51 protein-coding genes, 1 other RNA gene and 1 riboswitch (1 of these 53 running past the window's edge) are annotated in these 57671 nt (G+C 57.4%); of the genes, 28 read left to right on the forward strand and 24 right to left on the reverse strand.

The genetic code is table 11. The features are described from left to right. Positions 1-294: 294 nt before the first annotated feature. From larC to B5E43_RS00035, 7 genes are read right to left on the reverse strand one after another with little or no spacing between them, the layout of a single operon-like run. Positions 295-1584 (reverse strand): nickel pincer cofactor biosynthesis protein LarC, encoded by a 1290-nt coding sequence (gene larC, locus B5E43_RS00005; protein WP_087392703.1) that lies wholly within the window; start codon positions 1582-1584, stop codon positions 295-297. 3 nt (positions 1585-1587) lie between these two features. Beyond that, positions 1588-2349, reverse strand: coding sequence for a nickel pincer cofactor biosynthesis protein LarB (gene larB, locus B5E43_RS00010; protein ID WP_087392704.1), 762 nt, complete (start codon positions 2347-2349; stop codon positions 1588-1590). After that, entirely contained in the window at positions 2346-3092 is a 747-nt protein-coding gene (larE, locus tag B5E43_RS00015; RefSeq protein ID WP_087392705.1) for an ATP-dependent sacrificial sulfur transferase LarE, read from the reverse strand. Before larE ends, larB begins: the two co-directional genes overlap by 4 nt. Positions 3093-3116: 24 nt before the next feature. Then, positions 3117-3641 carry an FmdE family protein gene (locus B5E43_RS00020; RefSeq protein ID WP_087392706.1) on the reverse strand — a complete coding sequence of 175 codons (525 nt, stop codon included), beginning with the start codon at positions 3639-3641 and terminating at the stop codon, positions 3117-3119. A gap of 13 nt (positions 3642-3654) precedes the next feature. Next, on the reverse strand, positions 3655-4404 hold the full coding sequence (locus B5E43_RS00025) for an ABC transporter ATP-binding protein (protein ID WP_087392707.1): 750 nt from the start codon (positions 4402-4404) through the stop codon (positions 3655-3657). Further along, positions 4401-5483: an iron ABC transporter permease gene (locus B5E43_RS00030; protein WP_087392708.1), complete on the reverse strand. Its 1083-nt coding sequence runs from the start codon at positions 5481-5483 to the stop codon at positions 4401-4403. The genes B5E43_RS00025 and B5E43_RS00030 overlap by 4 nt, the downstream gene beginning before the upstream one ends. A 6-nt stretch (positions 5484-5489) precedes the next feature. Beyond that, on the reverse strand, positions 5490-6665 hold the full coding sequence (locus tag B5E43_RS00035) for an iron ABC transporter substrate-binding protein (protein WP_087392709.1): 1176 nt from the start codon (positions 6663-6665) through the stop codon (positions 5490-5492). 394 nt (positions 6666-7059) lie between these two features. On the opposite strand from B5E43_RS00035, the gene B5E43_RS00045 reads away from it, so the two are divergent. Next, positions 7060-10077, forward strand: a complete 3018-nt coding sequence (locus B5E43_RS00045; protein WP_087392711.1) for a helicase associated domain-containing protein — start codon at positions 7060-7062, stop codon at positions 10075-10077. Positions 10078-10162: 85 nt separating this feature from the next. Further along, positions 10163-11503 carry a branched-chain amino acid transport system II carrier protein gene (gene brnQ, locus B5E43_RS00050; protein WP_087392712.1) on the forward strand — a complete coding sequence of 447 codons (1341 nt, stop codon included), beginning with the start codon at positions 10163-10165 and terminating at the stop codon, positions 11501-11503. Positions 11504-11590: 87 nt separating this feature from the next. Here the strand turns inward: brnQ and ppdK are convergent, their stop codons facing one another. From ppdK to B5E43_RS00075, 6 genes are all read right to left on the reverse strand, one after another. Further along, entirely contained in the window at positions 11591-14224 is a 2634-nt protein-coding gene (gene ppdK, locus B5E43_RS00055) for a pyruvate, phosphate dikinase (protein ID WP_087392713.1), read from the reverse strand. Between the two features lie 386 nt (positions 14225-14610). Continuing rightward, positions 14611-15120, reverse strand: a complete 510-nt coding sequence (locus B5E43_RS00060; protein ID WP_087392714.1) for a cob(I)yrinic acid a,c-diamide adenosyltransferase — start codon at positions 15118-15120, stop codon at positions 14611-14613. Between the two features lie 140 nt (positions 15121-15260). Next, positions 15261-15410, reverse strand: a complete 150-nt coding sequence (locus tag B5E43_RS14990) for a hypothetical protein (protein WP_158098915.1) — start codon at positions 15408-15410, stop codon at positions 15261-15263. A gap of 1 nt (position 15411) precedes the next feature. Beyond that, positions 15412-16047: an ABC-2 transporter permease gene (locus tag B5E43_RS00065; protein WP_087392715.1), complete on the reverse strand. Its 636-nt coding sequence runs from the start codon at positions 16045-16047 to the stop codon at positions 15412-15414. Further along, positions 16044-16904, reverse strand: coding sequence for an ABC transporter ATP-binding protein (locus tag B5E43_RS00070; protein WP_087392716.1), 861 nt, complete (start codon positions 16902-16904; stop codon positions 16044-16046). Before B5E43_RS00070 ends, B5E43_RS00065 begins: the two co-directional genes overlap by 4 nt. Beyond that, entirely contained in the window at positions 16901-17281 is a 381-nt protein-coding gene (locus B5E43_RS00075; RefSeq protein ID WP_087392717.1) for a GntR family transcriptional regulator, read from the reverse strand. Before B5E43_RS00075 ends, B5E43_RS00070 begins: the two co-directional genes overlap by 4 nt. 319 nt (positions 17282-17600) lie before the next feature. Here B5E43_RS00075 and B5E43_RS00080 point away from each other — a divergent pair, with 319 nt between their 5' ends. After that, a complete protein-coding gene (locus tag B5E43_RS00080; protein WP_087392718.1) occupies positions 17601-18980 on the forward strand; it encodes an MATE family efflux transporter in 1380 nt (459 codons plus the stop codon). Between the two features lie 67 nt (positions 18981-19047). On the opposite strand, the gene B5E43_RS00085 is transcribed toward B5E43_RS00080, so the two are convergent. Further along, positions 19048-20424 (reverse strand): MATE family efflux transporter, encoded by a 1377-nt coding sequence (locus B5E43_RS00085; RefSeq protein WP_087392719.1) that lies wholly within the window; start codon positions 20422-20424, stop codon positions 19048-19050. 222 nt (positions 20425-20646) lie between these two features. Between B5E43_RS00085 and B5E43_RS00090 the strand changes: the two genes are divergently transcribed. The 3 genes from B5E43_RS00090 to B5E43_RS00100 are packed head-to-tail and all read left to right on the forward strand — an operon-like array spanning position 20647 to position 22150. Then, positions 20647-20952, forward strand: a complete 306-nt coding sequence (locus B5E43_RS00090) for an STAS domain-containing protein (RefSeq protein WP_087392720.1) — start codon at positions 20647-20649, stop codon at positions 20950-20952. A gap of 47 nt (positions 20953-20999) precedes the next feature. Continuing rightward, on the forward strand, positions 21000-21437 hold the full coding sequence (spoIIAB, locus tag B5E43_RS00095; protein ID WP_087392721.1) for an anti-sigma F factor: 438 nt from the start codon (positions 21000-21002) through the stop codon (positions 21435-21437). Continuing rightward, positions 21434-22150 carry a sigma-70 family RNA polymerase sigma factor gene (locus B5E43_RS00100; protein ID WP_087392722.1) on the forward strand — a complete coding sequence of 239 codons (717 nt, stop codon included), beginning with the start codon at positions 21434-21436 and terminating at the stop codon, positions 22148-22150. The genes spoIIAB and B5E43_RS00100 overlap by 4 nt, the downstream gene beginning before the upstream one ends. A gap of 180 nt (positions 22151-22330) precedes the next feature. Here the strand turns inward: B5E43_RS00100 and B5E43_RS00105 are convergent, their stop codons facing one another. The 3 genes from B5E43_RS00105 to B5E43_RS00115 form a co-directional block, all read right to left on the reverse strand. Next, a complete protein-coding gene (locus tag B5E43_RS00105) occupies positions 22331-22888 on the reverse strand; it encodes a hypothetical protein (RefSeq protein WP_087392723.1) in 558 nt (185 codons plus the stop codon). Between the two features lie 148 nt (positions 22889-23036). Then, positions 23037-23744 (reverse strand): response regulator transcription factor, encoded by a 708-nt coding sequence (locus B5E43_RS00110; RefSeq protein ID WP_087392724.1) that lies wholly within the window; start codon positions 23742-23744, stop codon positions 23037-23039. Further along, positions 23737-24915 (reverse strand): DUF4118 domain-containing protein, encoded by a 1179-nt coding sequence (locus B5E43_RS00115; RefSeq protein ID WP_158098916.1) that lies wholly within the window; start codon positions 24913-24915, stop codon positions 23737-23739. The genes B5E43_RS00110 and B5E43_RS00115 overlap by 8 nt, the downstream gene beginning before the upstream one ends. A 226-nt stretch (positions 24916-25141) precedes the next feature. Between B5E43_RS00115 and pyrE the strand changes: the two genes are divergently transcribed. The 11 genes from pyrE (at position 25142) to B5E43_RS00170 (ending at position 37695) form a co-directional block, all read left to right on the forward strand. Further along, positions 25142-25816, forward strand: a complete 675-nt coding sequence (pyrE, locus tag B5E43_RS00120; RefSeq protein WP_087392726.1) for an orotate phosphoribosyltransferase — start codon at positions 25142-25144, stop codon at positions 25814-25816. A gap of 49 nt (positions 25817-25865) precedes the next feature. After that, a complete protein-coding gene (locus tag B5E43_RS00125; RefSeq protein ID WP_242964647.1) occupies positions 25866-26552 on the forward strand; it encodes a JAB domain-containing protein in 687 nt (228 codons plus the stop codon). Between the two features lie 123 nt (positions 26553-26675). Then, the gene (uvrB, locus tag B5E43_RS00130) at positions 26676-28643 is read left to right on the forward strand and encodes an excinuclease ABC subunit UvrB (protein ID WP_087392728.1); all 1968 of its coding nucleotides are present in this window, start codon (positions 26676-26678) and stop codon (positions 28641-28643) included. A 4-nt stretch (positions 28644-28647) separates the two neighbouring features. Continuing rightward, positions 28648-29142 carry a Cys-tRNA(Pro) deacylase gene (gene ybaK / locus B5E43_RS00135; protein WP_087392729.1) on the forward strand — a complete coding sequence of 165 codons (495 nt, stop codon included), beginning with the start codon at positions 28648-28650 and terminating at the stop codon, positions 29140-29142. Positions 29143-29191: 49 nt separating this feature from the next. Then, positions 29192-32017: an excinuclease ABC subunit UvrA gene (uvrA, locus tag B5E43_RS00140; protein WP_087392730.1), complete on the forward strand. Its 2826-nt coding sequence runs from the start codon at positions 29192-29194 to the stop codon at positions 32015-32017. A gap of 28 nt (positions 32018-32045) precedes the next feature. Beyond that, a complete protein-coding gene (locus B5E43_RS00145; protein ID WP_242964648.1) occupies positions 32046-32588 on the forward strand; it encodes a GNAT family N-acetyltransferase in 543 nt (180 codons plus the stop codon). 15 nt (positions 32589-32603) lie between these two features. After that, positions 32604-33101 carry a small multi-drug export protein gene (locus B5E43_RS00150; protein ID WP_087392731.1) on the forward strand — a complete coding sequence of 166 codons (498 nt, stop codon included), beginning with the start codon at positions 32604-32606 and terminating at the stop codon, positions 33099-33101. A 72-nt stretch (positions 33102-33173) separates the two neighbouring features. Continuing rightward, complete coding sequence (locus B5E43_RS00155; protein WP_087392732.1) at positions 33174-33506, forward strand: hypothetical protein; 333 nt, start codon at positions 33174-33176, stop codon at positions 33504-33506. 20 nt (positions 33507-33526) lie between these two features. Continuing rightward, positions 33527-35734: an ATP-dependent RecD-like DNA helicase gene (locus tag B5E43_RS00160; RefSeq protein WP_087392733.1), complete on the forward strand. Its 2208-nt coding sequence runs from the start codon at positions 33527-33529 to the stop codon at positions 35732-35734. A 189-nt stretch (positions 35735-35923) separates the two neighbouring features. After that, entirely contained in the window at positions 35924-36415 is a 492-nt protein-coding gene (locus B5E43_RS00165) for a TRAP transporter small permease (RefSeq protein ID WP_087392734.1), read from the forward strand. Next, the gene (locus B5E43_RS00170) at positions 36412-37695 is read left to right on the forward strand and encodes a TRAP transporter large permease (protein WP_087392735.1); all 1284 of its coding nucleotides are present in this window, start codon (positions 36412-36414) and stop codon (positions 37693-37695) included. The genes B5E43_RS00165 and B5E43_RS00170 overlap by 4 nt, the downstream gene beginning before the upstream one ends. 189 nt (positions 37696-37884) lie before the next feature. Here B5E43_RS00170 and B5E43_RS00175 read toward each other — a convergent pair whose 3' ends face one another. Both B5E43_RS00175 and B5E43_RS00180 read right to left on the reverse strand, forming a co-directional pair. Then, complete coding sequence (locus B5E43_RS00175) at positions 37885-38850, reverse strand: threonine/serine dehydratase (RefSeq protein ID WP_158098917.1); 966 nt, start codon at positions 38848-38850, stop codon at positions 37885-37887. Between the two features lie 94 nt (positions 38851-38944). Next, a complete protein-coding gene (locus tag B5E43_RS00180; RefSeq protein ID WP_087392737.1) occupies positions 38945-40303 on the reverse strand; it encodes a GH25 family lysozyme in 1359 nt (452 codons plus the stop codon). 166 nt (positions 40304-40469) lie between these two features. Between B5E43_RS00180 and B5E43_RS00185 the strand changes: the two genes are divergently transcribed. Continuing rightward, the gene (locus B5E43_RS00185; RefSeq protein ID WP_087392738.1) at positions 40470-41090 is read left to right on the forward strand and encodes a DUF1643 domain-containing protein; all 621 of its coding nucleotides are present in this window, start codon (positions 40470-40472) and stop codon (positions 41088-41090) included. A gap of 40 nt (positions 41091-41130) precedes the next feature. Here the strand turns inward: B5E43_RS00185 and B5E43_RS00190 are convergent, their stop codons facing one another. Beyond that, entirely contained in the window at positions 41131-42246 is a 1116-nt protein-coding gene (locus tag B5E43_RS00190) for a site-specific integrase (protein ID WP_087392739.1), read from the reverse strand. A gap of 205 nt (positions 42247-42451) precedes the next feature. On the opposite strand from B5E43_RS00190, the gene B5E43_RS00195 reads away from it, so the two are divergent. Both B5E43_RS00195 and B5E43_RS00200 read left to right on the forward strand, forming a co-directional pair. Then, a complete protein-coding gene (locus B5E43_RS00195) occupies positions 42452-44035 on the forward strand; it encodes an FAD-dependent protein (protein WP_087392938.1) in 1584 nt (527 codons plus the stop codon). Between the two features lie 120 nt (positions 44036-44155). Continuing rightward, on the forward strand, positions 44156-45217 hold the full coding sequence (locus B5E43_RS00200; protein ID WP_087392740.1) for a nitronate monooxygenase family protein: 1062 nt from the start codon (positions 44156-44158) through the stop codon (positions 45215-45217). A 44-nt stretch (positions 45218-45261) separates the two neighbouring features. On the opposite strand, the gene B5E43_RS00205 is transcribed toward B5E43_RS00200, so the two are convergent. Next, positions 45262-46167: a hypothetical protein gene (locus B5E43_RS00205; RefSeq protein WP_242964649.1), complete on the reverse strand. Its 906-nt coding sequence runs from the start codon at positions 46165-46167 to the stop codon at positions 45262-45264. Between the two features lie 172 nt (positions 46168-46339). Here B5E43_RS00205 and B5E43_RS00210 point away from each other — a divergent pair, with 172 nt between their 5' ends. From B5E43_RS00210 to deoC, 5 genes are all read left to right on the forward strand, one after another. Next, complete coding sequence (locus B5E43_RS00210) at positions 46340-47584, forward strand: adenosylhomocysteinase (RefSeq protein WP_087392741.1); 1245 nt, start codon at positions 46340-46342, stop codon at positions 47582-47584. A 5-nt stretch (positions 47585-47589) separates the two neighbouring features. Beyond that, positions 47590-48093 (forward strand): GreA/GreB family elongation factor, encoded by a 504-nt coding sequence (locus tag B5E43_RS00215; RefSeq protein WP_087392742.1) that lies wholly within the window; start codon positions 47590-47592, stop codon positions 48091-48093. A 199-nt stretch (positions 48094-48292) separates the two neighbouring features. Further along, positions 48293-49201: a 3-hydroxyacyl-CoA dehydrogenase NAD-binding domain-containing protein gene (locus B5E43_RS00220; protein ID WP_162614132.1), complete on the forward strand. Its 909-nt coding sequence runs from the start codon at positions 48293-48295 to the stop codon at positions 49199-49201. A 100-nt stretch (positions 49202-49301) separates the two neighbouring features. Then, a riboswitch (SAM riboswitch) is annotated at positions 49302-49403 on the forward strand. Positions 49404-49479: 76 nt separating this feature from the next. Then, on the forward strand, positions 49480-50670 hold the full coding sequence (gene metK / locus B5E43_RS00225) for a methionine adenosyltransferase (RefSeq protein ID WP_087392744.1): 1191 nt from the start codon (positions 49480-49482) through the stop codon (positions 50668-50670). 146 nt (positions 50671-50816) lie between these two features. Beyond that, entirely contained in the window at positions 50817-51476 is a 660-nt protein-coding gene (deoC, locus tag B5E43_RS00230) for a deoxyribose-phosphate aldolase (RefSeq protein ID WP_087392745.1), read from the forward strand. A gap of 65 nt (positions 51477-51541) precedes the next feature. On the opposite strand, the gene B5E43_RS00235 is transcribed toward deoC, so the two are convergent. The 3 genes from B5E43_RS00235 to B5E43_RS00245 form a co-directional block, all read right to left on the reverse strand. Further along, the gene (locus B5E43_RS00235; protein WP_158098918.1) at positions 51542-53125 is read right to left on the reverse strand and encodes a peptidylprolyl isomerase; all 1584 of its coding nucleotides are present in this window, start codon (positions 53123-53125) and stop codon (positions 51542-51544) included. A gap of 262 nt (positions 53126-53387) precedes the next feature. Beyond that, positions 53388-53586, reverse strand: a non-coding RNA gene (ssrS, locus tag B5E43_RS00240) — 6S RNA. A gap of 21 nt (positions 53587-53607) precedes the next feature. Further along, entirely contained in the window at positions 53608-53919 is a 312-nt protein-coding gene (locus B5E43_RS00245; RefSeq protein ID WP_087392747.1) for a DUF1292 domain-containing protein, read from the reverse strand. Between the two features lie 270 nt (positions 53920-54189). Between B5E43_RS00245 and B5E43_RS00255 the strand changes: the two genes are divergently transcribed. The 3 genes from B5E43_RS00255 to B5E43_RS00265 all read left to right on the forward strand — a co-directional run. Then, positions 54190-56838, forward strand: coding sequence for a transglycosylase domain-containing protein (locus tag B5E43_RS00255; RefSeq protein WP_143382907.1), 2649 nt, complete (start codon positions 54190-54192; stop codon positions 56836-56838). Positions 56839-57089: 251 nt separating this feature from the next. Next, the gene (locus B5E43_RS00260; RefSeq protein WP_087392750.1) at positions 57090-57530 is read left to right on the forward strand and encodes an ACT domain-containing protein; all 441 of its coding nucleotides are present in this window, start codon (positions 57090-57092) and stop codon (positions 57528-57530) included. Between the two features lie 49 nt (positions 57531-57579). Then, on the forward strand, positions 57580-57671 hold the beginning of the coding sequence (locus tag B5E43_RS00265; protein WP_087392751.1) for a homoserine dehydrogenase. The gene runs 1120 nt beyond the window's last position; 92 of the gene's 1212 nt are visible here — the first part of the coding sequence; its start codon is at positions 57580-57582; the stop codon falls past the right edge of the window.

The following is a 57671-nucleotide window of genomic DNA, read 5'->3' on the forward strand; positions in this document are numbered from 1 at the left end:
ATGGGCACTTACCTGATCCTGCTGGTGGGCGACGGAGAGTATCAGGTGATGGATTTTGGCCAGGGGGTCAGCCAGGACGGGTTTGAGGAGGGCGACCAGGTCAAAATCACATACACAGGGTCCCTGGACGACGAGGAGAATGCACCGGTCATCGTAACCATGGAGAAGATCAACTAAAAAACCTTGTGGTCAAGCAGGAATTTCATAAGAAAAGGGATGCCGACGATACTTCGCCGGCATCCCTTTTGTTTGTCAGAGGAGTGCATCAGGGACAGAGCTTCTCTTGGTCAGGTATCAATCTTTTCTCAACAGAGCCAGCAGGACCTCCAGACTCAGGTTCTGGTCCCCTGCTATGCGGGCCAGGTCCTCATATTCATACTTGGACCGGGAGACTCCGTAACCGGAGGAGTCCTTGCGGCGGACGGGTCCATAAGGAGTGTCCAGGGTGGTGAAGGTACGGTGGAGCACATAGCGCTGGTAGCGTGCCTCCCGAATCCCAAGGGTCGTGGTATGCTGAAACAGCTGCTCCACCATCTTCTGGCGGTCCTCACTCCGGCACAGTACACAGATCAGGGTACCGGGGCGTGATTTTTTCATGCCAATGGGAACGGTGTACACGTCCAGAGCGCCCTGACCCAGCAGGTGCTCCATGGCAAATCCGATTTGCTCGGGGGTCATATCGTCCACATTGCAGGATAGCTCCAGCACGCCGTCGGTCTCCTCCTGGGCATCACCCAGCATGGCGCGGATGCAGTTGGCGGCAGGGAAGTCTTTCTTGCCCATTCCATATCCCACTGCCCGAGGACGCATTACCGGCATGGAGCCGAAGCGGGTAGCAAAGTGCTTGAGCAGAGCGGCCCCGGTGGGGGTGCAGAGCTCTCCGGCAATCTCACCTCCGTAGATGGGCACGTCGGTCAGCAGAAAAGCGGTAGCGGGGGCGGGCACGGGGAGGATCCCGTGGGCGCACCGTACCTGGCCGCTGCCTACGTGGATGGGGGAGACTACCACCTGGTCAGGGGCGAGACGGTCCATGAGGAGACAGACCGCCACAATATCGGCAATGGCGTCCATAGTGCCTACCTCGTGGAAATGAATCTGGGTGACCGGCATGCCGTGGGCGTGGCCCTCTGCCTGAGCCAGCAGCTCATAGACGGCCATGGCGTTTTCCTTTACTTGGGGCGGTAGGTTGGGTAGGCCCAGCACAATGTGGCGAATGTCCTCCAGGCTGGTATGCGTGTGGGAGCCGTGGGAGTGGGTGTGGGGGGTGTCGTGGTCATGGTGCGGGGCGTGGTCGTGGTGGTGTTCCCCGTGGCTGTGCTCCTGGTCGGGAGCATGGCAGTGGTCGTGGTGGTGCTGGTGGGAGTGGTCTAGACTCTCCTCCTCCTGGCCATGAATGGTCACCGACATATGGGTGCCGGTGATGCCGCACTTGACGCTGGTTTCCCGGGTAAAATGAACGCCGGGCAGGCCCAGGGAGTTAAGCTGCTGGAGCACGTCCTCCGGATTGGGGAGAAGCTCCAGGAGAGCGGCGGTAAGCATATCGCCGGCCGCGCCCATGCTGCAATCCAAATAAAGAATGTTCATGGCTTACTGCTCCTTTGTTGCATCCATATGGTTGATCATGCTGGCTAAGTAGCCAGCGCCAAAGCCGTTGTCAATGTTCACCACACTGACGCCGCTGGCGCAGGAGTTGAGCATGGACAGCAGGGCGGCCAGGCCGTGGAAGGATGCCCCATAGCCCACACTGGTGGGTACTGCGATGACGGGGCAGTCGGCCAGTCCGCCAATGACGCTGGCCAGCGCCCCCTCCATCCCGGCAATGGCGATGATGACACTGGCGCTGAAAATATCATCCAGGTGGGCCAGCGTCCGGTGCAGGCCGGCTACACCCACGTCGTAGAGCCGCACCACCTCGTTGCCCAGGATCTGAGCGGTGAGGGCGGCCTCCTCCGCCACCGGGATGTCGCTGGTTCCGCCGGTGGCCACCACGATTTTCCCAATGCCGTTGGGAGACGGCATGGGTCCAATGATGCCGATTTTAGCGTCAGGGTGGTAATCCAACTGGTGGGTACGGCCTACTTCCTGGGCGGCCTGGGGGGACATGCGGGTGATCAGAATGGTCTTCTGACCGTGGGACAGCAGCACATCCAGGATACCGGCAATCTGTTCCGGGGTTTTCCCTGCCCCGTAAATGACCTCCGCCACCCCCTGGCGGATTTTTCGGTGGAGGTCCACCTTGGCGTAGCCGATGTCGGCAAAGGGCTCGGCCTTGATTTTTACCAGAGCGTCCTCCACCGACAGATCGCCGGAGTGGACCGCTTCCAGGATACGTTTGATTTCGTTGTTCATCTCCGTACCTCCAGATCCAGTAGCACTGCGCTGTAATAGGGTTTGAGCCGGCTGAGTAGCTGCTCCCGCTTGTCTAGCAGCAAGGAAAGCTGGTGACTGGGCAGCTGCAGCCTGGCGCAGTTGCCCAAAAGCCGGATGCGAAAGTCGGTAAATCCCATGGAAAACAAGATGCCCTCCGCCTGCTCGGTGCGCTGAAGATCCTGGAGGGTGATGGCCTGACCGGTGGGAATCCGGGTGGCCAGACAGGCGTAGGCGGGCTTGTCCCAGGTAAACAGCCCGGCCTGGCGGGAGCGGCTGCGAATTTCCTCCTTAGTCAGGCCGCACTCCCTTAGGGGGGACCGGACGGACAGCTCCGCCAAGGCCCGCATCCCCGGCCGGTCACCTGCCTGGTCGGAGGCGTTGGTCCCGTCCAGCACGGTGGAAAAGCCGTCGGCAGCGGCCGCGGAGCAAAGAGCGGTAAAAATCTTCCGCTTGCAGAAGTAGCAGCGGTCGGGAGGATTGGCGGCCACCTGGGGATCGGAGAGCACATCCAGGGGCAGTACGGTCAGGGGAACCTGGAGCTGTTGGGCCAGACGCTGGGCATCCTCCAATTCAAATTGGGGCTGAAAGGGGGAGTTGACGTAATAGGCCTGGACGGATTGGGCCAGCCGGGCGGCCTCATAGAGTAGGTAAGCGGAGTCTACACCACCGGAAAAGGCCAGTGCAACCCGGGGCTGCTGATGAAAAAATTCCTCTAAAGTCATAGCGCTTTTTCTCCTTGGACACCGTTATACATGGAAGCGGTCATAGGAGGGACAGCAGTCCAGACACAGCTTTTTCCCGTTCCGCAGGCGGATCCAGTTGCTGCCCACAGTCTCTCCGCAGCATTCGCAGACGTAGCTTTCAAAGAGCTGGGCCCGCTCCGGCAAGGGCAGGGTGGCGGGCTTGACGTCAAACAGGTCTTCTGGGCGGGCGCTTTGGTAGTAGGCAAAGGATTCCTCCCGGCTCATGGGGTGGGGGAGGGGACGAAGCACCAGTCGCACAGAGGTGTGGGCCGAGCGGAGGTAGAAGGAGAAGGCCTGCTTTCCGGTCATGTGAAACAGCAGATTTCCCTTTCCCTCGCTGCATCCCAGCAGTACCTGGATAGCGTCCACGCCACAGGCGTCATTTTCCGTAATGCAGACCACCTGCTCGTCGTCGGGCTGAGCGGACAAGTCCAGGAGCTTTGCGGCGTATGTGGCAGCCTGATAGCCGATGGTCAGGCCGCCGCAGGCGTGGCCGTGGAAGGCCACACAGCGTTCCAAGTCAGTCATGGTAACATTCTCCTTATCCAATCATCACAAATTTTCGATTCTCCACCCGCATCACCTGGGCGGGAATGCCGTAGACCGATTCAATGGTCTGGGCGTCCACCGTCTCCTCGCCGCCGTAGCGGTATCCGGTGCCGTCCTTCAGGAAATAGAAGCGGTCACAGTAGCGCAGGGCTAAATTCAGGTCATGGAGGACGATCAAAACGGTGATGCCCTGCTCCTTGGCGATCTGGCGGACCAGGGCCAACATCTCATATTGGTTGCGGGGGTCCAGACTGCTGGTGGGCTCATCCAGAAGCAGTACCTTGGGTTGCTGCACCAGGGCGCGGGCCAGCATGACCTTTTGCAGCTCTCCCCCGGAGAGTTCATCCAGGTTGCGCAGCTGGAGCTTTTCCAGTCCCACTTTCCGGATCATGGCGGCGCACAGCTCCAGGTCCTTGGGGCTGACGCCCCATTTTAGATAGGGCTTCCGGCCCAGCAGCACGCAGTCAAATACGGTGGCTTGGCTCATTTCGTTGGCCTGTGCCACGTAGGCGATGGTCTGGGCCAGCTCCCGCCGGCTCATGGACTGCACCGACTTGCCGTCCACCCAGATCTCCCCGGCGGCGGGGATGCGGATGCGGTTGAGGCAGGTGATAAAGGTGCTTTTACCCGCTCCGTTGTTGCCCAGAATGCCCACGCACTCCCCGGCCTGGGCGGTAAAGGACACATCGTGGAGGATGGCATGATCGCCATAGGAAAAGGCGATGTGTTGAATCTCAATCATGCAGTACGTCCACCCCTTATAATGAGATAGAGAAACAGCGGCGCTCCCAGGAAGGAGGTCAGGGCGCCGATGGGAAGCACCGTAGGTGGAACCAGAGTCCGGCAGATGATGTCGGAAACCAGCAGCAGGGCGGCCCCGCACAGGGCGGTGCACGGCAGCAGGAAACGTACATCGTTGCCCACCAGACGGCGCATCATGTGGCAAGCGATGAGACCGATGAAGTTGATGCACCCCACAAAGGCCACCGAAACCGAGGAGATGAGGGCGCACACCACCAAGCTGGAGGGCACCAGAACCTCCACCGGAACACCCAAGCTCTTGGCGGTGTGGATGCCGCTTTCCAAAGCGTTGTAGTTCCATCGGTGGAAGAAAAAGAAGAGAAAGGCCAGCAGGCACAGAAGGCCGATCAGGGCGATTTCACTCCAGCCGGCCCGGCCCAGGCTGCCGAAGGTCCAGTAGACCACGGTGGCCACCATCACATCGTCGGCAAAGTACTGTACCAAAGTGGTGCCTCCGCTGAAGGCGGCACTGATGGCCACACCGGCCAGGACCATGGTGGAGGGAGTCATGCCCCGCAGCCGGGACAGGGCCAGGATGACCACCGTGGTTATCATTCCCCCTAGAAAGGCGCACAGGGTCACCAGATAGGGCTGGGTGATGGTCAGGGCGGCGGCTGAGCCGCTGCCGGAGTTGATTTGGGAGCCGGCTCCCAGACAGATGATGGATACCGCCGCTCCAAAGGATGCCCCCTGGGAGACACCCAGGGTGGAGGCGGAGGCCAAGGGATTGCGCAGTACATTTTGCATGATGCAGCCGCACATGGACAGGGCGATCCCCACCACGATAGCGGTGGCAACCCGAGGCATCCGCACATTCCAGACAATGGTGAGGGATTGGGGATCGCCCAGCCCCAGAAGGGCACCGATTACCTGGGTCAGTGGCAGGCCGGAGGAACCTGCCATCAGGGAGGCGAGAGCGGCAGCTAAAGTGACCAGGAGCATGGCCAAAAGGACATACCATTTCCCGGCGATGTAGTGGCGATAGGCCTGGCTGGTGGGAGGGGAGGAAAGATGTTCCATGGCAGATCACCCGCCCAGGGTGACGGTTCCGTAATAGAGTCCCCCTGCCTCCATCTCGGAAAAGAAGTCTCGTCCCAACAGCTGCTCCATAATCTCTCCCGCCTTTTCCTCCAGCTGAATATCCTGGAACTGCTCAGGGAAGAGAACGGTTCCGGCGTAGTAGGCGTTGATGAGCAGATAGGTGATATTAGGACCGGCCGCGTTGGAGGAGGGCATGGTGTAGACGTTTCCCTCCTGCACAGCCCGAAGGGATTGGAAATACCTAGGGTTATTGGCATACTCCTCGTTGACCAGGTCCAGGTTGCCTGGGTCCAGGAAAATCACATCCGGGTCCCACAGGAGAATCTGCTCCAAATCCACCTCAAATCCGTCGTTTCCTACATAGGCAGTGCCGGCCTGAGCAGCTTCGCTGGCGGCCTGACCGGTCTGCTCCTGGAGAAATTCATCGGCAACATTGTTGGCGTGAATGGCGGTAAAGGGAGGAAAATTCACATAGGTAAACGCAAACCCGTGCCGGCCATTAAAGGTGACCGCTCCTGTATAGGCCTTCTGCTTTTCGCTGTCGGGGATGTCCTTGGTCCGGTCGTCCAGATCGGCCTTGCAGGCGTCCAAATAGGTTAAAATTTCCTCACAGCGATCCTCCGCCCCTACAACCTCTGCAAACAGGCGCAGGGTGCGGTAGAAGCCCTCGTCCAGAAAGCCCTGGGTGCGGTAGCGGACGCTGACCACCGGGATGCCGGTCTGCCGCTGTAATTCGTCGGCGGCGTCCTGGTTAAATCCGGCTAAAATCACATCGGGTTGGAGCTTAATGATCTCCTCGGGGTAGGCGTTGTTTTCCCCGCTGCCTCCGCCCGCACCCACACTGGGGAGCTGCTTAAGCTGGTCATAGTAGACGGGGCTATAGTCATACCGAACGGACATCTGGACCAGATCGGAGTCCTCTGCCCCCACCATCCGGTCCACAACGTCCAGGTAGGCGGCAAATCGGGGGGCCATGGAGCCCAGGCAGAGGATGGTGTCTACCTGTTCTGGGACCTCAACCTCTCGGTTCCATACATCCACCACCGTGCGGGTGGAGGGGGTCTGAGAGGAAGAAGAGAAACTGGTGGAGGGGGCGCAGGCGGTCAAAGAGAACGAGATGGCTGCCGCAAGTAGCAGAGGGAGGGGGATTCTCATGGGCATAATTCCTTTCCTAAAGATGTATCAAGGGGAATGTAATACATAACAAAAAGGCATACGGCTTCTCTTCTGAGAAGTCGTATGCCTTTTGACATACCATTCCAGGGCCCCTGGCCAGCGGGGAGAGGGTAATGCGCGGCAGATCCTTGAGATCCAACGTGTTTGCTTCCTACAAACGTGTTTTTATGATACAGGCAAGCGGCTGGTTTGTCAATAGGGGTGCCTCGTATTTTTTGAGGAAAGTCACAAGCCAAGAGAGGAGTAGAGAAGACTTGTTGGTCAAACAGACCAGCACATTGGAAACTTCAGAGGAGCAAGAAGGGGGTTCCGGCTTGGAAAACAGGCTGGTATACTGGTTTTATTAAGACAGGCCGGTGCGTTTTTAGGAGGGAAAACGGTGAACAAAGGAACTCATGTTGAGAAGACCAGATGGGAAGAGATGTATGAGTTAGCTAAACAGTACGCCCAGACCCATGGGAATTTGGCGGTCCCTGGGGATTACCAGGTGGGGGGAAAACGTCTGGGGGCGTGGATTGGGACCCAGCGGGGAGATTACAAGCTAAAAACAAATCCCTGTTTTACCAAGGAGCGGGTGGAGCGTTTGCAGGCTATAGGGATGATCTGGGATGTCAGGGAGTGGGAGTTTCAGACCATGGTGCAGGCATTGGAGGAGTACCGACAGACCTTTGGGAGCGTCCGGGTGCCCCAGTCCTATGTGACACCAGAGGGAAGGAAGCTGGGCATCTGGGTCAACCGAATCCGGTTGAGCCGTCGGCAGGGGACACTGTCCCCAGAGCGGGAGAAGGTTTTTAACGAGATGGGAATGGTCTGGGAACCGCAACAGCAGAGACAGGATAAGTGGGCCGTTTATTTTAAATTGGTAAAGGAGTATGTTGCCGCCCACCGCTCCCTTCCTCCCGCCAGTTATGTGACCGAAGAGGGGATTAAGCTGGGGATGTGGTTGAGCAATCAGAAGCAGAACATCTGGAAGGGAACTGTGAGCCGGGAACGGAAAGAGAAGCTGGACCAGCTGAATATTCCCGCCGATCACAATCAGCAGTGCTGGGACACCCAATTTGAACTGGCTAAGGCCCATTTTCTCCAATACGGCAGCCTGGGTTGGAGCCGGGGGACACAGGGACGGATTTCCGGGCCGCTGGCCAATTGGCTATCCCGGCAGAGAAAAGCATATCAGGTGGGGAAGTTGGAGAAGGAGCGGATTCAGAGGCTAGAAGAGATTGGAATGGTGTGGGATGTCCGGGAGGAGCTCTGGGAGAGGATGTACCAGCAGGCAAAGGAGTTTTACCAGACCTATGGCCATCTCCAGCTTCCGACGGGGGAGGGGGCTTATGCTCCACTGAGGCAGTGGCTGAAAACACAGCGGCAGGTATACCACAGGGGGAGTAACCGGTGCTTTACTCCAGAGCGGGTAAAGCGCTTGGAGGCAATTGGGATGGTGTGGGATGTAGAGATAGACCCGGCCCAGCGGTGGGAAAACTGGTATCAGAAGGCCCGGGCCTATTACCAGGCCAACGGCCACTTGCAGCCTGGGCAGGGAGAGCTGCGTACCTGGCTGCTGGCCCAGCGGGCGGCACGGAAGGGAAAGCGGGGATCGCTCACCCAGGACCAAATTGCGCGTCTGGACCAGATTGGAATGGCCTGGGACGTGTGTGAGGAAAACTGGAGGAGAATGTACCAGTGCGCCAAGGAGTACGTCCGAGTCCATGAAAGGCTCAATGCTCCTGTGGACTATGTGACGGAGGACGGCATACGTTTGGGAAGCTGGTTGGCACGGCAGAGGAAGTGCTATCGTAAGTGGCAGAAGGGAGAGCCGGGAGGAATCACACCCCAGCGGATGGAACAGCTCAATGCGTTGAATATGGTCTGGGATGGGGAGCGCGCCCAAAGCACGTCCTTTCCGGAAAAAGCGCTGCTGTTTTATCTGAAGAAACAGTTTCCTGACGCTGGAAAGCTGGGACAGTGGCAGAGCCTGGGGGTGGAGCTGGACGTGTATCTCCCCTCCATCCAGACTGCCATTGAGTACGACGGCTGGAGGTGGCACCAGGAAAAGGAGAAGCAGGACCGGGAAAAGGGAGAGGTGTGCAGGCGGGCGGGTATCCGGCTGATTCGGGTGCGGGAACCCCGGCTTCCCCGGCTGGGGGGAGAGGACTTAATGATTCAGCTGGAGGATTGGGGGGATAAGAGCTTAGAGAAGGGCATCCGTCAGCTGGCAGATGTGCTGGGCCTAACGGATTTGGATGTGGACCTGAAGCGGGACCGCCCAAAGATTTTGGAGACCTACCGCAATGATACGGCCCGGGCCTGGGAACGCATGTACCAAAAGGTAAAACGGGCGGTAGAACGAGGGGGACGGGAGAAAGAAGCGCAGGTGGATGAGACAGGCCGGATGGCAGTCTGGATCAACCTGCAGCGGGAAGCCTATCGGAACAACTCGCTCACAGCCTTGCAGATTAAAAAACTGGAAGGGTTGGGAATCCAGTGGTCACCCTTTGAGGAGCGCTGGCGGCAGATGTATGAGGCGGCCCAGGCGTATCGGCAGGGGAAGGGAGATTTGCTGGTCCCCAGTCAATATGTGACAGGAGAAGGGCTGCGGCTGGGAGCTTGGATTTATCATCAGCGGGAGCTTTATCGGACGAAAAAACTCAGCCGGGACCGAGTGACCAAGCTGGAGCGGATTGGGATGGTGTGGGACCCCCTGGGCGTGGAGTGGGAGAAGCATTTTCACCAGGTGGAGGCCTTTGTTCGCAAGCATGGTCATATGCGGATTCCCAGAGACAGTGGGGGGCGGGAGGTGAGGTGCCTGTCGGAATGGCTCAGCGGGCAGCGGGACCGCTACCGGGCGGGGACACTGGAGCCGGAGCGAATTGAGAAGCTAGAGCGGCTTGGAATGGAGTGGACGGTCTTTCAGAGTCAGTGGGACAGGATGTTTGAGCGGGCAAAGGCCTACTTTTTGAAACACGGGACCCTTTGGTTCACGCCCAACTACGTGGAGGAGGATGGCTGCCGGCTGGGACAGTGGGTGGCACGGCAGAGGAGAAAGGAGCACTCCCTGACCCAACAGCAGCGTAGCCAGTTGGACAGCATTGGGATGGTCTGGGACCCCTATGAGGAAAAGTGGATGTCCCGTTACCGGGCCGCCCGGGCCTTCTATGAGCGGTATGGACATTTGCGGATTTCCACTGATTATGTTACAGAGGAGGGGACAAAGCTGGGTATGTGGGTTTCCAGTCAGAGGCAGGCGTATCGGGGAAATCCCAACTTCCATATGACCGCCCGGAGAAAACGGCTGCTGGACGAGATTGGTATGGATTGGACTCTGAAGCGGCAAAAGCCGGGGGCCCGGAGCCGGCCCAATTGGACGGGAGTGGAGGAGCAGTCGGAGGAGAAAGGATAAGACCTCAGTAAGGAGAACTGGGGTTTACCCGGATGAATAAGTGCGATATAATGGAGAAAATAAGAGATAGGTGAGGATTCAAAGCATGAAAAAATTAACATTCCGGGAACTTATGGTGGTAGCCAGTATGCTGTTTGGAATGTTCTTTGGAGCGGGAAACTTAATTTTCCCAGCCTCCATGGGACAGATGGCGGGACGCAGCATCTGGCTGGCCTCTGCCGGCCTTTTACTGACCGGGGTGGGGCTTCCGCTGCTTGGGGTGGCCGCCCTTGGAATCAGCCGGGAGGAGGGCGTGCTGGAGCTGAGCAGCCGGGTAGGAAGGCCATACGGACTGTTCTTTACCTGTGCGCTCTACCTCACTATTGGCCCATTTTTTGCCATTCCCCGCTGCGCCACGGTCTCCTATACGGTGGGGATTGAACGGATTTTGTCGGGGACAGGCGAACGAATTGGTCTGGCGGTTTTCTCCTTTGTCTTTTTCGCAGCGGTGTTGTTCTTTTCCCTGCGCCCCGGGGAGCTGCTGACCTGGATTGGAAAGGTACTCAATCCCCTGTTTTTGGTGGTGCTGGCCATTTTGATTATCCGGGCACTCACTACGCCCATGGGGGTTATCTCAGAGATCGAGCCGGTGGGGAAGTACAGTGCGGACGCCTTTTCTTCCGGCCTTCTGGAGGGCTACAATACCATGGACGCCTTAGCTGGTCTGGCCTTTGGGATTGTGGTGGTAGACGCGATCCGTCGCCTGGGGGTGCAGGAGCCGGCGGAAGTGGCAAAAAGTACGGTGCGCGCCGGTGTGTTCAGCTCTTTGCTGATGGGCCTGATTTACGTGTTGGTAACGGTGGTCAGTGCCCAGAGCCGGGGGGTGTATGAGGTCAGCGGAAACGGCGGAGAGGTATTGGCCCAGATCGCCCAGCACTATTTCGGCGGGGTAGGCGCGGTCATTTTAGCGGTTATTGTGACCGTGGCCTGCCTGAAGACGGCGGTTGGACTCATTACTAGCTGCAGCGAGACTTTCGTGAAAATCATCCCCTCTGGCCCCTCCTATTCCGTCTGGGCGGTGGGCTTTTGCGTGCTCTCCTTTCTCATCGCCAACCTGGGGCTGGAAGCTATTACCAGCTACTCCCTGCCGGTTTTGATGTTCCTGTATCCTCTGGCAATCGTACTGATTTTGCTCACCCTGTTTGGACAGGCCTTTCACCACAGCAAGGTGGTGCTTCGGTGGACGATTGGATTGACCGCTGTGGCAGCGGTGTTCGACTTTTTCAAAGCCCTGCCGGAAGCAACTCGTCAGTTGATGCAGCTGGACGGTCTGGTGCAGTGGGCTGAGGGGACGATCCCTCTGGCTGACCGGGGATTTGGATGGGTCTGCCCGGCAGTGCTGGGCCTGATCATAGGGCTGATGGCCGGCCGGAAAGTGGATCAATAACTCTTATATTCTATAGAAAGAGACACAGTACGACAGCAGCCCCCCCGAATCAAAATTGATTCGGGGGGGCTGCTGTTACTGGAATATTTAAGCTCTAGGGTTCTTAATAGCGGCCTGAGCGGCAGCCAGACGGGCGATGGGCACACGGAAGGGGGAGCAGGAGACGTAATCCAGCCCGGTGTTGTGGCAGAACTCCACGGAGGAGGGGTCGCCGCCGTGCTCGCCGCAGATGCCCAGCTTCAGGTCGGGGCGGGTCTGACGGCCCAGACGGCAGGCCATCTCCACCAGACGGCCAACGCCGTTCTGGTCCAGACGGGCGAAGGGATCGCTCTCGTAGATCTTGTTGGAGTAGTAGGCCTCTAGGAACTTGCCGGCATCGTCGCGGCTGAAGCCGAAGGTCATCTGAGTCAGGTCGTTGGTGCCGAAGGAGAAGAAGTCGGCCTCCTTGGCGATCTCATCAGCGGTGAGGGCGGCACGGGGGATCTCGATCATGGTGCCCACCTTGTAGGTCATGTTGGAGCCGGCGGCCTTGATGATGGCGTCAGCGGTCTCCACCACGGTCTTCTTTACGAAGGCCAGCTCCTTCACCTCGCCAACCAGAGGAATCATGATCTCGGGGACCATCTCCCAGTCGGGGTGACGGGCCTGGACATTGAGGGCGGCCTTAATGACGGCACGGGTCTGCATAGCGGCGATCTCTGGATAGGTGACAGCCAGACGGCAGCCGCGGTGACCCATCATGGGGTTGAACTCATGCAGAGAGGCGATGATGGCCTTGATGTCCTCCACGGACTTGTTCATATCCTTAGCCAGCTGCTGGATGTCGGCGTCCTCGGTGGGAACGAACTCGTGCAGGGGGGGATCCAGGAAGCGGACGGTCATGGGACGGCCTTCCAGAGCCTCGTACATGGCCTCGAAGTCGCCCTGCTGCATGGGCTCCAGCTTCTCCAGAGCCTTCTCACGCTGCTCCACGGTGTCGGAGCAGATCATCTCGCGGATGGCGGGGATACGGTCCTCTTCAAAGAACATGTGCTCGGTACGGCACAGACCGATGCCCTCGGCGCCGAACTTGACCGCCTGCTTGGTGTCCCGGGGGTTATCAGCGTTGGTGCGGACCTTCAGCTGGCGGTACTTGTCAGCCCAAGCCATGATCCGGCCGAACTCGCCGCCGATGGAGGCGTCCACGGTGGGGATAGCCTCGCCGTAGATGTTGCCGGTGGAGCCGTCCAGGCTGAGCCAGTCGCCCTCGTGATAGACCTTGCCGGCCAGCTCAAACTGCTTGTTGGCCTCGTCCATCTTGATGGCGCCGCAGCCGGAGACACAGCAGGTGCCCATGCCGCGGGCCACGACGGCAGCGTGGGAGGTCATGCCGCCGCGAACGGTGAGGATGCCCTGGGAGGCGACCATGCCTTCGATGTCCTCGGGAGAGGTCTCCAGACGGACCAGAACCACCTTCTCACCGCGGGCAGCCCACTCCTTGGCGTCGTCAGCAGTGAAGACGATCTTGCCGCAGGCGGCGCCGGGAGAGGCGGGCAGAGCGGTGGCCACGGGGGTGGCAGCCTTCAGAGCGGCGGGATCGAACTGGGGATGGAGCAGGGTGTCCAGGTTGCGGGGGTCGATCATGGCCACAGCCTTCTGCTCAGTGATCTGGCCCTCGTCCACCAGGTCGCAGGCGATCTTCAAAGCGGCGGCGGCGGTGCGCTTGCCGTTACGGGTCTGCAGCATGTAGAGCTTGCCGTTCTCCACGGTGAACTCCATGTCCTGCATATCATGGTAGTGGTTCTCCAGAATCTGGCAAACCTCTTCAAACTGCTTAAAGGCCTCGGGGAACTTCTCGGCCATCTCCTGAATGGGCATGGGGGTACGTACGCCGGCCACCACGTCCTCGCCCTGGGCGTTGGTCAGGAACTCGCCCATCAGCTTCTTCTCGCCGGTGGCGGGGTTACGAGTAAAGGCCACGCCGGTGCCGCAGTCGTCGCCCATGTTGCCGAAGGCCATGGACTGCACGTTGACGGCAGTGCCCCAGGAGCCGGGGATATCGTTCATGCGGCGGTAAACAATGGCGCGGGGGTTGTTCCAGGAGCGGAACACGGCCTTGATGGCGCCCATGAGCTGCTCCTTGGGGTCGGAGGGGAAGTCAGAACCGATCTTCTCCTTGTACTCGGCCTTGAACTGGCCAGCCAGCTCCTTCAGATCCTCGGCGGTGAGCTCCACGTCCTGGGTCACGCCGCGCTTGGCCTTCATCTGGTCAATGAGCTCCTCGAAGTACTTCTTGCCCACTTCCATGACCACGTCGGAGTACATCTGGATAAAGCGGCGGTAGCAGTCCCAAGCCCAGCGGGGGTTGTTGGACTTCTTGGCGATGACGTCCACCACGTCCTCGTTCAGGCCCAGATTCAGGATGGTGTCCATCATGCCGGGCATGGAGGCGCGGGCGCCGGAACGGACGGAGACCAGCAGGGGGTTCTCCAGATCACCGAACTTCTTGCCAGTGATCTCCTCCATCTTGGAGATGTACTCCATGATCTGGGCCTGGATCTCGTCGTTGATCTTCTCGCCGTCTTCGTAATATTGAGTACAGGCTTCGGTGGTGATGGTGAAGCCCTGGGGTACGGGCATACCCAGGTTGGTCATCTCGGCCAGGTTCGCACCCTTGCCGCCAAGAAGCTCGCGCATGTTGCCGTTGCCCTCAGAAAAGAGGTACACAAATTTAGTTGCCATTTACTTCATTCCTTTCTTCTGTTGCGACGGCAACCTGCTGTCCGCCGGGGGCAGATCCAACGGACCTTCTGCAAAGCCGTCACCAATTCCCAAAGCACCTCCCGGTCCTGTCAGCCGGGGAGTACCGCGCGAACTATTATACCATCTGCAGGAAATATTGCAATGCATTTTGTAAAATTTTTGTCAGAATCTTTAGGAAAGGAGATAAAAAGGGGTAAAAGTTCAATTTTTTATTTAAAAGAATGAAAAATAAGAAAAAAGAGAAAAAGAGAACAAAGCAGGAAGGAAAAGGAAAGTAAAAGCTGACTTAATGCACAATAAGGAGAGACAAATAAGAGACAAAAATAAAATGGCCGGAGAAAAAATAAATTAAGGGAGTAGTAAAGCTAATATTCGATGCCCAGGCGGGCGGGGATGCCGGAATCATAGGGATGGCGGAGCTTTTGAAAGAGAGTGATATAGTCCGCCCTCTGGCATAGCTCAGGGGCGGGATCACGGCCGGTGAGGACCATCTCCACTTGAGCCTGGTCCAGCACGGCTAAAAGGTGGGAGAGGGGGAGCAGACCCAACGCACAGGCGGAGCAGATTTCGTCCAGCACTAGCAGTCCGCACTGAGGAGACTGGGCCAAAGCGGCGGACTGGCGGAGCAGATTCTGGTTGCGCAGAGCCTCCTCCTGAAATTCCGACTCCGACAGCTGGAAGGTAAATTTCACCTGCTGGGGGAGGGGAAGAAGGGTAACCTGGGGCAACTGTTCTAGCGCGCGCCGCTCCCCGCTGTCTTCGCCCTTGAGAAATTGGGCGATCACGACTCCTCGCTGCCGTCCGGCCATGCGCAGGGCTAAACCCATGGCGGCAGTGGTTTTTCCCTTTCCATCGCCGTAATAGAGATGGATCATGTTATTTCCTCCTAATATAAGGATGGGGGACAGAGCCTAGGGGGCAGTCCCAAGTTTATTGTACCAAAAATTTCCCCTAATTACACCAAATATCCACAAGAAGGGGGGAGCGCGTTAAGCGCTCCCCCGGACCGGTTGCGTTATTTTCGATGAAGGCTCCCGGCAGCCAGAGCCAGGACAGCCAGGGTCATCAGCCGTTCTGAAGGGGTGGCGACCCAGGCGAAGTGGACCAGGGACAGGGAGATGGACAACAGGCAGCCACTCCAAAGCACGAGAACGCCTGTTTTCATCTTAAACCTCCTTTTGTTCCAAAATTCGGCAGGAGATTAGGTAGGAGATGGGCAGTCCAACCAGAGGCAGCAGGGGGATAAAGAGGAAGAGGGTGGTCAGCACAGAAGGGGAGAGTTGGTCCAATCCGTCCAACCATCCCAGGTTGGCTGCCCCAATGATGGCAACCACGGGAAGGAAGACGGTAGCGTAGAGATAGGGACGGGCCCGTTCCGGCCCTACGGCGTAGCTCATGGGCAGATTGAGGTCAGCGGCCAGCAGGCCCAGAGCCAGGGCCACGGCGGAGGTGCCCAGATTTTCCAGCATATCGCCCTGCTGAAACAGGGAGAGGAACAGGCAGGACACCAGGGCAAAGAGGGCGGCTGTGAAGATCATTAGCAGCACAAAGAGGTATCGGGCGGTGACCACCGCCCGGCGGCCCACTGGGAGGGTCAATGCATAGCGGTCCCACTTGGCCTGTTCATCAAAGGCAAAGGCGGACATGGGCAGAACCATCACAATGATCTGCACAAAGGCTGTGATAAAGGAGACGGAGAACAAGCCCATCGCCGCCATCCCCACGTAGAACAGCAGGAACAGCAAATAGGAGCGCAGGGTTTTCCGCAGCACTAAAATATCCTTGAACATGAGGCCAATCATAGGTCCTCCCCCTTTCCCACAAAGAGCATGATGTCCTCCAAAGAGGTGGGCTCCACCATCAAATGGGGGTATTTGCGCTGGAAACGTCCCCGGTTGCAGGTGAGGCCCTCGCAGCCGAAGGTCCCCCGGCGTACTCGGAGCAGATCCCCCGGTTCCACCTCACTGAGCTGCTGGGCGGTACAGCCCACCCGGCCATAGTGCTCCAAAATGGAGTCCTTGCTGTCGGAGAGGACCACCTGGCCCTGGTGGAGGTAGGTAATGTAGTCTGCCACCTTCTCCAGATCAGAGGTAATGTGGCTGGAGAGAAGGACCGCGTGGTCCTCCTGCTGAATGAAACTCAAAAACTCCTCTAGAATTTCGTCCCGCACCACCGGGTCCAGTCCAGCTGTGGCCTCATCCAGAATGAGTAGTTTGGGGTGGTGGGCCAGAGCAGCAGCCAGAGAGAGCTTCATCTTCATTCCCCGGGAAAAACCTTTGATGGGTTTTCTGGCCGGGAGAGCGAACTGATCTAGATAATGGTGAAAGCAGGCTTCGTCCCAGGTGGAAAAGACAGGCTTTAAAATAGTCCCAATGTCCTGAGGACGGAGAGGGTCATGGAAAAAGCACTCGTCCAGCACCACACCCACGTCGGCCTTGGCCAGCCGTTCCTGGCGGATGTTGTCATAGCCCATAAGGGTGATTTCACCCTTGTCCCGGGCAATCAGGTTCAGAATACACTTAATCGTGGTGGTTTTGCCCGCTCCGTTTTCTCCGATGAGACCCATGATGGAGCCGGCCGGAAGGGTCAGGTCCACATTTTGTAACGCGAAGTCACCGTAGGACTTGCAAAGTCCATGTACCTCAATACTGTTTATCATAATTCGTCACCTTTATATAAAATATCCAGCATGTCATGGAGCTCCTCCAGAGAAAACGCGCCCTTCCGGGCCTCCTCCACTGCCTGGGCCAACTTGTCTTCCACCTTTCGCAGCTGTGCTTCCCGAAGCAGCTCCTTGTTCTGCGGGGCTACAAAGCAGCCCTTGCCTGGTACGTTCTCCAAAAAACCGTCCCGTTCCAACTCCTCGTAGGCCCGTTTGGTGGTGATTACGGAAATCCGCAGCTCTTTGGCCAGCAGACGCATGGAGGGCAGGGCGTCCCCTGCTACCAGAGCGCCGGTCATGATCTGCTCCTTCACCTGGTCGGCAATCTGTTCATAGATGGGTTTGCCGCTGGAGTTACTGAGAATGATGTCCATTTGCTTCCCTTTCTAAGCGGGCAAAGGGGAGAGAGCTGTCCGCCTGCGCGGGGGTCGGACGCCGGATCTCCTAAACCAGCCTAAATATTGTATATATACTATATACACAGTATAACACACTTTTATAGACTGTCAAGGGGGAGAGGAAAAAAAGAGGAGTCAGAGGAGAAAGGAAACGGGGCAGTTTGAGCAGTTTTGCCACTTTTCCTAAAAAAACAGGAGAAAACCCATACTTTTGCCCAATTTACAAGGAATATAGGGGATGCTATAATGGCCTGCGCAATGGAGCGATCTGGATTGTAAAGAGGGCGGAGAAGCGATGAAGTTGGAAAACGATCTGGGCCGAGACCCGATCCGGCAGCTGGTGCTGCGCACGGCTATTCCCAGCATGCTGGCGCAGTTTGTGAGCGTATTGTATAGTATCGTGGACCGGATCTATATCGGAAACATTCCCGAGGTGGGAAATCTGGCTTTGGCGGGAGCAGGTGTGTGCGGTCCGGTGGTGACCATGATCGGTTCCGTGGCTTTTTTGGTGGGAATTGGTGGTTCGCCATTGATGAGCATCCGCATGGGCGAGGGGAACCTGCCTGCGGCACGAAAGATTTTGGCCAACTGCTTTTTGATGCTGTGTTTGCTCTCGGCGGTGTTGGCAGCTGGGGCTCTGGCGGTACGTCGTCCCCTATTGTTATTGTTCGGCGCCAGCCCCACTACCCTGCCCTATGCTCTGGATTATTACACCTGGTATCTGTCCGGGACGCTGTTTGCTCTGCTGTCCAGTGGTCTGAACCAGTTTGTTATCTGCCAGGGCTTTGCCAAAAAGGGCATGCAGTCGGTGATGCTGGGCGCTTCCCTGAACATTCTGCTAGACCCTGTTTTTATTTTTGCCTTTGGGTTGGGAGTGCGGGGAGCTGCCATTGCTACCGTACTCAGCCAGTTGGGCAGCTGCCTGTTTGTGCTGCGGTTCCTCTTCGGGCCGGTGCCTCCGGTGCGGATTACCTTTGGAGGCTATGAGCTCAAGCTCATGCGTCGGGTACTGCTGCTGGGGCTGTCCCCTTTCCTCATCATTGCCCTGGATAACCTGATGATCATTGCCCTCAACGCCATCCTACAGAGCTACGGTGGCCCCACCAAGGGCGATATGCTGGTAGCGGGTGCCACCATTGCCCAGTCCTTTATGTTGATCATCACCATGCCTATGGCGGGTATTACGGGAGGAACCGGTTCTATTTTGGGCTACAATTTTGGGGCTGGAAAGCCGGAGCGGATTGTGGAGGCCCAAAAATATATCTTGACCCTGTGCCTGATTTTTGCCAGTGTTTTGTTTGTGGTGGGCCAGTTTTTCAGTGCCCCCTTTACCCGTATTTTTACGCCGGATGCTCAAGTGTCTGCTTTGGCGGTGCAGGCCATTCGGATCTTTACCCTGGGCGTGATCCCTCTGGCGGTGCAGTATGTGATCATCGACGGCTTTACCGGAATGGGAATGGTTCAATATTCCCTGCCCCTGTCGATATTCCGAAAGAGCGTATACTTTGTCTCTTTGTTTGTGCTGCCCATGCTGATGGGAGCCACAGGCGCCTTTTATGCCGAGGCGGTATCCGACCTGTTTCCACCGCTGGTGAGCATCGCAGTGTATTGGAACCGGCGTGGCTGGGTGACCCAGCAGGCGCTTAGACATCGTGCCCTCCAGGTAGGAATGTAGATTGGCAGAGCGGAGTAGAAAAGAAAAAACGGAGCGATTCCAATTGGAATCGCTCCGTTTTTGTTTGTTACGTGTCGGGTATGTCATGGTGGAGGTTGAGGTCCTTGGGCCAAATTCCCTTCCAGCCCAGGTAAAAGACGGTGGAGTGAAAGGCGACGATCAAGACCCAGCCCAAGCCGGTGGCTAGAGCTACGGCGTCCAGCCCCATGGCATCGACGAGTAAGTAGGTGCCTACCACTCGAGCGGCGATTTGAATGGTGGTGCCCCAGAAGGTGATGTTCATCCGGCCATTACCCCGGAACCAGCCCACAAAGGCGTGCCCCAGGAAAGAGAGGTAGTAGAACCAACTGATGACCTGGAGATAGGAGATACAAAGGGCGACACTCTCAAGGTCATTTCCCAGGAACAAAACGGAGAGCGGTCGAGCTTGTAGGTGCATTAGAAGGGAGAACAGCAGACCCATGGCCGTCAGGAGGGAAAATCCCCGGAGGAAGCCCTGTAAGGTTCGTTGTTCCTCTCCGGCGCCCCGGTTTTGGGCAATGAAAATGGCGGTGGCCTCGCAGCCGCTGGAGCCAAAAGCCTGAATAAAATTCTCGACGCGGTTGGCAGCGGTAAAGGCGGAGATGGGGGCAGTGCTGATGAGGCTGATGCCATTGACGGCACTCTGGATCATCAGCTTCCCCAAATAGAGGCTGGACTGCTGCAGAGCGGCCACAGCGGCGTAGCTGCTGGTCAAATGGACCAGACTTTTTTCCATCTTCATATCGGCCCGCTCCACCCGGAGGAAGGGTCGGCGCTTGCGGATATAGAGGTAGCAAAGCAGGGAGGAGAGCATCTGGGCGGAGGCGGTAGCCAGAGCGGTGCCGGTGATGCCCAGATCCATCACAGCCACAAACAGCCAGGCAGCGGCCAGGTTGTAGAGAAGGGAAATAAATAAAAAGCATAGAGCAGCCTTGGTATCTCCAACAGCGCGGAGGGTGGAGGCCAGATAGTTATAGGTAAAGGTAAAGAGCATGCCGAGGAGGATGATGCGCAGATATATGGATACATCCTCCAATAGGCTTTCCGGGGTTTGAATGATGGCCAGGAGCTGAGGCAAAAAGATCTGTCCCAGCAGAACAGCGATGAGAGTGCAGCTGCCCATCAGGACCGCAGATACATACAGCTGCTGCCGCAGACGAGGGAAATTCTTTTCCCCATAAAACTGGGCAATTAAAACGGAGGCACCCATACAGGCCCCGGTAATGACGTAAATAAAGAGATTCATCACGCTCTCGGCCACGCCCAGAGCAGCAAAGGCGTTGTCCCCGATGTAGTAGGTGACAACCAGGGAGTTAATAATATTGTATAGCTGCTGTAGCACATTGGCGCACAGCAGAGGGATACATAGGCGGATAAGCTGAGGGGTGATGCTTCCATAAGTTAGATGGAGTTGATTGGACATGGATGAACCTCCTGTCTGGCCACGCGTGCAGTTCCCGATCTACATGTACACTATAAGCCAATTGGGCCGGTTTGTAAAATAAATCTTTGTATATTAGGAGGGAAAAGATGAACGCAGACAGGAAAAGAGGCAAAATCCGACTGGGGGGCTGTCCTATAATGGGTCGGAAGAGGAATGTGGGAGGCGCGTACATACGTGTCCGCCCGGAAAGGAGAAGCGACGATGCCAGTGTCGTGTACACAGGAGGACCGCAGGTTGGTTGCAGAGGTGTCAGGGGAGCTGGACCACCATGGGGCCAAAAAGATCATGGAGGAGCTGGACCGGCAGATCGATACCCTGCTGCCCCGGGAGCTAACGTTAGATTTGCAGGGGCTGACCTTTACGGACAGCTCGGGCATTGCGGTACTGTTGCGGACGTGGAAACGAATGAGTCAATTAGGAGGGGCATTTCGGGTCATCCACACGCCGGCCCAGGCCAGTAAAGTGTTTCAGGCGGCGGGGCTACAGCGCATGATCCGCTTTGAATGAGGAGGGACCGGACGGCAGCCGGTCCAACACAGAGGAGGACCTACATAATGAAAGTAGAAAACTACGTGTCTTTGGAATTTCCCAGCAGTTCATCCAATGAGGGGTTTGCCCGAGCGGCTGCCGCCTGCTTTGCCGCCCAGCTGGACCCCACGTTGGAGGAGATCAACGATGTCAAAACCGCGGTGAGCGAGGCGGTGACCAATGCTATCGTCCATGCCTACCCAGATACCTTGGGAAAAATTGTAATGAAGCTGCGCCTTCGGGAGGACCACTCACTGGAAATTGTTGTTCGGGACTGGGGTGTGGGGATTGCAGATGTGGAGCAGGCGCGAACGCCATTGTTTACCACAGGGAGTGAGGAGCGTTCCGGAATGGGCTTCACCATTATGGAGAGCTTTATGGATGTGCTTCGGGTTCGCTCCACACCGGGGAAAGGCACCACGGTGACCATGCGGCGGAAGATTGCCCGCCGCTCCGGCCGATGAGCGGTACAATATCCTCGTCGGATCGGTTGGAAGCGGCCCGGCGGGGAGATAATCAGGCCTGTGAGCAGGTGCTACAGGAGAATAATGGGCTGATTTGGAGTGTGGTTCGCCGGTATTATGGACGGGGCGTAGAGCCGGATGACCTGTATCAGCTGGGATGTCTGGGCTTTTTGAAGGCAGTACAGGGCTATGACCCGGATTTTGGGACTCAGTTTTCTACTTATGCAGTGCCCAAAATTGCGGGGGAAATTCGACGCTTCCTACGGGATGATGGTCCCATGAAGGTAAGCCGAGGGTTAAAGGAGCGGGGAGTCTCCATTCGCAGTGCTCGCAGCCGCCTGGCGTCAGAGCTGGGACGGGAGCCCTCCCTGTCCGAGCTGGCCCAGGAGACTGGCCTCACCCCAGAGGAGATTGCCGCAGCAGAAACAGCCTCTGAGCCGGTGGTTTCCCTCCAGACAGAGACGGGGGACAGTGGTCTGACCCTGGAGGGGATGCTCACGGCAGGGGGAGAAGAAGAGGGGCTGGTAGAGCGGCTGGCCCTTCGGGCAGCAATGGCCCAATTGCCCCAGCGGGAGCAGCAGGTGCTTCTGTTGCGCTATTACCGGGGAATGACCCAGGTACAGACAGCCCGGATTATCGGCGTGTCACAGGTGCAGGTATCCCGGTTGGAACGCCGTGCCTTGGAACAGCTTCGAAAGGACATGACACAATAAGGACTCTTCCACACAAGAGCTGTGGAAGAGTCCTTTTAGTTCAGAATCAAATAGAAGACGGCTCCCCTTGGCGGAAGGGAGCCGTCATGTATACCGGATGCCGGAGGGGCCAGTCAGGAGAGAAAACTGGTGGTCGGCAGCCGTCAGAGGACTGCTGGGAGAAGTGAGGGAACCCAACAGTCAAGCCAGGTAGCGCATCAATTGATCGGGCTGGTCCACATGGTAGAAGAGAAGACCCTGCACGTCCCGACTTTCATCGGAAGAACGAAGACCCAGGACTGCGTGGGCACGACTCTTTTTGGAGGGCTTACCAACCAGTTCTCCAAAGCGGAGATTGCCGCAGCCATCTGCTTGCTGTTCCACAGCCACCTTCATGCCCTTGCCGATGGGGAGGTACATAACCTCGTCCTTCACAATGGCGATGATACGGAAGTTGGTGATGGCGTAGATGGTCTTTTCCTCCAGGCACTTTTTGTCCATGATAGGGCGGGCGGAGAGAATGGCGGGCAGAAACAGGGTGATAATAGCTAAGATAAAGGCATCGCCAATGGTACGAGTGCCGGAGGCCAGGGAAGTCACCAGCAGATACAGTACGGCAGCCAATACACAGGCAGATACAGCCCAAGTAAGTAAGATAGAGGATTTAAAGCTCTGTTCCATCAATTCAAAGGGCTTAGGACGTCCAGACCAGCGGACCTCTTCCCCTTCCCAAAGTGCTTCCTTCAAACGCGTTTCCATGATGATTGCCTCCTTGTCTCACTTTGTGCCCTCATTATAGCAGCAAGAAAATAAAATGGGTGTTAACGACTGAGAGGCTTCCGTTAAAAAAGTGCAAAGGATTTGCAAGAAAATTCCGCCCGTCTCGTTTAAAGACGGGCGGAATTTGTCAATCCTCCAGCATGCGGTAGCCGATGCCCAGCTCAGTGTAGATGTACTTGGGCTCGGAGGGGTTTTCTTTCAGCTTTCGGCGGATATTGGCCATGTTAACGCGGAGAATCTGGTTGCTGCTGTTACCTCCATAGGGCCCCCAGACATGCTCTAAAATGAAGTCGTAAGTAAGGACCTTACCGGCGTGAATGGCAAGCAGCTCCAGAATTTTAAACTCGTTTTGGGTAAAGTGGATGATTTCGTCCCCCTGAATGACCTGGTGTTTCGAGATATCTATGGTCAGGTCCTTGACCTGATAGACGTCGCGCTGAATGCCCTGGCTGACCTTCATGCGGTCTGCCCGTCGCAGGGTGGTGCGGATCCGGGCTAGCAGCTCAGAGACACCAAAAGGTTTTACCACATAGTCGTCCGCTCCCATATCCAGGGCCTTCACCTTTTCCGATTCCCGGTCTCGGGCAGAGATGATGATAACAGGAACCTCGTTGGGAAGAGAGCTGAGTTGGGACAGCACATCCAGTCCATCCATATCAGGCAACCCTAAATCTAGCAGTACCAAGTCAGGGGAATGGGAGAAAAATAAAGACAGCCCCTCTTTTCCGCTGGTAGCGGGAATGGGCTTGTAGTCGTTGGCGCTTAGGGCGCGGCAGATAAAGTTACTGATGGCGTGTTCATCTTCCACCACCAGGATCACACGTTTTTCAGTCATGCGGGGCTTCCTCCATGGGGAGGCCGAAGCGGAACACCGCTCCGCCCTCCGGATTATTACCGGCGGCAAAGAAGCCGCCATGGGCTTTAATGATGCTCTGACAAACGGACAACCCAATACCCATTCCACGGGTGGAGTCGCCGGAAAGACTGCGGGGCAAAGGTTTGCCGCTTTGGACAGCCTGACACACCTCAGCAGATAGTCCCTTGCCGCGGTCCCGTACCTCTACGACAGCCCACTGATCCTGCCGGAAGAGGTGAAGAGTGATGTGTTCGGTGTCACCGGAGTGACGGATGGCATTTTCCAACAGGTTGACCATAACCTGTTTAATCAGCATAGGGTCCATAGGGAGGAACAAAATATCATCGGACAAGTCTAACCCCACCTTGCAGCTGGGGAAGCGGCGGCGGGTGGTGAGGACAGCGTCGCCAGCTACCTCCTCCAACATCTCCTCATGTTTTTTCAAGGGGATAGTGCCGTCTTGGATTCGGGTAACAGAGAGGAGATTTTCCACCATGATAATAAGGGTATCGGCATCGCTTTTGATGTCGTTGAGCATAGCTATATTTTTTTCAGAGGTCTCCGGGCTGCTGAGCAAGACGGAGGCAGCGCCGGAGATAGAGGTGAGGGGAGTGCGCAGGTCGTGGGAGACAGCCCGTAAAATGTTGCTGCGGATGGTTTCCCGGGCCGATTCCAGTTGGATGGCACTTTTCTCCTGATTCAACCGCTCGTTGAGCTCATAGAGGGCCTTGGTGTTTTTCTCCCGGCGAACGGCCTCGGCGGCCTGGAGTTTAACCCGGGCGGTGAGGGCGCATACCACGCAGGAGATGGCCACCATAGACAGCATGGCTACCGGATAGCCGCTGTAGCTCAGGGAGAAGGCGGCATAGGGAACCATGAAAAAATAATTGATACAGAAGCCACTGACCAATGAGGCTAAAATGCCATACCAGTAGCCGGTAGTCAAAAGGGAGATAAAGACGACGGCCAGAACAAAGACAAGGGCAGAATTGTTTTCTCCCCCGGTATGGCCAATCAGCAGCCCACTGATCAGATAGGCGGCGCAAAGAAAGAGGACTGTGACCAATATATTTCGTGGAAATTCCGGAATGCGGATAAATTGATCACGAAACCAATTATAGCACAAGCGAAAGGTTTTTCGCACGGGCACAGGATCGTCTCCTTTCATGAATGAGGCAAAGAGAAAAGAAAGTTGCATTTCTAAACTATTATAGCAGAGAAGGGAAGGAACGTAAAGTAAAGGTAGGATTAAGAAAGTTTTTGTAGAAAAAAGAAGGGGATTTCCTTGTATGACCAAGAAAGGAGTGGTATAATAATTCGATTTCCATTTCGCCTATACCTGGGCAGCCAGATTGAAAAAGTGAGGTTTGAGTATCATGACCTATAAAGAGGAATTTATTACCTTTATGGTGCGTTCCGGCGTTTTGACCTTTGGGGACTTTACTACAAAGAGCGGGCGTAAGACCCCCTATTTCGTAAACACCGGAAACTACAAAACCGGAGCCCAGGCGGCCAAGCTGGGTGATTACTATGCGGCCTGTATTCAGGAGCACATGCCCCAGGGAATCACCTGTTTGTTTGGACCGGCCTACAAGGGTATCCCCCTGGCGGTGTCTGCCGCTGCCTCTCTGTACCGCAACTATGACCGGGACCTGCCTTACTGCTTCAACCGCAAGGAGGTCAAGGACCACGGCGAGGGAGGCTCCATGGTGGGCTATAAGCCCCAGGACGGGGACGACGTAGCCATCATCGAGGATGTGGTCACCGCCGGAACTGCGGTGCGGGAGTCCATTGAGCTGTTCAAGCATGTGGCTAAGGTAAATATGAAGGCTCTGTTTGTCTCTGTGGACCGGATGGAGCGGGGGACCCGGGAGTGCTCCACCTTGGACGAGCTGCGCCAGGACTACGGTATCCAGGTCTTCCCCATCGTCACCGTGCGGGAGGTCATTGACTTCCTCCACAACCGTCCGGTGGATGGGAAGGTCTACATTGATGACGACATGAAGGCCAAAATGGAGGCCTATTTGGAGCAGTACGGAGCCAAGCAATAAACATTACAAAATATTAAAGGGAGAGGGTGAGGTAGCCATGTCCGTTCATATGGGCCATCGCAAGCGGATGAAGCAGGAGTTTCTGGTCCGGGGACTGGAGGGGTGGCCAGATCACCGCATCCTGGAACTGTTGTTGTTTTACGCCATCCCCCAGGGGGACGTGAACAGTCTGGCCCACGAACTGGTGGAGCGGTTTGGTTCCCTGTCTGGGGTGCTGGATGCTTCGGTGGATGAGCTAAGTAAAGTGCCGGGCGTGGGGGAGCATACCATTACCCTTCTGAAGCTGGTCCCAGCCCTGGGTGGCTGCTATCTGGACCAGCGCAGCGGCCCGGGGGAGATCATTGATTGTCCGGAGCGGGCGGTGGAACAGCTCTCCCCCTACTATTACGGGGCCCGGAATGAGATGGTCTATATCCTGTGCCTGGACAGCAAACGTAAGGCACTGGGCGTACGGAAGGTGTCGGAGGGCAGCATCTATGCCGCAGATATCAACATCCGCCGTATTGTGGAAGAGGCCATGGGCCTGCGGGCATCCGGCGTGTATCTGGCCCACAACCATGTGGATAACCTGGCCTTTCCCTCCCAGGCGGATTGGCAGGCCACCGACACTATCCGGGCAGCCCTGGCCGGAGTGGGCCTGAATCTCATCGACCACCTGGTGTTTGTGGATGGAGATGCCATCTCTCTGGAGCAGTCCCAGCGGGACGGCCACCGTCCCTTCTATCAGCTGTTATAAATTTCTTCGCTCCTTCTCCCAAAGAAAAAGTTCGGAGAAGGAGCGAAAACTGCTTGTATTGGAACATTCGTTCTGATATAATGGGCCGAGAACGGAGAGACTAGCGGTAAGGAGGCGAGAAATATGGACCGGTTTGAAGTGGTTTCGGAGTATACCCCCAGCGGCGACCAGCCCCAGGCCATTGAGGCCCTAGCCAAGGGAATTGAGATGGGACTGGACGAGCAGACGTTGCTGGGCGTTACCGGCTCGGGCAAGACCTACACCATGGCCAAGGTGATCGAGGCGGTGCAGCGGCCCACCCTGGTGCTGGCCCATAACAAAACTCTGGCCGCCCAGCTGTGCGCGGAGTTTAAGGAGTTTTTCCCCAACAACGCGGTGGAATACTTTGTCTCCTACTATGACTATTATCAGCCCGAGGCCTACATTCCTCACACCGATACCTTTATCGAGAAGGACTCGGCCATCAACGAGGAAATTGACCGCCTGCGCCTGTCCGCCACGGCCTCTCTGCTGGAGCGGCGGGACGTGATTGTGGTGTCCTCCGTGTCCTGCATCTACGGCTTGGGCGAGCCGGAGGATTTTGAGAAAATGATGGTCTCCCTCCGGGTGGGAGCCGTTCTGGAGCGGGACGAGCTGCTGAAAAAGCTGGTGTCCATCCGCTATGAACGCAACGACATTGCCTTTGAGCGTAATATGTTCCGGGTCCGGGGGGATACCGTGGAGGTGTGGCCCGCCTACTGGAAGGACACCGCCATCCGGGTGGAATTTTTTGGGGACGAGATTGACCGCATCAGTGAGATCAATGTGGTCACCGGCACCCCCATCCGCCGCCTGACCAACATCCCCATCTGGCCCGCCACCCACTATGTCACCCCCAAGGAGAAGATGGACGCCGCCATCCAGGAGATCTATAAGGAGCTGGAAGAGCGGGTGGCCTTTTTTGAGGGGGAGAACAAGCTCATCGAGGCCCAGCGTATCAAGCAGCGCACCATGTACGACGTGGAGATGATGCAGGAGCTGGGCTACTGCTCCGGTATTGAGAACTACTCCCGGGTCATTGAGGGGCGTCCGGTGGGCTCGCCCCCCCATACCCTGCTGGACTATTTCCCCAAGGATTTTGTGCTCTTTATCGACGAGAGCCACGTCACCTTGCCCCAGGTCCGGGCCATGTACAACGGAGACCGGGCCCGAAAGACCACCCTGGTGGACTACGGCTTCCGCCTGCCCTGTGCCTTTGATAACCGGCCCTTGAAGTTTGAGGAGTTTGAAAAGCGGGTCAACCAGGTGGTCTACGTCTCCGCCACCCCTGGGGAGTACGAGCGGACCCGGTCGGGACAAATTGTGGAGCAGGTCATCCGGCCCACCGGCCTGCTGGATCCCCGCATCCAGGTGCGCCCGGTGGAGGGGCAGATCGACGACCTCATCGGGGAGATTCATACCCGCACCGCCCGCTCCGAGCGGGTGCTGGTGACCACCCTGACCAAGAAGATGGCCGAGGACCTCACCGCCTACCTCCAGGGGGCAGGGATCAAGGTGCGGTATATGCACCACGACATCGACGCCATGGAGCGTATGGAGATCATCCGGGATCTGCGACTGGGCACCTTCGATGTGCTGGTGGGTATCAACCTCCTCCGGGAGGGCCTGGACCTGCCCGAGGTATCCCTGGTGGCCATCCTGGACGCGGACAAGGAGGGCTTCCTCCGCTCCGAGACCTCCCTCATCCAAACCATCGGACGGGCGGCCCGAAACGCCGACGGCATGGTCATCATGTACGCCGATACCATCACTCCCTCCATGCGCCGGGCTATTGACGAGACCGAGCGCCGCCGGGAGAAGCAGGACGCCTTCAACAAGGCCCACGGCATTGTCCCCAAGACGGTCATTAAGTCGGTGCGGGACCTACTGGAGATCGGGGTGTCCGAGAGCACCGACGCCGAGCGGAAGGGAGAACAGCCCGCCCTCACCAAGCAGCAGAAGGCCGAGCGTATCGCCCGGCTGGAGAAGGAGATGAAGGAGGCGGCCAAGATGCTGGAGTTCGAGCTGGCCGCCGCCCTGCGGGATCAGATTATCGAGCTGAGAGGAAAGTAAGACCATGGCCAAGCAAAAAGAAGAAAAAACCAACGTTATGCGGGTGCTGGAGCAAAAGAGGATCCCCTACACCCCTCATACCTACGACCACGAGGAGGGGGTGCCGGTGGACGGGGCCACAGTGGCCCGGTCCCTGGGCCAGGACCCGGAGACGGTGTTCAAGACCCTGGTGGCCCGGGGGGTCTCCGGAGGACTCTACGTTTTTGATATCCCGGTGGAGTACACCCTGGACCTGAAAAAGGCAGCCAAGGCGGTGGGGGAGAAGTCCATCGCCATGCTCCATCAAAAGGAGCTGCTCCCCCTCACCGGCTATGTCCACGGGGGCTGCTCCCCGGTGGGCATGAAAAAGCAGTATCCCACGGTATTCCACGAGACAGCGGAGATCATTGACACCATTATGGTCTCCGCGGGCAAGATCGGCTACCAGGTGGAGCTGAAGCCTGCCGACCTCATCGCCCTGGTGGGAGGCTCCACGGCAGATTTAACTACCCAGGAATGACCGCTGCCCCCTCATTTCGTCATTACCTCATATCTAAAGGAGAAGCGCAATGCATACTCATATCGTCGTCAAAGGCGCCCGGGTCAACAATTTAAAAAATATCGACGTGTCCATCCCCCGGGACAAGCTGGTGGTGCTCACCGGCCTGTCGGGAAGCGGCAAGTCCTCCCTGGCCTTTGACACCATTTACGCCGAGGGTCAGCGGCGGTATGTGGAGTCCCTGAGCTCCTATGCCCGGATGTTTTTGGGCCAGATGGAGAAGCCGGATGTGGACTATATCGACGGCCTGTCCCCCGCCATCTCCATCGACCAGAAGACCACCTCCAAAAACCCACGCTCCACCGTAGGCACTGTTACGGAGATCTATGACTACCTCCGTCTGCTCTGGGCCCGGGTGGGCACCCCCCACTGCCCCATCTGCGGCAAGGAGATCAAGCAGCAGACCATCGACCAGATCATCGACCAGGTCCTGGCCCTGCCTGAGGCCACCCGGATCCAGGTCATGGCCCCGGTGATCCGGGGAAAGAAGGGCGAGCACGCCAAGATTTTTGAGGACGCCCGGAAGTCGGGATATGTCCGCTGCCGGGTGGACGGCATCGCCTACGATCTCAGCGAGGAGATCAAGCTGGAGAAGAACAAAAAGCATGACATTGAGATCGTGGTGGACCGCCTGGTCATCCGGGAGGACATCACCCGCCGCCTCACCGACTCGGTGGAGGTGGCCTCCAATCTGGCCGGGGGGCTGGTGGTCATCAATGTGGTGGGGGAGGACCGGGATATCCTCTTCTCCCAGAACTACGCCTGTGAGGACTGTGGGGTGTCCATCGAGGAGCTCACCCCCCGGATGTTCTCTTTCAACAACCCCTTCGGCGCCTGTCCCACCTGTATGGGTCTGGGGTCCCAGATGAAGATCGACCCTGACCTTATCATCCCCAATAAAAATCTGTCCATTATTGAGGGGGCCATCACCGCCTCGGGGTGGAACAACATTAAATCCGACGGCATTGCCCGGATGTACTTTGACGCTCTGGCCAAGCGGTACAAATTCAAGCTGAATACCCCCATCAAGGATCTGCCCCGTGAGGTGCTGGATGTGATTCTCTACGGCACCGGTGGGGAGAAGCTCACCCTCCACTATGACCAGCCCCGGGGACAGGGCACCCTGTACCAGCCCTTTGAGGGAATCGTCAACAATTTGGAGCGGCGGTACCGGGAGACCCAGTCCGACGGGGTAAAGCGGGAGCTGGAGGAGTGCATGTCCCAGTGTCCCTGCCCCACCTGTCAGGGGCGGCGGCTGAAGAAGGAGTCCCTGGCGGTCACCGTGGGGGGACTGGACATTGACAGCTACTGCCGCAAGAGCGTCACCGACGCCCTGGACTTTATGGAGCACCTGGAGCTCACCCCCACTCAAACCATGATCGCCGCCCAGATTTTAAAGGAGATCAAAAACCGCCTGGGCTTTTTGCGTTCGGTGGGTCTGCAATACCTCACCTTGTCCCGGGAGGCGGGCACCCTGTCCGGCGGGGAGAGCCAGCGCATCCGTCTGGCCACCCAGATCGGTTCCTCCCTCATGGGGGTACTGTATATTCTGGACGAGCCCTCCATCGGCCTGCACCAGCGGGACAACGACAAGCTGTTGGCCACCCTCCAGGAGCTGCGGGACCTGGGCAACACCCTGCTGGTAGTGGAGCACGACGAGGACACCATGCGCCAGGCCGACTATATCGTGGATATCGGCCCTGGAGCCGGAGTGAACGGAGGCCGGGTGGTGGCCGCTGGTACCCCGGAGGAGGTCATGAACACGCCTGGCTCCATCACGGGAGACTACCTGGCCGGAAGAAAGAAAATCCCCGTCCCCAAGGAGCGGCGGAAGGGGAATGGCAAGTACCTGAAAATCTTTGGGGCGGCGGAAAACAACCTGCGGGGGGTGGACGTGGCCTTCCCCCTGGGCACCTTTACCTGCGTCACCGGGGTGTCGGGGAGCGGCAAGTCCTCCCTGGTCAACGAGATCCTCTATAAAAAGCTGGGAGCCGACCTGAACCGGGTAAAGGTCCGGGCGGGAAAGCATGACCACATCGAGGGGGAGGAGTACCTGGACAAGGTCATCAATATCGACCAATCTCCCATCGGCCGCACCCCCCGGTCCAATCCTGCCACCTACACCGGCCTTTTTAACGATATCCGGGACCTGTTTGCCTCCACCCCCGATGCCAAGAGCCGGGGTTACGGCCCGGGCCGGTTCTCCTTCAACACCCGGGGAGGCCGGTGTGAGGCCTGTACCGGCGACGGCCTTATCAAAATCGAAATGCACTTTTTGCCCGACATCTATGTCCCCTGTGAGGTGTGTAAGGGCAAGCGCTACAACCGGGAGACCCTGGAGGTGCGCTACAAGGGGAAGAACATCTACGAAGTGCTGGAAATGACGGTGGACGAGGCCCTGCCCTTCTTCGAGAATCTGCCCCGGATCTATAACCGGCTGAAAACTCTGGAGGAGGTGGGCCTGGGCTATGTGAAGCTGGGCCAGCCCTCCACGGAGCTGTCCGGCGGCGAGGCCCAGCGGGTGAAGCTGGCCACGGAGCTCTCGAAGCGCTCCACGGGCAAGACCATCTATATTCTGGACGAGCCCACCACCGGCCTCCACAGCGCCGACGTCCACAAGCTTATCGAGGTGCTCCAGCGCCTGGTGGAGAGCGGAAACACCGTGGTGGTCATCGAGCACAACCTGGATGTGATCAAAACCGCCGACCACATCATCGACCTGGGCCCCGAAGGGGGAACGGGAGGGGGCACTGTGGTGTGTACCGGAACCCCAGAGGACGTGGCGGCCTGCCCGGAAAGCTATACGGGCCAGTATTTAAAGCGGATGCTGGAATAAGCTGGAATTGGGGAGGGAAGGAGAAGCGATGCTGGAATTTACGCGTATTACCGCCCCGGACCACCCCCTGTTTCCCCGGGCCTTTGCCCTGTATGAGGAGAGCTTTCCCATCCACGAGCAGCGTACCCGGGAGAAGCAGGAGAAGGTGCTCTCCCATCCCGATTACCGCTATGAGGTAATTTTGGAGGGGAGCTCCTTTGTGGGCATCCTCCTCTATTGGGAGTACCGGGACGGGCGCTATGTGGAGCACTTTGCCATTGATCCGGCCCTGCGGGGACAAAGCTACGGCTCCCAGGCGTTGCGGGCCCTGGGAGAGCGGGGACGGCCCATTGTGCTGGAGATCGACCCTCCCGTGGAAGCGGTGTCGGTGCGGCGGAAGCATTTTTATGAAAAGCTGAATTTTTGGGAAAATCCTTTTTCCCATATCCATCCCCCCTATCGGCCCGGCTTTCAGGGGCATGATTTGGTGGTCATGACCTACCCTAAACCCTGGGAAAAAGAGAAGTATGAGGCCTTTGCCTCCTATTTGGCAGACACGGTAATGGCCGACTGCCGGGATAGAAACAGATAAAAGGCGAGGTAATCCATGGAAATTATTCAGTGGCTGACCGATACGACCCTTGGGAAAATGGTATTCACCATGCTGGTGTCCATGGTCCCCATTATTGAGCTGCGGGGAGGATTGCCCTTTGGGGTGGCTCTTGGCCTGCCCTATCATCTGGCCTTCCCGGCAGCAGTGCTGGGAAACATTATCCCCGCCCCCTTCATCATCGTCTATATCCGGCGAGTGTTCCTGCTTATGCGCCGGTATCTGCCACGGCTCAACGGCCTGGTGGACAAGCTGGAGCGGAAGGCCCACCTCAAGGGACAGAAGGTCCAGCGCTACCAGTATCTGGGCCTGTGGCTGTTTGTAGCCATTCCCTTGCCCGGGACGGGAGCCTGGACAGGCTCTCTGGCGGCCGCCTTCTTGGATATGCGGCTGAAAAAGGCCCTGCCCGCTGTTGTGCTGGGCGTGCTCACAGCCGGATGCATCATGCTGGCCCTCACCCATGTGGGCATCAATCTGTTTTCCAGCACCGTTTAAAAGTTTGTTTGGGGCGGAGAACAGAAACGTTTATCCCTGTTCCGGCATAGGATGGCCCGGAGGTGTTGCCCTGTGGAGCTGTTGTTGGATGTTCTGATGGCCGGAATAGGGGCATTGGGGCTGGCCTTTTTGTCCTGGTGGTTGTTTGGACGGCTGCTGCGGCCCATCCCCGAGGAGAGCTTTCGGGTGGTGATCCCCGGCCGGGGAGAGGGAGAAGGGCTGGAGCAGACGGTGCGGGCCATCATATGGCTGCGTGGCCTGGGGCTTCTCAACTGTCCTGTGGTCATTGCCAATGTGGACCTGACCGCGGAGGGCTGGGAGATGGCCCTGCGCCTGGCCCAGCGCTGGCCCGGGGTCGTGCTGTGGCCCATGTCTGATTTGGCAGATTACATGATACGATCATAGAAGAGAGGAGGCGGAACCCATTGGAAGCGTTGGAACAGACCAACCAGGTGGAGGGGACCGTCTCCTCGTTAATTTTCCAGAATGAAGAGAACGGATATACCATCCTCCGCCTGGACGTGAAGGGGGAGGAGATTACCGTAGTAGGCACCATGCCCGGTGTCTCTCCCGGAGAATATTTGGCCGTGGAGGGCGGCTGGGTGCGCCATGCCACCTATGGGGTGCAGTTCAAGGCGGAGACGGTGGAGCGCCGCTTGCCCCAGGGCTTGAAGGAAATTTACCACTACCTGGCTTCGGGAGCAGTGAAGGGGGTGGGAAAGGCCACTGCCCGGCTGCTGCTGGAGGAGTTTGGGGAGGAGGCCTTGACCGTGCTGGAGGAGCACCCGGAGCAGCTGTCCAAGATCCGGGGGATCACCCCCAAGCGGGCCAGGCAGATGAGCGAGGCCTTTCGGCAGCAGATGGGCATGCGCCGCCTCATTGAATTTCTGGGGGCCCACCAGTTACCCTTGGAATTGGCGGTATCTCTGCGGCGCAGCTACGGAGACGTAGCGCTGGAGGTGTTGAAGGCCAACCCCTACCTGTTGGTAAACGAAGAGTACGAGGTGGAGTTTTCCCAGGCGGACGCTCTGGCCCTGTCTCTGGGGGTAGGGCCGGAGGACCCCCAGCGGCTGGAGGCGGGCCTGATCTTTGAAATGGCCCACAACAATGTAAATAACGGCCACACCTTCCTGCCCCACCGAAAGCTGGTGGAGGCCACGTCGGCACTCTTGGAGGTGTCCGGCGAGCTGCTGGAGGAGTGCCTGGAGAGTCTCATTCAGCGGGGCGAGCTGGAGGAGGAGCCGGTGGCGGGGCAGGACGGGATCTATCTGCCCGCGCTGTATGAGGCGGAGTGTTTTATCGCCCGGCGGATCGGGGAGATGAGCCGGGCGGAGCTGTGTCCCCCGGAGGATCTGGACCGGGTGCTGGGGCAGATCCAAAGCCGGCAGCACATCACCTACGCCCCTGAGCAGAGGAGGGCGGTGGAGCTGGCGGCCCAGCGCCAAGTCATGCTGCTGACTGGTGGACCAGGCACTGGTAAAACCACCTGCCTGAGGGGGGTACTGGCCCTCTTTGAGACCATGGGGCTGGAGACGGCCCTGTCAGCCCCTACCGGGCGGGCAGCCAAGCGGCTGGGGGAGCTGTGCGGGACCGAGGCCTCCACCATCCACCGGCTGTTGGAGACAGGATTTGACCCCCAGACCGGCCGTCTGGTGTTTACCCATAACTCTTATGATCCCATCAAAGCCGATGCGGTGATTGTGGACGAGACCTCCATGGTGGATGTGCCTTTGATGGCCGCTCTGCTGGATGCCTTGGAGGGGGACTGCCGGCTGGTGCTGGTGGGAGACCCGGATCAGCTGCCATCCGTGGGGCCGGGCAATCTCTTCGGGGACCTGATTCGCAGCCAAGTGGTGCCCACTATCCGTCTGACTGAGATCTTCCGCCAGGCGGCCCAGAGCGCCATTGTGCGCAATGCCCACCTGGTAAACCGGGGAGAAGTGCCCAATCTGCGCAAGAATGACAACGACTTCTTTTTCCTCTACCGCCGGGACCCCAGAGGGGCGGTGGAGACCATTGTGGATCTGTGCCGGCGCCGTCTGCCGGAGCGGCTGGGGATTCCCGCCGATCAAATCCAAGTGCTCTCCCCCACCCGGCGGCGGGGGACCGGGACGGGAGCGCTGAATCAAGCTCTCCAGGCTGCCCTCAATCCTCCTCTTGAGGGAAAGGGGGAGCGCCGCTTTGGCGACTGGGTCTTCCGGGCGGGGGACCGGGTGATGCAGGTGCGGAACAACTACGATATCCTCTGGCGGGAGGAGGGCGGACTCCGCTCCGGCATGGGGATGTTCAACGGAGACATCGGAGTGATCCGCTCCATCGATGGAGAGGTTATCACGGTGGACTTTGATGGCAAGGCGGTGGAGTATTCCCCCGATATGCTGGGAGAGCTGGAGCCTGCCTTTGCCGTGACGGTGCATAAGGCCCAGGGCAGCGAGTACCGGGCGGTGATTTTAGCCGCCCTGGAGGGGGCTCCCATGCTGATGACCCGGGGGGTGCTGTATACCGCCATAACCAGGGCAAAGGAGCTGTTTATTGTGGTGGGAGACGAACAGACCGTGGAGCGGATGGTGGCCAACGACCGGCAGACCCGCCGTTATTCTGGCCTGCGCTCCCGCTTAGTTAAAGAAAAATAAAACGTGTCCCACCCACGTTAGTTGTCCCAGAGCGGGAGAACGAAAGAATAAAAAAGATCCCGATGGAAATTGTTAAAACAATTTCCATCGGGATCTTTTTGGTTTAAGAACAGATCATTATCTGATAAATGAAATTGGAATAAACTCCAAAACGAATAAGCGGCTGAATGGAAAGCGAGGAAGCAATACATGGGGCTCTTCAATAAGGTGTGCAACGCAATTATCAGGATTTATACTTATCTGGGTGTTGTGTTGCTGTGCGTTATCGTAATTGCCTGCTCCGCCCAAATATTTACACGTTATGTTCTGGGAAATGCCATTTCCGGAACGGAGGAGATCAGTCGATACTGTTTTGTATGGTTGGGCTTTGTAGGCAGTGCGGTATGTACCCAGCGGTGGTCAAATGCATGGATATCAATCTTACACGATCTGTTGAGAGGGCGTGCAAGAAAGTGGCATGAAATTTTTCTGGATATTATGGTGATCATCTGTGCTGTAATCCTTTTGGTGCAGGGGATCAAATGTGTGGATGCCACCTCCCGGCAACTGAGCAGTATGCTGCGGATCCCGATGTGTTACGTCTACACTGCGATCCCTGTAGGGGCCTTTGGGATCATCATAGGAGCGGTGCAGCGGCTGGTCAACACACTGACTGGTCATGAGATGGAGGTGGCCCAGTGAGTGCACTTGTTATTTTTGGGATTCTAATTGGGTTTATTTTCTTGGGAGTCCCTGTCTGTTTCAGTATTGCCTATTCTGGCATCGGGTACATTCTCCACGCTCAAATGCAGCCGCTGATTTTGATTGCACAGCGCTCACTCAACGGCATGGATAACTACACGCTTCTTGCCATTCCGCTATTTACCTTAGCGGGTTATATGATGGACAAGGGCGGCCTCTCAAAGCGGTTAGTCAATTTTTTAGATAAGGCGTTTTTCTGGATTCCTGGTGGGATCGGAACGATTACGGTGCTGTGCTGCGCTGTGTTTGCAGCACTAACTGGCTCTGGTCCAGCTACAGTGGCGGCAATTGGCGCCATCACCTATCCAGCTATGATGAAGGCAGGGTACCATAAAAACTCGGCAGCTGGACTCCTAGCCTGTGGTGGTGCATTAGGCCCAGTTATCCCGCCCAGCATCTGTATGATCGTTTATGGTACCACGTTTGGCGTGTCTGTCCCTGCTATGTTTATGGCGGCCGTAGTTCCTGGGCTGCTGATGTCACTTTTCTTGATTGTTACCAATATTTTTATCTGCAAACGGCAGGGTATTGCCCAGACCAGGACACGTTATTCCTTGCGGGAGATCTGGGAAGCGTTTACACAGTCTTGGGGCGTACTGCTTCTCCCCATAGTTGTTTTAGGAGGGATTTATGGGGGAATCTTCACTCCCACCGAAGCATCCGCGGTCTGTGTCGTTTTTGCACTGGTGTTGGGTTTCTGCTATCGGGAACTGACCTTTAAGAACCTGCTGGAATCCCTGATCAAGACCGTAGAAACCTCTGCCATGGTTATTGTTATTGTGGGCATGTCGGCCATTTTGTCCTGGATTTTGTCCGCCACTGGTATTCCAGCACAAATTGCGGCGCAGGTTGTTCCGTTCCTAGGCAGTAAATACGTATATATTATCGTGCTTCTGATTATCCTGTTTGTGATTGGCTGCTTGATGGAAACCGTTGCCAGCATGCTGATTCTGGGCCCCATTTTAGTCCCCATTGGCTTGGAGCTAGGGGTCAATGAACTGCACTTGTCTATGATCTTCTGCCTGGCTCTAATCGTCGGCATGGTGACACCGCCCTTCGGATTAAACTTGTTCACTGCCTGTGCCACGACTGGTCAAGGTTTTATGGAGGTTGTGAAAGGCATGGTTCCCTATTTGATTGCCCTAATCTCTGCGGTGGTCATTGTATCGTTTGTTCCGGAATTGGCGTTGTTCCTGCCCCGTGTGCTGGGAGTTACGTAGCGGAATTGATCGAGTAAGTAATTAAAATATAGCCATGACCTTTCTTTTGGGCCATACCATTCGATCAAACGTACATTAACAAAATTGAGCTGTACCCCATTTGCTATTCAGTAAATGATACTGTCTAGTAAATGGGGTACAGCTTTATTGTTGCTCTTTATGGAGTGCAGTATTTCGCACACTTATTTTTTATTTAGAGAGTTGGGAGAGCAACTCTGCCGCCAGAGCGGGGTCCACATTGCCTCCAGAGAGGACGAATACCACCTTATCCCCTTTGTTCACCGGGAGAGTGCCAGCCAAAGCGGCGGCCACGGGAAGTGCGCCCGAGGGCTCCACCATGAGCTTGGCCTTGGACATGAGCAGGACCATCGCCTGCCGGATGAAGGGGTCCTCTACGGTGCAAAGATCGTCCACCCGCTGCTCAATGAGGGCGAAGTTGTCCGGGTTTGCGTGGTCGGAGCGGGTGCCGTCAGCAATGGTGTCCACCCCATCCAGTTGGATCGGGTGACCGGCTATCCGGCTTTTGGAGTACCGGGGGGCACCGGCAGGCTCTACTCCGATGGTCTTTACGTGAGGAGCCAGGCCTTTGACCGCCGTGGCCACACCGGAGATCAGTCCCCCGCCTCCAATGGGAACGGCAATGGCATCCAACTGGGGCAGGTCTTCCAACACCTCCAGACCGATGGTGCCCTGTCCCGCTGCCACGTAGGGGTCGGCGTAAGGGTGGACGTTGACCATTCCTGCCTCTGCCACCAGCTGGGCAGCTCTGGCCTCACGCTGGGAGCTGAGGGTTCCCGTCAGCTCCACCTGTCCACCGAAGGATTTTACTCCGGCGAGCTTGACGGGATTGGCGTTGGTGGGCATCACAATGACTGCTCTGGTGCCCAGACGCTGGGCTGCGCAGGCCACTCCCTGGGCGTGGTTGCCGGAGGAGGCGCACACCAGCCCCCGTGCCCGCTCCTCGTCGGTCAGGGACAGGGCCCTGTTCATAGCGCCCCGGATCTTGAAAGCACCGATGGGCTGGAAGCCTTCAAATTTCAGATAGACCTGGCACCCTAGAGCCTGATCCAAAGCGGGGATCCGAAGCAGCGGGGTGCGAACGATGTAAGGGGCAATCCGTTCCCGAGCCTGTTGGACATCCTGAAGAGTAATCATGAAATTCCGTCCTTTCTCCATAGTAGTTCAGCTGCTTTTATTAAAGCATAAACCACGTCCGGGAACAAGGGGCAGAGAAAAAGTTCCTCTCCCATCAGGGACGAAAGGCGATGTTCATGTCCACCGGACCCTGGATTCCGTCCACCGTTCCAGAGTCGGTGTACTGCCAGATCTGAAAGTCATAGCGGAAATTGGGAGAAGAACCGTATTCCGCGATCCAGAAGGGGTATTGGGCCACATCCTCCAGATTGTAGTGGAGGTAGGCGATGTAGCGGTTGAAATAGATCATGGGCTGGTAGCCGGCCTGTTCTACCTCCTGGCAGAAGGCGTTGGCGGCTGCGGTGATGGTGTTGCTGTCTACGCCGTCGGTGCGGGCGGTGTCATAGTCAATGTTTTCCCAGTCAAAGACTACGGGGCCGTCAAAGGCGGAAAACTTCTCCAGCAGCTGCAACAGAAACTGGGCTTCCTCCCGGGCCTCCTGGACCGTGGTGGCCTGGGAGAAAAAGTATACGCCCACATCCAGTCCGGCGTCCATGGCCCCCTGGAGGTTACGGCGGAACTGGGTGTCTTCAAAGACTTTGCCGCTGCCATAGTAGCGGCCGGCGCCCCGGATCATGGCAAAATCAATGCCGTCAGCGGCCACCTTTTCCCAGTCAATCTCTCCCTGATGGTAGGATATGTCAATCCCCACTGTGGCTTGTGCGTCTCCGGTATATTCCATCCGCCCGTCCTTGAGCTGGAAAGCGCTGTTGTCATAGGAATTGGCCGGGACGTTGTCCAGAACCTGGAGGGTAAAGGAGTAGAAGGGAAAATACTCCTCCTCTTCCGAAGTCCGTCCAGCATACCGCTGAATCTGCCAAACAATGGTGCTCAGCTCTGCCCGTGTGATGGAATCCTCCGGGTGGAACAGGCGCTGCCCATCCACCAGATTGCCCACCAGAATACCCAGCCGGTTGAGGGCGGTCACCGAGCTGTCATCCACATCGGCAAAGGGAGTGGCGTCAGCAATGGGGACCACTCCCAGAGCCTTGGCGGCCAGATGGGCGATAAACAGCCGGGAGACAGGGCCGTTCAGATCAGCCGGCACCTCCTCCTGAGACAGCCAGCCCTTTTCCAGAGCATAGCGGACATAGCCAGCGGCGTAGTGCTCTCCGGGATTGGGAGAGATGGTACCGCTTCCAGCCGCCTTCAGGACCATAATCATGGAGTCGCCGGCCCGGGTGGTGTCGTTGGGACCGAAGCGGCCGTCATCGTAGCCGTGGACCACGTCCTGGGCATTCAGGGAAGCCACAAAGGAGTAGAACCAATCCTCCTCCGCCACGTCAGCAAAGGGGGAGGTCCAGCCCTCGGGGATGGAGGGCTGGCGGGCAGCCCATATGGGAGAAATGGATATGGCGCCAGCCAGCGTGAGGGGCAGGGCGCGGGATAAAAAATATTTCCAAGAGTGATACATGGGATAAAGCTCCTTTTTATGAGAATCGGCATCATTTTAGCATAAAAAATGGGGGATAAGCAATGAAAAAAGTTGGAAAAAGGAAGAGCGGGGTGAGAGAGGACGACTTGCGCCAGGGGGATGGGACTGGTATAGTGGGGGTAAGAAAAAGAGGAGGCGAATCCCCATGCATATTCCATCCTGTCGGACCAGCGAGCTGGAATTGGCCGATTTCCAGCGGGCCCTGGAGTGCTCCAGCTGTCCCAACGACGACTATGACGTGAAGAAGTGGCTCTATGTACCCAATTATTATTCGGAGTACCGGTACATTTTAGGGACTCGGGGGGATAGACCTCTGATTTGTGTGGGAATTAACCCTTCCACAGCGGCTCCCGATCACCTGGATAACACGTTGAAATCGGTGGAACGGGTGGCGCTTCATAACGGCTATGACAGCTTTTTGATGTTTAATGTCTATGCCCAGCGGGCCACCGACCCGGATGATATGGAGCCAGAATGCAACGACTATCTCCACAGCCAAAACATGAAGGCCTTTGCCTACGCCCTGTCTCTGGACAAGGGGGGGCAGCCCGCTGTGTGGGCGGCCTGGGGAACGATCATTGAAAAGCGGGACTATCTGCCCCAATGTGTTCGGGACATGATTGCCCTGGGCCGGGAATACGGAGCCTGCTGGTATTCCGCCGGAAAACGCTCCAAGAAGGGACACCCCCACCATCCGCTGTACCTGCGCAAGGACAGTGTGCTGGAGGAATTTGATGTGGAAGGATATTTGGATCATCTGGAATAAAGAAAAGAGCCCCAGATCAGTGAGATCCGGGGCCCTTTTGTTATTTTAGAGCGTCAGAGACCCGCATGAGAGTCTCCTCATGGGTGCGGTCAATGAGATGGGTGTAGATCCGCCCGGTGGTGGCCGGGGTGGAATGGCCCAGGGCCTTTCCAATGTCAAAGAGGGAGGCCCCCTGGAAGGAGGCGATGGTGGCAAAGGAGTGGCGCAGGCCATGGAGGGTCACCCGGGGGAGCTGATTATTTCGGACAAACCGGGTAAAGGCCAGGGAGAGGGCGTTGGGGGAGTAGGGAAGCCCTTTGTGATCCAACACCACGTGTCCGGAAGGGGAGGGGACCTCCCGCTGCTGCCGGTCCAGTTCGGCGGAGAGGAGCGTGAAGACCTCCTCGGGCAGATATAGGGTGCGGACCGAGGAGCGGTTTTTGGTTTCCTTTTGAATAATGGTGGCGCCAAAGGCGGTGCGGGCCTGGCGGATGTAGAGCACCCGGCGGGGGAAGTTGACGTTTTCCCATTTCAGACCGCAGATCTCTTCCCGCCGCAGTCCCAAGCTGCCCGCCAGCTTCACCGGCAGCTCCAGCGGAAGGCCTTCCAGCAGATGGTACAGGCGTTTGAGCTCCTCGGGGTTGTAGAAGTCAGCCTCGTAGAGCTTGGAACGAGGGGGCTCCACCCGGTCCATAGGGGAAACGAGGAGCATCTCCTGGCGCACAGCTGAGCGCAGAGAGGAGGAGAGCAGGTCGTGATGCCGCCGGAGGGTATTGGAGGACAGGCCCGCATCCCGCTGAACCTGGGAATAGTATTGCTGAATGTCCCGGGGCGAGAGTTTGAGAAGAGGGGTGCGGCCCAAGGCAGGGGAGAGGTGGTTGTCAATGATCTTTTGGTAGGCATATACGGTGGTCTCCGCCCGATTGGGTCGGACGATGGTGTCCATCCAGTATTCCAGCCAATCATCTAAGGTGAGCTGATGGTGGGGGGATTGCCGCTCCTGTTCCCGGTGAGCCAGGAACTCCCGCAGCCCGTTTCGGGCGGCGGTGAGGGTGGGAAAGGTGCGGTACTGCTTGATCCGTTTCCCTGAATCGTCTCGACCCAAATCCATGCTGACATAATACAGCTGCCGGACATCGTCAAAGGCGATGTTTCTCTCTACCGTTTTTCGTGCCATGCTAGTTCCTCCTTTTTATTTCCTGCGGAAAAGGAGGAGATGGTGCTCCACCTTTTTTCCCGCATAAAAAGAGGATAAAGGTCGAAAAAGTAAAAATACAGACTAAGATTTGGCTTAAATGGAATAATATAGAAGAAAAGTGTAAGAAAAAGGAAGGACTTTTCCTTTTCATACAGATGTGATAGACTGTACCATGGTGATGAAAATGATCCGAGTAGCAAATCTGAATCTGCCCATCGGCGGCGGAATGGAAGAATTAAAGAAGCGGGCCGCTCAGGCCCTGGGCGTGAGACCGGGCCAGCTGGATACCATGGAAATTGTCCGCCAGTCCATTGATGCCCGGGGACGGAGCGGCGTGCATTATGTATATACGGTGGATGTATCCCTGCCGGAGGAACGGACAGTGGTGGGCCGAGCTCCGGGACGAAACGTCACGCTGGTGGAGCGAACCGAATACCGCTTTCCAAAGGTGAAACGCCGCTCTGCCCTGCCTCCTGTGGTGGTGGGGATGGGACCGGCTGGTCTGTTTGCCGCTTTGTTTTTGGCCCGAAATGGGCTGGCACCCATTGTGCTGGAACGGGGGCAGGATGTGGACACCCGGACAGCGGATGTGGAACGGTTTTGGAAGAGTGGAGTTTTAAATGAAACCTCCAACGTGCAGTTTGGGGAGGGTGGGGCCGGAACCTTTTCAGACGGCAAGCTGACCACCGGTACCCATGACGGGCGGATCGGGGCAGTTATGGAGACTTTGGTGGAAGCCGGAGCGCCGGCCGACGTGAAGTATTCCCACAAGCCCCACGTGGGGACTGACGTGCTGCGCCAGGTGGTCAAGACCATTCGCCAGGAACTGATTGGCCTGGGAAGCGAGGTCCGTTTTGGCCACCAGATGGTGGGTCTGGAGCGGGACGGAGATCACATATCCGCTGTGGAAGTGGAGGGGCCGGAGGGGAGATACCGCCTGCCCTGTGACGCCCTGGTGCTGGCCCCCGGCCACTCTGCCCGGGACACCTTTGAGCTGCTGCTGGAAGCTGGGGTGCCTATGGAGCGGAAGAGCTTTGCCATCGGAGTGCGGATTGAGCAGAGTCAGCGGGCGATCAGCAAACAGCAGTACGGCCCGGTGTTTGAACAGCTGCCCCCCTCCGATTATAAGCTGGCCTGCCATCTGCCCAATGGCCGCTCCGCGTTTACCTTTTGTGTGTGTCCGGGCGGGCAGGTGGTGGCTGCAGCCTCGGAGCAGGGCGGAGTGGTCACCAACGGCATGAGCCTGCGCGCCCGGGACGGGGCGAATATCAACGGCGGACTGCTGGTGGGCGTGGGGCCGGAGGACTTTCCAGAGGGGGACGTGTTAGCTGGAGTCCGGTTTCAGCGCCGGTGGGAACAGGCGGCCTTCCAACTGGGGGGAGGGGACTTTCGGGCTCCCGCCCAGCGCGTGGAGGATTTTTTGGCCGGATGCCCCTCCCAGGGGGCGGGAGAGATTCAGCCCACCTACCGCCCGGGGGTGACCTGGACTGCCTTGGACTCCTGCCTGCCGGGCGAGGTGATTGGCACGCTGCGGCAGGCCATTCCTCTTATGGATCGAAAGCTGAGGGGGTTCGGCCACCCCGACGCAGTGCTCACCGGAGTGGAAACCCGGTCCTCGTCTCCGGTGCGGATTGTCCGGGACGAGAGCTTCCAGTCCCCATTGCGGGGGCTGTACCCCTGCGGAGAGGGGGCTGGCTATGCCGGAGGAATTGTCAGCGCGGCGGTAGACGGCATCCGTGTAGCTGAGGCCGTGGCCCTGGCGGAATAAAAAAGAAGCCCTGGAGGATTCTTCCAGGGCTTTTCATTGACAAAAATATATTTTGTGATATGATGAAGTCCAATGATTTAGATGACATCATAGGATGCTTTGCATCAGGAGGGTGGAACAATGATCCAAATTGGAGCAAAAAAGCTGTCACTCCCGGTGATACAAGGAGGAATGGGAGTGGGGGTTTCCCTGAGCGGATTAGCGGGAGCGGTGGCAGCCTGCGGCGGTATGGGATGCATCAGTGCGGCCCATCCGGGCTATCGGGAGGCGGATTTTCGTCAGGACCCCAAGGGGGCCAATCTCCGGGCTCTGAAAGAGGAAATTGGCCGGGCAAAGGAACTCTCCCGGGGATTAGGTATGGTGGCGGTCAACCTGATGGTGGCCATGCGTCAGTATGCGGAGCTGGCACGGGCGGCAGTGGAAGCCGGGGCCGATGCCATTATCTCCGGGGCGGGACTGCCCCTGGAATTGCCCTCGTTCACAAAGGGATCAAAGACGGCCATTGCCCCCATTGTTTCCAGCGGCCGGGCAGCAAAGCTCATTCTAAAGACCTGGGATAAGCGCTACCAGACAACGGCGGACTTTGTAGTGATCGAAGGCTGCGGAGCGGGAGGCCATCTGGGCTTTAAAGAGGAGGAGCTGCAGGCGGGAAGCGCCCAACCCCTGGAAGAAATTCTGCCCCAGGTGCTGGAGGAACTGGCCCCCTATGAGGAGAAATACGGGAGAAAAATCCCGGTGTTTGTGGCCGGAGGAGGGCTGACGGGGAAGGACATGGTGCGTTTCCGGTCTATGGGCGCCTCGGGGGTACAGATTGCCACCCGCCTGATCGCTACCCATGAGTGCGACGCGTCCCAGGGATTCAAGGATGTTATTCTCAAGGCTAGAAGTGAGGATGTCCATATCATTCACAGCCCGGTGGGGATGCCCGGCCGGGCGGTGGCCTCGCCGCTGATCCAGCGGGTGGAGGCAGGGGAGCGGATTGCACCGGAGTGGTGTGCGGGCTGTATCAAAACCTGTGATCCCTCCACCACCCGGTACTGCATTACCAACGCCTTGATCCAAGGGGTCAAGGGGGATTGGGAGAACGGCCTGTTTTTCTGCGGCTCCGGGGTGGACCGGGTGACGGAGATGACCACGGTGGCCCAGGCGCTGGAAGAATTTTGTGTCCCTGTTGAGGAATAAAAAGGACCCGGGAGGACGGTGCTGTCCTCCCGGGTCTCTTTGGTTTATTGCACGTGGGTGTGGTTGTTGATGTGGTTCATGCAGTAGCAGTAGTAGCCGTTGCATTTAGAGCAGTAGCGGAACTCCATATTTGGGTCGTCGGCGTCGGTGATGCCGCACACGGCGCATTTGTGGAGGTAGCCCTTGCGCTGCTGGACCTCCTTTTGTGCCTTTTTAAAGTTGATGGTTTGCCGGTCCATGCGGTGGGCCACCCGGCTCTGGCCCCGGTGAAGCATACCGGCCAGATCGCCCCAGAAGAAAATCAGGTAGTTGAGGATGGCGATGATGGGCAGCAGCGCGCCCCGCCAGTCGCCCGCTGAAATCGAGTAGCTGATGTCAAAGGCAAACAGGGCCGCGTCCAGCCAGGCCAGCCACTTTACCTTCAAAGGGATGATGCCCCAGAAGAGGACCTGCATGTCGGGATAAAGGGTGGCAAAGGAGAAGAACATGGACATGTTCACATAATACATGTTGGTGGTCTCAAAATAGATGCCCCCCAGCATGTTGGAGGTAATGGGGAGCATGGCGTAGGTGATGGCTCCCACGATTAGATTGAGAATAACGCCCAAACCATAAAAGACGGTAAAACGGGTGGTGCCCCACTGCCGTTCCAATGCGGTGCCGATCCAGTAATAGAAAAACGTAGTCAGGGCAAAGAAAAGAGTTTGGGTAAAGACATTGGTGCCACCCGTGGCCACAGGGGTAAAAATAAAGGTGATCAGCCGCCATACTTGGCCCTTGAGGATGAGCTCCGGGTAGAAGCTGGTGAGCCAGGTGAAGCCGCCCATGGTGACCATGTCGCCTACAAAGACGATCACATTGCCCAGGGCGATGTATTTCATGAGGTTGGGTATCCCTAGTTTAGGGTGGCGGTAACAAAAGCGGTCCAGCCAACGGGTGATGGCCTTCATGGACAGCCCTCCTTATGATGGTAATATCTTGACGTAAAATTCATTGTACCCGGTTTTGGGCAAAAAGTCCATGACAAAACTGTAAACATTTCAGACGGGACTTTTTTCGGGGGAAGGGCTGTGGTACAATAGGGGCTAAAGCAAACAGGAAGAAAAAAGGAGCCGATCAAGTATGAGTATCGTCAAGGATATGTCGCTGGCCCCCTCGGGCCTGCAAAAAATTCAGTGGGTGCGGGACTTTATGCCCGCTCTGTCCGGGATCGAGGAGCGGTTTCGGCGGGAGAAGCCCTTTTCGGGGCTGACCATTGCGGTGTCCGTGCACCTGGAGGCCAAGACAGCCAATTTGGGTCTGGTGCTTCGGGAGGGAGGGGCGGACGTCCACCTCACTGGCTGTAACCCCCTGTCCACCCAGGATGATGTGGCGGCGGCCATGGCCCAGCTGGGCGTGGACACCTACGGGATCCATGGGGTGGATATGCAGGGGTATGAGGACCTGCTGGTGGAGACCCTGAAGTGTAAGCCCCACCTGATCGTAGATGACGGAGGAGATCTGATCTCTCTGTTGGGCGGACGGTGCGTCCAATATGGGGAGCGCCTGATGGGTGGCTGTGAGGAAACTACCACCGGGATCCACCGCCTGCGGGCCCGGGAGCGGGCGAGGATTTTGCCCTGTCCCATGATGGCGGTGAACGACGCCAAGGCCAAGCATTATTACGACAATAAATACGGCACCGGCCAGTCCTCCTGGGATGCCATCATGCATACCACCAATCTGATGGTGGCGGGCAAAACCGTGGTGGTGGCCGGCTACGGCTGGTGCGGCAAGGGAATTGCCATGCGGGCCAAGGGAATGGGCGCCGATGTGATCGTCACCGAGGTGGACCCCTTCAAGGCTCTGGAGGCCACCATGGAGAACTTCCGGGTCATGCCCATGGATGAGGCGGCTAAGGTGGGCGATATCTTTGTCACCGCCACCGGCTGCAAGAACGTGATCGTGGAGCGGCACTTCCAGGTGATGAAGGACAACGCCATCCTGTGTAATTCCGGCCACTTTGACTGCGAGGTGGATGTGGCCGCGTTGGCTGCCATGTCGGAGGAGCGGTTCTCCCGCCGGGCGAATATCGAGGGCTTCCGTCTGAAGGACGGCCGGGTGCTCAATGTGCTGGCGGAGGGCCGGCTGGTGAATTTGGCGGCGGGCAACGGCCACCCGGCGGAGATCATGGACATGTCCTTTGCAGTTCAGGCTCTGTCCCTGGAGTGGATGGCCCAGCACTGGGATAGCCTGGAAAAGCGGGTATATGAGGTGCCTGAGGAGATTGACGACCAGATTGGCCGGGTGAAGCTGGCCGCCATGGGACTGTCCATTGATGAGCTGACCCCTGAGCAGAAGGCCTATCTGGCCGGCTGGGAGGCGTAAGGAGTATGCACAACGAACTGACCCAGATGGATCTGGAAAAAATGCGCCAGGAGCTGGATTACCGGAGAATCACCCTGCGCCCGCAGCTGCTGGAGGAGGTCAAGGTGGCCCGTTCCTTCGGCGATCTGAGCGAAAACTTTGAGTACAAAGCGGCTAAGCAGGAGAAAAACCGAAATGAGAGCCGGATCCGTTTTCTGGAAAACATGATTAAAACCGCCGTGGTGATTGAAGATCACTCCGGGGCGGATGCGGTGGGCCTGTATGACAAGGTGACCGTCTACCTGGAGGAGGACGAGGAGGAGGAGACCTGGCAGGTGGTGACCACCGTGCGTCAGGACGTCCTCCACGGTCTGATCAGTAAGGAATCCCCCATGGGCAGCGCCCTGCTGGGCAAGCGGGTAGGGGACCGGTTTTGGGTGCAGGTCAATAAAGAATACGGATATTATGCCCAGGTTCGAGCTATTGAAAAGGGACAGGATGACGGTTCTGTGGCCTTGAATCGCTATTGACGGGGTGAAAAACCGGAGAAAAAGCCGGAATGTCAAGATATGACAATTTTAAGCAAATTTATGCTGAGACATGCGGAGGTTGCTGTGCTAAGATAGGCGGCGCGTAGGGGAGGACGGCCGCCGCAGCTGGAAGGGCGGAGGCCGGAGCGGACCTTCCCACGTGAATTTTTGGATGAGAAAAGAGGATACTACAGTGGAGATCCAGAACATTTTCGTGGTAGGCGCCGGTTTGATGGGCAGCGGCATTGCCCAGACCGCTCTGCAAAGCGGGTATACAGTTACCCTGAACGACCAGCGGGAAGAGGCCCTGGACCGGGCGAAGGCCGGCATTAACAACCGGCTGGAGCGGTTGGTGGAGAAGGGAAAGATGACCGAGGAGGAGAAGGCGGACTGCATGTCCCGTCTGACCACGGATACCCGGCTGAACGCGGCGGCCAAGGCCGATCTGGTCATCGAGGCTATTTTTGAGGAGCTGAGCGCTAAGCGGGAGATTTTCCAGAGCCTGGACGCCATCTGCCCGGCCAGCACCATCTTTGCCTCCAATACATCCTCCATTTCCTTGACTGCCCTTGGAGCGGCCACCAACCGTCCGGAGAAGGTGGTGGGTATGCACTTCTTCTCCCCGGTGCCGGTGATGCGCCTTTTGGAGATCGTCTTCGGCCTTCGTACCTCTCAGGAGGTGCTGGACGCGGTGAAGGAAGTGGGCAAGAAGATGGGCAAGTGGCTCATCCTGGCCAAGGATAAGCCCGGCTTCATTGTCAACCGTGCCCTGCTGCCCATGCTGAATGAGGCGGTTCAGATCCTGGATGAGGGCGTAGGCACCGTGGAGGACGTGGATAACGGCATGAAGCTGGGCTGCAACCACCCCATGGGCCCCCTGGAATTGGCGGATATGATTGGCCTGGACATTCTGCTGGAGGTGATGCAGGTGTTCTACGAGGATCTGGGCGACACCAAGTACCGCCCTGCCCACCTGCTGCGCAAGATGGTCACCGCCCACTATCTGGGCCGGAAGACAGGCAGCGGCTTCTACCTGTATGAAAACGGGAAAAAGCTGGCGGTGAACCCCGTTCTGACCCGGGAACACAGCCTGTTTGACCAGCAGTGATGGTGCGTGCGTCAAAAGTCTTTTTGCCAGAGAAAAAACAAGAATAAACGGGTTGACAAACGAAAAAAAACTGCTATAATCGTGCAAGTACAATTGAATAACCTTATCAAGAGTGACTGAGGGACCGGCCCTATGAAGTCACGGCAACCTGCCCAGGCGGGCAAGGTGCCAAATCCGGCGGTAGTGTATCGCAAGATGAGGATGGTTCCGCACACAACGCTCCGCCGCGAAGGCGGGGCGTTTTTTTCATCCTCCCCAGAAAAGAAAGGAATTTTAACATGGCAAAACGACTGTTTACTTCTGAATCGGTAACGGAAGGGCATCCGGACAAGATCTGCGACCAGATCTCTGACGCGGTTCTGGATGCCATCCTGGCCAAGGACCCCACGGCGCGGGTGGCCTGTGAGACCACGGTGACCACCGGTCTGGTCCACGTAATGGGAGAAATCACCACCTCCTGCTATGTGGACATCCCCAAAATCGCCCGGGACGTGGTGCGGGAGATCGGCTATGACCGGGCCAAGTTCGGCTTCGACTGCGACACCTGCGCAGTGCTCACCTCCATTGACGAGCAGTCTCCGGACATCGCTCTGGGCGTGGACAAGTGCCTGGAGGCTAAGGAAGGGGAGCAGGACGACGGGCTGGACAACGGCGCTGGCGACCAGGGCATGATGTTCGGCTACGCCTGCGATGAGACTCCGGAGAAAATGCCTCTGCCCATCTCCCTGGCCCATAAGCTGGCCAAGCGGCTGACTCAGGTGCGCAAGGAGGGGCTGGTGAATTACCTCCGCCCCGACGGCAAGACCCAGGTCACTATCGAGTACAACGAGGACAACACCCCCAAGCGGGTGGATGCAGTGGTGGTTTCCACCCAGCACAGCCCCGACGTGGAGCTGGAGCAAATTCGTAAGGATATGATTCAGCTGGTCATTACCCCGGTGATTCCGGCCCAGCTGCTGGACGAGGAGACCAAGATTTACGTCAACCCCACCGGACGTTTTGTGGTGGGCGGTCCCCAGGGGGATTCCGGGCTGACGGGCCGGAAGATCATTGTGGACACCTACGGCGGCAGCGCGCCCCACGGCGGCGGTGCCTTCTCCGGAAAGGACCCCACCAAGGTGGACCGCTCCGCGGCCTACGCGGCCCGCTGGGTGTCCAAGAACGTGGTGGCCGCTGGCCTGGCCAAGCGGTGCCAAGTGCAGCTGGCCTACGCCATTGGAGTGGCTAAGCCCGTTTCTGTGCGGGTGGACACCTTCGGTACCGGTACTGTATCCGATGACCGCCTGGAAGAGGCCGTGGAAAAGACCTTTGATCTGCGTCCGGCCGCCATTATCCGGGATCTGGACCTGCGTCGGCCCATCTACCGCCAGCTGGCGGCCTACGGCCATTTCGGCCGGGATGACCTGGACCTGAGCTGGGAGCGCACCGATAAGGTGGAGGCGCTGAAGGCCAATCTGGGACAGAATTGAGAATCGAGCTGGAAAAAGACAGGCGGGAACACCGCCTGTCTTTTTTCGTGCCGGGGGTGGACAAAGGACAGGAATATGGGGTAGAATAAATTATCCTAGATCAGAGTGCTGGGATGAAACCGGCGTGATGAAGGAGCGTGGAAACAATGAACAAGCAGGAGATTTTAAGCCGAGTGGACCATACCTTGCTGACGACCACCGCCACTTGGGAGCAGGTGAAGGCCATCTGTGACGAGGGCATGGAATTTGGGACCGCATCGGTGTGTATCCCGCCCCGCTATGTGAAGCGGGCGGCGGAATATGTGGGCAACCGGCTGAAAGTTTGTACCGTAATTGGCTTTCCCAATGGATACAATACCCCCGAGGTAAAGGTATTTGAGACTGAAGATGCCATCCGGAACGGCGCCGATGAGATCGACATGGTCATCAACCTGGGCCTGGCCAAGGCTGGGGACTGGGAAGGCGTGCTGGAGGAGATCAAGGCGGTGAAGGCCTCCTGCAAGGGCCGGATTCTGAAGGTCATTGTGGAGGCATGCCAGCTCACCCAGGAGGAAAAGGTGGCTGTGTGCCGGGTGGTGTCCATGTCGGGGGCTGACTATATTAAAACCTCCACGGGCTTCTCCACGGGGGGAGCCACGGTGGAAGATGTGGCCCTTTTCCGGGCCAACATCGGCCCTGACGTGCGCATCAAGGCGGCAGGTGGGATTCGTACCTTCCAGCAGGCGCAGGCCATGCTGGAGGCGGGCGCGGATCGGATTGGAGCCAGCGCCCTGGTGGCTCTGGCCCGGCAGGATAAGGGACAGTAATCTCAAAGAGAAACGAAAAAAGCTCCCCACTCCATTTGGAGTGGGGAGCTTTTGGTTGGTTACACTCAGACCTGCAGGAAGGCCAGGCCGAAGCCGGTGGAGGGGGTGTAGTCCTCCGTTGCGGCGGTCTTCCAGTCGCTGTAATCCTGAGAGAGCAAAGCGGACTGGGCAGTGGACTGCCACACAGGCAGACCCTGGCCCACATAATACATGATGTGGTAGCCGTAATCGCTCTCTACGATGCCGGTATCTCCAGCTGTCCGGGCGGGATCCACAGCCCAATCCCGGAAGGATTCCACGTAGCTGGAAGTGGGGGTGATGCCGGAGATCAGACCGCCATTTACAGCGGAGGAGGTGTCGGCGCTTTCGGTCTCAGCCAGGGCGGCAAAGGAGTCCTCGGTGGCCTCACCGGACTTCCACTGCTCCAGCAGCTCTTCCGCTTTGGCCTTGGCGGCAGCCTTCTGCTCCTCGGTGGCCTCGGTGGAGCCCTCGTCAGTTTCCGGGGCGATGAGGATGTGGCGGACATCGTTTGTGGGAGTGTCGTCCCGCTCCCGGCCCTCAAAGCGGAGCACGTAATAGTAGTAGGAGTCGGAGCCCGCGTCATACTCCTGGATAGTCAGATCGCCGCTCTGACGGGCGGAGTCATAGACCCATTCGGAGTAGGAGCTGTTCACAGAGCTGCCGGTCTGGGACTGGGAAACGGAGGAGCTGTAGAGCTGCTCGTCGTAGGTGTCCGCCAGAGTCTGGGCGTCCTCTCCGGCCTGCAGCTTGCCCTGAATCTCTTCCGCCAGAGCCTTTGCGGAGGTCTTGGCCTCCTCCAGAGCGGCGGCCTTTTCCTCATCCGTCATCTCAATGGTGTTGCCCTCCTCATCGGTGGTATTCACCTTGGCCTGGAGGGTAAACTGGGTGATGGTAAAGGTGTCCAGAGCGTCAGCATTCTCCTGGTAGTAGGCCTCGTAATCCTCGTCGGTGTAAGTGAAGCTGTCCTGGACATGATTCAGGTAATCCTGAGCCAGATAAGCGTCACTATACAGATCAACCAGACGGTCATAGGTCATATAGGGGCCATAATTGGCGCGGATATAGGCGTCCCGGCTGGTGTAAGTGGTGCTCTCCCAGGCAGTATCCAGAGAGGCCAGGGCGGCGTCCAACTCCTCCTGGGAGCTCTCGGATATGGTGTAGCCCTCCTCCTGAACCTTGTCCAGGGCGGAGGCATAGAGGGACATGGTGTTCAAGGTCTGCTCCATCAGGTAGTCGTACCAGGTCTGACCGCTGGAAGAGTCGTAGACTTGGTCCTTGGTGGAGGTGGAGGTATCAAAGGGAAGCATACCCAGGTTGGAGTAATAGAAATTTAAAATGCCCAACCGGGTGGTGTTGAAGTAATACTGGGTGTCAGCGGCCGTATACTTAACGCCGTGGATGGTCACAGCGGTGGCGTTGCGCTGAATCAGGCCGGTGTTCCAGATTACCAGGAAGGCGGCAACCAGTACGCAGATGGCACCTATCGTGCCGTACAGGATGCTGCTGCGGCGGGCCTCTTTTGCCTCCTGCTGCCGCTTCCGCTCACGTTCCGACAGGCCCTGGGAGTCGGAAGTCTGGCGGGTCTTCTTTTCATTGGATGCACTCACGGTTCGTTTCAGTCCTCTCATCATGATCCACGCAGGGCACGTCCAGGCAGGACGGCTCGCGCTGGGGGCGCCGGGCGTGGAGTGAACGCCCCTCCATTGGCAGTCTTGCAAGGAAAAACGCAAGAATGCCGTACCGTAGTATTATACTCAAAACCCACTCCACTTGCAAGGGGCGGCGGGGGAGAAAAGAGATGGTTTTACAGTTTATTCACGAACTGGAGGGGGAAAAAGAGCATAAAAAAGCCGCAGTGCATAGCACTGCGGCCCAGTTCCGGTGTCTTATTTCTCCCCCGCTCTGGCCGTGTGGGCCCGTTTAAAACCTGCACGTGATGGCAGGTGGGTCGCCTCCACGACGTTTATCTGCTTCCAACTTCCAGCTGACCTCAAAGGGGGCCGGGAGGCCTGCAAGCCGCGCCGTGAGGGGGCGTCCCGTTTAAGAGATGTGGGTTTAAAAGAACCCATCACGCACCGAGCAGGAAAATAAAACACAAGATGGCAACGGTTTATTCTTCTTCCTCCTGGAAGAAGCGCTCCATAAAGAGATTGTAAATGGTGTCCAGTTCCTCATCGGAATCAAGGGTGGAGAGAATTTCCTCCCCATTTTCTTCGATGACCTTCATAATGACCAGGCCGTATTCCTCGTCATCGGCGTCCACGTCCACCGGTTCACCGGTCTCCTCGTTCTCTTCCACCGCGGGGAACATGGCGTAGTAGGTGACACCCTTATGTTCCAGGGAATCTACCAGCTCCAGTTCAAATTCGTTTCCGTCCTCATCGGTGACGGAAATAAAATCGGGGCCGAACTCTTCACTCATTGGGTGTACCTCCAGGTCCTTTGTTGGGTCTATTTTACCCCGGAGGCGGGGAAAATGCAAGGGGGATGACCGGTAAATTTTCGGCGAAGGATAAGTATAGGCGGTTTATAGTGGACAAATGGGAAGAATCTGCTATAATGATATTTGTCTTTTTGCAGCCTGTGGGCAAAAAAGGAAATTTTTGGCCCATTCGGGCAGAAGTTAGGAAAGAAACAAGGACCATCGGAGCGCAAGAATCATTGCAACGGCTCTCTGAGTGGAGGTAACAACGTGTCAGATCAGAATCGAAATTCTTTATACGAAAACAGCGAGTATCCCCCCCGCAGCCAGCGGTCCAGGACCCCGGAGGGACAGCGGAAGGAGCGCAGGAGTCGAAAAGGGCGCCGGAAAGACCGCATGTCCACCGTATGGAAGGTTCTGGGGACCCTGCTTCTGGTGGGAATTTGTACCGAGGCAATCATGTGTTGCTTTGCGGCCGTGTACATCAAGACGGTAATTATGCCCCAGGTGGATCTGAGTCTGGATGATTTCCAGCTGGGGGAAAACAGCATTATGCTCTACCAGGATAAGGAAACGGGAGAGTATAAGGAACTGGTCACCCTCCTCAATACCACCAGCTCGATTTGGGTGGACTATGAGGATATGCCGGAAAATCTGATTAATGCCGCCATAGCCATTGAGGACAAACGATTCTGGACCCACCCGGGCGTGGACTGGAAGCGTACAACCAAAGCGGTGCTGGATATGTTTACCGGAGGGGATATCTCCGGCGGCTCCACCATTACCCAGCAGCTGATCAAAAACCTCACTGGCTACAACGAGACTACGGTAAAGCGAAAGATCATTGAGATTTTCCGTGCCCTTCGCTTCACCCAAAATAACTCCAAAGAGGATACCATTACCTACTACCTCAACGTCATTCCCTTGGGCAGTGGCTGTGAGGGTGTGGGATCTGCGGCGTATACCTATTTTGGCAAGTCGGTCAGTGAACTATCCCTGGCGGAATGTGCCAGCCTAATTTCCATCACCAATAACCCTTCTAAGTATGGCCCTTATTCCCAGGCGGAGGTAGTGAACAGTGAGGGAGAGGTGTGGACTGCCCGGCAGTGGAACAAGTGGCGTCAGGAAAATGTGCTCTTTGAGATGCTGGACCAGGGAATGATCACCCAGGAGGAGTATGACCAGGCGGTGGCCGAGGAGCTGGTCTTTGTCCGGGGCGAGAACGAGGAAGCACCTGCCCAGATCTACTCCTGGTATGAAGAGACGGTCATCTCTGACGTAAAAGCGGACCTGATGGAGGAGTATAAGATCTCCGAGAAGCGGGCCGAGCAGCTGCTGGCCAGCGGTGGTCTGCGGATCTACACCTGCGTGGACCCGGAAATTCAGGCGATTGCGGAGGAGATCTATACCAATCGGGAGAATTTGAATTATACGTCTGCCAGCGACACTCCCATGCAGTCCTCCATTACCATCTTAGATAACCTGACTGGAAATGTGGTAGCCATCGTAGGCCAGTTCGGGGAGAAGACGGGCAACCTGTGGACCAACTACGCCAATACGGCCAAGCGCCAGCCAGGTTCCTCCATCAAGCCCCTGTCTGTTTATGCTCCGGCTCTGGAGATGGGAGCGATTTCCCCGATTACGATTATCGACGACTACCCCTATAATGACAGCAACGGCAGCGGCTGGCCTCTGAACTCGGGTAATGCCCGGTATAAGGGCCTGACTACGGTGCGCCAGGGCCTGACGAACTCGGTGAATACCATTGCCGTGCGCATCCTGGCCGACCTGGTGACCCCTCAGCAGAGCTTTAACTTTGTGGAACAGAAGTTTAAGATCGACCTGGTAGAGGCTCTGGAAGTGGGCGACCAGATTAAAAGCGACATTGATGTAGCTCCTCTGGCCATGGGCGGTTTGACAAAGGGTGTCAGTTCTCGAGATATGGCGGAGGCCTATGCCACCTTCCCCAACGGAGGAGTCTATACCGAGTCCAGAACCTACACCAAGGTGGAGGACAGCGAAGGCAACATCATTCTGGAAAATGAGCTGACACAAGAGCCGGTGATTAAGGATACCACTGCCTATTATATCAACTCCATGCTCACCAACGTGGTCACCAGCGGTACCGCCGCCGGTTACGGAATTAGCGGGATGACCGCCGCCGGTAAGACGGGTACCACCAGTGAGAACTACGACCGGTGGTTTGTGGGCTACACGCCCTATTACACCGCCGCCGTCTGGACGGGCTATCCCCAAAATGAGAAGATGCGCACCAGCGGCAACCCGGCCCTGAAGCTGTGGCACCAGGTGATGGGGGAGATCCACGACGGCCTGGAGAACAAGAAGTTTACTGTGCCCAGTGGATTGAAGAGTGTGGAATTTTGTCTGGACAGCGGACTGTTGCCCAACGAATACTGTGCCATGGATCCCCGGGGCAGCCGGGTGAGCAGTGACTATGTGTTCCAGGGAGACGTACCCACTGAACGGTGTACCATCCATACAGCAGAAAGTGTGGTTCGGATGTGTAAGGATTGTCCCATTTTGGATGGAGATGGGAAGGAGACGGGGTTGTACCACATTGCTGGCCCCTACTGTCCGGAGGAGAGCATTGTGGAGATGTGTCTGCCGGACTATGAGCGGACGAAGATCGGCACCGCCACCGCCCAGGACGAAATGTACCGCAAGAGCGTGGTGGAGTCCTACGGCACCTGCACGGTTCATACAGAGGCACCGGTGGTAGAGCCTGAGCCGGAGGAGCCGGAGAATCCCTGGGATCCCTGGAATCCCTGGGATCCGGGAGAAGAGGAGGGAGGCTCCAGCTCCTCCTCTGGTAGTTCCTCCAACGGCAGTTCTTCCGGCAGCCAGGGAGAATCTTCGGGGGAAGGAAGCGAGCAGCCCTCCCAGGATATCCCTCGCTGAACACCTGCTGACCAGCCAGACTAGCGCCTATGCCCAGTGGGTATGGGCGCTGGTTTTTTGTCGCTCAAGGGTACGTGGATTTCATTTTTTTAGATATATTGACGAAAAATGAAGGGGGATTTTGGCGTAATTCCGTGTTTTCTCCGGGGAAGTTCTCGTTGCAACCGGTAGGAGGGTGTGTTAAAATAGACCACAACACAAATACAAATGGCCGCATAACATGGACATAGAAGACGAGAGGAGAGGAAGCGATGAGCGCTCCGGCAAAGTACTATATTGTGGAAGCGGACGCCATGCCGGAGATTTTCCGTAAGGTGGCGGAGGCCAAGCGTCTGTTGGAGACGGGGGAAGAGACCACGGTAAACAGTGCGGCGCGAGCGGTGGGAATCAGCCGCAGTGCGTTTTACAAGTATAAGGATTCCGTGCGTCCCTTTAACGATATGCTCCATGGCCGGATCGTGACGTTTCAAATTCTGCTCAAGGATGAGCCTGGGATCTTATCGGGCACCCTCAATGTGTTCGCGGGGACCGGGGTTAATATTTTGACCATTAACCAGAGCATTCCTCTCAACGGCTGTGCAGTGGTGACCATGACGGCGGAGACATCGGCGCTGCGCCGCTCCCTGGAAGAGGTGCTGGGAGAGGTCAAGGGCAGCCAAGGCGTATTAAAGTGTGAGATTCTGGCAGGATAGGAGCACGGGATAGGCCCGGGCAGAGAAAGAAGCATGAGGTGAAAAGGAAATGGTAAACGTAGCGATTTTGGGGTTTGGTACCGTAGGCTCCGGCGTAGCGGAAGTGTTGACCAAAAACGGCGGGTTGATCGACCATCGAGT

Origin of the sequence: Flavonifractor sp. An100, from assembly GCF_002161175.1 — a bacterium.
Lineage (GTDB): Bacteria > Bacillota > Clostridia > Oscillospirales > Oscillospiraceae > Lawsonibacter.

Coding starts and splice junctions, on each gene's coding strand:
- larC (WP_087392703.1), bottom strand. CDS start 1,584: ATGAACATTCTTTATTTGGATTGCAGCATGGGCGCGGCCGGCGATATG.
- larB (WP_087392704.1), bottom strand. CDS start 2,349: ATGAACAACGAAATCAAACGTATCCTGGAAGCGGTCCACTCCGGCGAT.
- larE (WP_087392705.1), bottom strand. CDS start 3,092: ATGACTTTAGAGGAATTTTTTCATCAGCAGCCCCGGGTTGCACTGGCC.
- B5E43_RS00020 (WP_087392706.1), bottom strand. CDS start 3,641: ATGACTGACTTGGAACGCTGTGTGGCCTTCCACGGCCACGCCTGCGGC.
- B5E43_RS00025 (WP_087392707.1), bottom strand. CDS start 4,404: ATGATTGAGATTCAACACATCGCCTTTTCCTATGGCGATCATGCCATC.
- B5E43_RS00030 (WP_087392708.1), bottom strand. CDS start 5,483: ATGGAACATCTTTCCTCCCCTCCCACCAGCCAGGCCTATCGCCACTAC.
- B5E43_RS00035 (WP_087392709.1), bottom strand. CDS start 6,665: ATGCCCATGAGAATCCCCCTCCCTCTGCTACTTGCGGCAGCCATCTCG.
- brnQ (WP_087392712.1), top strand. CDS start 10,163: ATGAAAAAATTAACATTCCGGGAACTTATGGTGGTAGCCAGTATGCTG.
- ppdK (WP_087392713.1), bottom strand. CDS start 14,224: ATGGCAACTAAATTTGTGTACCTCTTTTCTGAGGGCAACGGCAACATG.
- B5E43_RS00060 (WP_087392714.1), bottom strand. CDS start 15,120: ATGATCCATCTCTATTACGGCGATGGAAAGGGAAAAACCACTGCCGCC.
- B5E43_RS14990 (WP_158098915.1), bottom strand. CDS start 15,410: ATGAAAACAGGCGTTCTCGTGCTTTGGAGTGGCTGCCTGTTGTCCATC.
- B5E43_RS00065 (WP_087392715.1), bottom strand. CDS start 16,047: ATGATTGGCCTCATGTTCAAGGATATTTTAGTGCTGCGGAAAACCCTG.
- B5E43_RS00070 (WP_087392716.1), bottom strand. CDS start 16,904: ATGATAAACAGTATTGAGGTACATGGACTTTGCAAGTCCTACGGTGAC.
- B5E43_RS00075 (WP_087392717.1), bottom strand. CDS start 17,281: ATGGACATCATTCTCAGTAACTCCAGCGGCAAACCCATCTATGAACAG.
- B5E43_RS00080 (WP_087392718.1), top strand. CDS start 17,601: ATGAAGTTGGAAAACGATCTGGGCCGAGACCCGATCCGGCAGCTGGTG.
- B5E43_RS00085 (WP_087392719.1), bottom strand. CDS start 20,424: ATGTCCAATCAACTCCATCTAACTTATGGAAGCATCACCCCTCAGCTT.
- B5E43_RS00090 (WP_087392720.1), top strand. CDS start 20,647: ATGCCAGTGTCGTGTACACAGGAGGACCGCAGGTTGGTTGCAGAGGTG.
- spoIIAB (WP_087392721.1), top strand. CDS start 21,000: ATGAAAGTAGAAAACTACGTGTCTTTGGAATTTCCCAGCAGTTCATCC.
- B5E43_RS00100 (WP_087392722.1), top strand. CDS start 21,434: ATGAGCGGTACAATATCCTCGTCGGATCGGTTGGAAGCGGCCCGGCGG.
- B5E43_RS00105 (WP_087392723.1), bottom strand. CDS start 22,888: ATGGAAACGCGTTTGAAGGAAGCACTTTGGGAAGGGGAAGAGGTCCGC.
- B5E43_RS00110 (WP_087392724.1), bottom strand. CDS start 23,744: ATGACTGAAAAACGTGTGATCCTGGTGGTGGAAGATGAACACGCCATC.
- pyrE (WP_087392726.1), top strand. CDS start 25,142: ATGACCTATAAAGAGGAATTTATTACCTTTATGGTGCGTTCCGGCGTT.
- B5E43_RS00125 (WP_242964647.1), top strand. CDS start 25,866: ATGGGCCATCGCAAGCGGATGAAGCAGGAGTTTCTGGTCCGGGGACTG.
- uvrB (WP_087392728.1), top strand. CDS start 26,676: ATGGACCGGTTTGAAGTGGTTTCGGAGTATACCCCCAGCGGCGACCAG.
- ybaK (WP_087392729.1), top strand. CDS start 28,648: ATGGCCAAGCAAAAAGAAGAAAAAACCAACGTTATGCGGGTGCTGGAG.
- uvrA (WP_087392730.1), top strand. CDS start 29,192: ATGCATACTCATATCGTCGTCAAAGGCGCCCGGGTCAACAATTTAAAA.
- B5E43_RS00145 (WP_242964648.1), top strand. CDS start 32,046: ATGCTGGAATTTACGCGTATTACCGCCCCGGACCACCCCCTGTTTCCC.
- B5E43_RS00150 (WP_087392731.1), top strand. CDS start 32,604: ATGGAAATTATTCAGTGGCTGACCGATACGACCCTTGGGAAAATGGTA.
- B5E43_RS00165 (WP_087392734.1), top strand. CDS start 35,924: ATGGGGCTCTTCAATAAGGTGTGCAACGCAATTATCAGGATTTATACT.
- B5E43_RS00175 (WP_158098917.1), bottom strand. CDS start 38,850: ATGATTACTCTTCAGGATGTCCAACAGGCTCGGGAACGGATTGCCCCT.
- B5E43_RS00180 (WP_087392737.1), bottom strand. CDS start 40,303: ATGTATCACTCTTGGAAATATTTTTTATCCCGCGCCCTGCCCCTCACG.
- B5E43_RS00185 (WP_087392738.1), top strand. CDS start 40,470: ATGCATATTCCATCCTGTCGGACCAGCGAGCTGGAATTGGCCGATTTC.
- B5E43_RS00190 (WP_087392739.1), bottom strand. CDS start 42,246: ATGGCACGAAAAACGGTAGAGAGAAACATCGCCTTTGACGATGTCCGG.
- B5E43_RS00195 (WP_087392938.1), top strand. CDS start 42,452: ATGATCCGAGTAGCAAATCTGAATCTGCCCATCGGCGGCGGAATGGAA.
- B5E43_RS00200 (WP_087392740.1), top strand. CDS start 44,156: ATGATCCAAATTGGAGCAAAAAAGCTGTCACTCCCGGTGATACAAGGA.
- B5E43_RS00205 (WP_242964649.1), bottom strand. CDS start 46,167: ATGAAGGCCATCACCCGTTGGCTGGACCGCTTTTGTTACCGCCACCCT.
- B5E43_RS00210 (WP_087392741.1), top strand. CDS start 46,340: ATGAGTATCGTCAAGGATATGTCGCTGGCCCCCTCGGGCCTGCAAAAA.
- B5E43_RS00215 (WP_087392742.1), top strand. CDS start 47,590: ATGCACAACGAACTGACCCAGATGGATCTGGAAAAAATGCGCCAGGAG.
- metK (WP_087392744.1), top strand. CDS start 49,480: ATGGCAAAACGACTGTTTACTTCTGAATCGGTAACGGAAGGGCATCCG.
- deoC (WP_087392745.1), top strand. CDS start 50,817: ATGAACAAGCAGGAGATTTTAAGCCGAGTGGACCATACCTTGCTGACG.
- B5E43_RS00235 (WP_158098918.1), bottom strand. CDS start 53,125: ATGAGAGGACTGAAACGAACCGTGAGTGCATCCAATGAAAAGAAGACC.
- B5E43_RS00245 (WP_087392747.1), bottom strand. CDS start 53,919: ATGAGTGAAGAGTTCGGCCCCGATTTTATTTCCGTCACCGATGAGGAC.
- B5E43_RS00260 (WP_087392750.1), top strand. CDS start 57,090: ATGAGCGCTCCGGCAAAGTACTATATTGTGGAAGCGGACGCCATGCCG.